Raw genomic sequence first — 42,910 nt, 5'->3', positions numbered from 1 at the left:
CTGATCTGCCGGGTAGCCTCCCGCTACGGCCAGGACCCGAGCTGGCTACTGGGGCACTGGCAGTGGAAGAACCACCAGCCCCGCCACCCCGGCGGGGCGCTGCGCGCGGACGCGGAGGTGCTGTTCGATACAGCCGGCCGCGCGGTGCTGGCGCGGCTGTGCGGAGTCGACGAAAAGCCTCTCGAACGCGCGCTGCCGTCCTGGAAACACGGCGACGACAAACTCTCCGAGCAGGACGCGGAGCAGGTCCCGCAAGCCCTCTGGCGTGTCGGGGGCGCAGTCGTAGGGCCGGTGGCGTTCGGCTGCCGGCTGTGCGTAGCCAGGCGCACCGGGCAGGCCGTGCGCGTGGTCCGCTACGCAGGGCACTGGCAGCGGGTGTGCGGGCGGCACGGCCGCTGGGGGCTGGACGCCGACGCCGACCAGCCCCTTGAGAACCTCGATCTGAGCGCGCTCCCGGAAGTCGTCAGGGCGCAGCAGCAGTGGGCTGGGGTGGAGCGTCGTGCGCGCAGGGCTGGAGTGGAGCTGGCCGAGGTCTTCGGCCTCGCACGGGCGGTCGTGTGCCGGTGGTGGAAACACGCCCTGCACTGGGAAGAAGAGGTGGTCTGGCCCCGTCGCCTGCACCAAGTCGCAGGCGGTGACGCCAGCGGCAACTTCGACCATTGGCGGGCAGTCGGGCGGGACGCGGTGGTCTTCCCCGAAGCGGTGGCGGTGGCCGGTGCGCTGCTGGACCCGGGCATCGAGGAGCTGGTGTGGGCCGACAGCGGCGTAGGACGCCCTCGGCCGCTGCCCGAGGACGGACAGTTCGGTCGTCGTCTCGGGGAGCTTGTGGGACGCCCCTGGCTGGGGCCGCTGGTCGCGACAGACGGTGGTCCGCTGATCGCGTGGAATGCCGCCGTCATCCGCCGACGGCGGCATTCCGCGGTTGATCCCTACGACGCCGGGCCGTGGCGGGTGGGGGCCGATCAACAGCCGCCCACCATGGCCGCCCTGCTGCGCGAACAGACCAGAGAGAAGGCCGTAGGCGGCTCCGGTACGAACTGGCGCTCCACCGTGTCCCCCGAGCAACGCATGCTGATCACCAACCTCATCGAGGCTGCCCAGGAAGAATTGCTGCAGCTGCGCGGCGCGCACCGGGGCCGTATCGCGGACGCTGCCCAGTCTCTCTTGCAACGGCTCAGTCACTCCATCGACCTCCTCGACCAAGCCCTCCGGGAGACCGCACTCGCAGCATTGAACGCTGGCGTCGCCCTGCACGACGTCGAGCAATGGGCAGGGCTGGACACTGATGCCCTCGCCACGGATGAAGGCGATGAGTAGTCCGAGGGCGGTCCAGGAGCGGGGCGTAGCGGGCGTAGTACCGCATCAGGCGCTCTCGCACGATCAGAATGGGCAAACCGGGCAAGACTGCTGGCGGTGGTAGTTGACTCGGCCACGTGACAGGCGCGTCAGGGGCCGGCGGTGCGCAGCACGCTGGTGAGGGGTCCGGGTTCGAGGTGGCGTTCGCCGGGTTCGGCGGGCAGGCCGTGCGGCAGCGGTGGGTGGACGGGGCGGTGACCGTCGCGTTCGAGGAGCTGGAGCCGGTCTCGGCGTTCCCGGTGGTTCCGGGCAGACGGTGGGGGCCGGGGCTGTGGTGGTCGGCGACCACCGGCCGGCATGTCGCTTCCGGGTCGAATGCGATGCGCGCGCAGCTGATGGTCTTGGACCGCGACCCGGACATCATCGGTCTGGCCGGGCGGCCCGTGCGGCTGCTGTGGCACGACGAACAGGGGCGTGTGCGGTCGTGGACTCCGCAGCTCTTCGCACGGCGTGCGGACGGGACCGCCTTGCTCGCCGACTGCCCCAGCCACACTGAGGCGGGTGGGGAACAGGCTTTCAGGGCCTCCGTGATGATGGAGCAGGCATGTGAACAGGTCGGGTGGAGCTACCAGCGCCTGGAACCGCTCGATGCGGTACTGGCGGCCAACCTGCGGTGGCTGGGCGGCTACCGGCACCCCCGCAACCAGATCCGCCCCGCCCTCACCGCCGCCGTGCTGGAAGCCTTCGCGCGCCCGCGGCCGCTGATCGAGGGCGTCCAGGCCGTCGGCGACCAAATCGAAGTCCTCCCCGCCGCGTTTCACGCACTGTGGCACGGCCACCTGAGCGTTCCGCTGGACAGGCCACTGCACGAGCGGGTCCTGGTCCAGGTCGGCATCCTTCCGCGTTCCGAGGCCGTCGCGGCAGGTCCGCACTACGAGATCGGCGGCCGGTTCAGGGAGGTACGGTGACGGAGCCCCGGGGCGGACGGCCCGTTGTAGCGGTCGGCGCGTACATCCGCTTCGACGACGCGCGATGGCAAGTCGTCGCGCTGGCCGGGCAGTGCGTGCACCTGGCCCGCGAGGACGGAAGCAGCGCAGTGGTCCTCACCGGCCACCTGTTCGCCGACCCTGACTTCAAGCCGGCAGGGGCGCAGGCTGAGCAGGCACTGCCGGTGCCGCAGTGGGGGCTGTTCGAGACGGCCCCCGCCGCGGCTCGGGAGAAGGCGCTGGCCTGGCAGAGGCACATCCGCGAAGTCGAATGCGGACGGCCCGGCGGGCCGGACAGCGGTGGAAGGGTGCGGGAGCAGTACGACCCCGCCCGGTGGACGCTGACCGAGCGGGAGCAGGCCAAAGCCGCCGAGCTCACCGCGCTGGGCTTCGCCAAGGTGTCCCGGGCGACGATCCAGCGCATGCGCCTGGCCTACCGCAAGCAGGGCCTGTGGGGCCTGATCGACCACCGCACCACCCGCGGCCCCGCTCCTGCAGGACGGCAGGACGGCAGGACGGCAGGACGGCAGGACGAGCGGGTGACGGATGCGGTGACCGAGGCGCTGCGCCGGCAGAGGCGCCGGTCCAAGGGCACCATCAACGCCCTGTTCCCCCACGTCCTGCAGATCCTGGAGGACAAGCACGGGCCCGGCAATGTGCCCGCGCCGTCGCAGGCCACCCTCTACCGGCTCGTCCACCAGCTCGCCCACCCTGCTGATCTCCCCGGCCGCCCGGTGCGCACCGAGCCCATCACCACCGACGGGCGCGGCCTCACCCCGACCATGGCGCTGCGGCCCGGGGAGCAGGTCCAGATCGACACCACCCGCCTGGATGTCCTGGCCGTCTTCGACGACGGCACCGTGGGCAGGCCCGAACTCACCATCGCCGTCGATGTCGCCACCCGCGCCATCCTCGCCGCCGTGCTCTGCCCCAGCAGTACCCAGGCTGTCGACGCTGCCCTGCTCCTGGCGGAGATGGCCGTCCCTCACCCCGCCCGGCCGACCTGGCCCGACGCCCTGCGGTTCGCCCACAGCTCGCTGCTCCCGCACGAGCGGCTGCTGACGCTGGATGAACGCCTGCAAGGGGCGGCCGCACGGCCGGCCGTCGTACCGGAGATGATCGTCACCGACCGGGGCAGCATCTACCTGTCGAAGGCGTTCACCGCCGCCTGCGAAACCCTCGGGATCAGCGTCCAGGCCTCCCCGCCGTACGCGCCGACCGCGAAAGGCATCGTCGAGCGGACCTTCGGCTCCATCAACTCGCTGTTCTGCCAGCACCTGCCCGGCTACACCGGCCCCAACGTCACCCAGCGCGGGCCCGACGCCCACCACGAGGCCTGTTTCACCGTCCCGCAACTCCAGGACCTTCTCGACGAGTGGCTGGTTCACTGGCATCACCGTCCCCACGAGGGCCTGCGCCACCCGGCCCTGCCGAAGGCCGTGCTCACGCCGAACCAGATGTGGGCCGCCCTCATTTCCGTCGCCGGCTATGTGCCCGTCCCCCTCACCGGGGACGATTACCTGGAGCTGCTGCCGGTGCGCTGGACAGCCATCACCGAACGCGGCATCCGCCTGCATCACCGCACCTACGACCACGACCTCCTCGCCCCCTACCGTGGCCGACCCTCGCCTGTCACCGCGCGCGGCGGGAAGTGGGAGGTCCACCACAACCCCCACGACGTCCGGCAGATCTGGCTACGCCTCACCGACGGGACACTGACCGAGATCCCCTGGATCCACAGCGACCACGCCCACCATCCGTTCAACGAACGCACCTGGCAGCACATCCGCGCCCAAGCTGTCCGCTACCCGGATCCCGACCAGCACGAAGCCGACCTCGCCGACGCCCTCGACCAGCTCATGCGCCGGGCGGGCGATGGCCGCGCCACCCGCGCCGAGCACCGCCTCCTCGGCCGCGCCACCAGGCCCCTGCCTGCCGTGGCATCCGTCCCGGCCCCAGCCAGGCTCAGGGGCCAGGAGACCGCCATCAGTCAGACGGGCACCGACCCGGACGGGGACAGCCTCGACGACCTGGACGATGCCCCCGAAGAGCCGTTCGACGACGAGCCCGAACACGAGCCCAGCTCCCCCGCCCACCCGTACAGCGGGCTCGGGCTCTACGACGCACATGCGGAAGCACTCAGATGGTGAACAACATCCCCACCACCGGTACCCGGGCCAGCAGCGCCGGCCCTGCCACGGTCCCCTCCCTGCCGAGTGACAACGAAGAGGAGCCGGTAGGGCAGTCCTGGCCGATCACGACCTGGCAGGGCTGGCAGGAGTTCGTCCACACCCCGCCCCCGGTACCACCAGCGCCCGGTGATCCGCCACGGAGCGTCGAGGAGCGTCTGGCCTACCACTCCGCGTTCGTCACCGTCCGTACCCCCGCCATCGACACCCTCGCCGCCAGCATCCGCACCCTGCTGGTCCTCGGCCGGTACCAGCAGACCACCGCCCGGCCCTCCCTCATCGTCACCGGACCTGCCGCCGCGGGAAAGACCACAGCCCTCCTCCACGTCGGGCGCACATGCCACCTCGCCCACACCCGCCACGCACCCCAGCCACACAGAGCAGCCGATATCCAAGTACCCGTCGCGTACGTCCTCGTCCCGCCCGGAGCAACCGCCAAGATGCTCGCGGCGGAGTTCGCCCGCTACCTCGGCATCCCCATCACGGCCCGGATGACCCAGACCCAGATCACCGAAAGCGTCTGCCACACCTACAACCAGACCGGCATCCGCCTCGTCCTGATCGACGAAATCCACCGCGTCAACCCCCGCACCACCACCGGAGCCGAAACCGCCGACCTGATCAAAGACCTCACCGAACGCATCCAAGCGACCTTCGTGTACGCGGGCATCGACGTCACCCAGACACCCCTCTTCACCGGCGTCCGCGGCGCACAACTCGCAGGCAGGGCCTCACTCATCGAGTGCGGGCCCCTCCCCGCCCGCTACGGCAACCGGCACCCCTTCACCGACACCATCACCGACCTCGAAAACGCCCTCGACCTCGAACGACACCGACCCGGAACACTCCCCCGCCACGCCACCTACCTCCACCAACGCACCGCCGGCCGCATCGGAAGCCTCACCAGACTCATCCGCCAAGCCGCCATCACCGCCATCCATGACGGCACCGAACGCATCACCAAAACCACCCTCGACGCCGTCCAACTCGACCACCACGCCGAAACCAGACACCGCCCCCACCCCAGTCGATCAGCCCGCTGACCAGCACAAACGCATCCCACAACACGAAAAACGCCTCGGTCCTTTAGACCGAAGCGCTACCTGCAACACCCAGACAATTCTCAACCAACCTGCAACAACCCCAGGCCAAGCCGCGACTGACACCGCAAAAGCCGTTCTCACACAACCTGCAACACCCCAGCTCACCAAGCCCCCGATACCGCAACCACCCTCCCCCTCAGCGACACGCCGGAGCAGAAGACCCCCGCCAAGCCGCGCAAGAGCGGCTCAGGGGCCTTCGAGCGGGGCGCAGCCGCCCTCGCCCAGTACACCGCCCGCACAGGCACCCTGACCGTCCCCAGGGGGCACGTAGAAGTCCTGGACGACGGGAGCGAGGTCAAGCTCGGCATCTGGCTCACCAACACCAAGACCAGGCGCGCCAAACTCGGCGCGGATCAGCTCAAAGCGCTGGCGGACCTGGGGCTGGACTGGGCATAGGGCACCAAGACGGGGCTAGTGAGGTGGCCACTGCCAAGTCGGACTGTTTTCCGGTTACATCAGGTAGCCGTGCGTGATGATGCCTCGCATGGACACGGAGATAACGGTTGCACTGATCGGCGGTGCCGGCGTGTGCGGCACGATCGTGGGGACCGTCGTGGGCGCGCGCATCCAGGCTCGCGGCGGACATGCCCAGGCGCAGGCAGCACGGGATGCGGCCGCCACAGCGGCACAGGCTTCGCGGCGCCATGCCTTGCACGAGCTGCGCTGGACGACTCTCACGGCCCTCCTGCGAGCGGCAAGTGAGTGCATCGAGGCGACAGAGCATCTCTACACGTCGTCGCAGGCGCGGCCGGACGCCGAGCGGGAGGTGGTGGAGCGCGTGTATCACGCGTTCCGCCTGGCGTACGCCGAGGCCGAGCTTGCCGCGCCCCACGGCATGGAAAGTGTGCTCACCCGCATGAACAGTGTGGTGATGGGGGCGTACTCGTCTGCGCGAGGGCGGGCTCCGACGGAGCGGGCGTTGCGGGCACTGGACGAGCTGAGCCGGGAAGGCGATTCGGCCGGCCAGCAGGCCAAAGAGGCTCTCGCCCGTCTCCGTGCTGCGGGAGCCCCCTTGTGGAACCCGCGCTTCGGGGATCCACCGCCTGAGTACGCGGAGGCGATCCAGGCACTGAACGCAGTCCCGCGACTGGACCGCGAACAGGTACGCCTCCTGCTGACGAACGCGGCAGTTCCCCATGAACACGAACCCAACCGCGAGGACCTACGCGGCGCAATGCAGGAACGGGCCGAGCGGCGGCATTCCTACCAGGCGGCGAGGCAGGAGCTCATCGCGGCCACACGGAAGGCACTGGGCACCAACGACGGGTAGGCAATGGGCGGCCTCCCAGCCCAGCGACAGCAAGCAGTCGGGAACCGTCCTCGACGGGCTGGCACGGGCTGGCCGTCACACCGCCGACTCCGGCGTCCGCCCCCGCCCCCATGTCCAGGTTCCGTTCAGCACAGAGTCATGTGCCGAAGTGTCGATGAGACCGGCCCGGAACAGCCATGGATAAACATCCGATCCGTTAAGAGTCCGGAGCCTGGCACCCCTTCCTGTCTGCGGTGATGTGCCTCCGGAAGTTTCTTACGGGGTCGTATCTATCAGAGGTGATCTTTCTCCCCCGTCCAAGCGGGGCGGGAAGGCAGCGCGTCGCCGGTCGCCTCGGTCGCAGTCATGGTGGTGGGTCGGTAGACGACGACCGGGCAGACTCTGCAGGCCTCCTTGCCGCTCTGGGCGAACCAGCGGCAATGCGAGCGAATGGCACACCGGGGTACGTCGTCCGCCGACGAGAGTTCCTGAGCGCGCGGGGAGTCGATCAACCTGCCGACCAGGCCGCACTGCCGTCCGCTCCAGTGCTCGCAGGCGTCCTGGGCGCAGGTGTCGGCGAACCGGAACCGAGATTCTGGATCGCCGTGCTCTCGGGCGGTCCGGTTGAACTGCTCGTCGACCGGGAGAGCGGGCCGGACATAGCCGAGACGGCCATCCTTCCCAAGCGTGGCGATGACCACCGCACCCTCCCGGCACGTGGTGCTCGGGCACAACAGACCCTCGGCTCGGATCCGTCCGGGTGGAGCCTCAGCCTCAGCCTCAGTCTCGGGCTCGGGCTCGGGCTCGGGCTCGGGCTCGGGCTCGGGCTCGGGCTCAGTTGAGTCTTCGGAGGCGCCCTGCATCTACGCGGCTCCCGCAGGCCGCACGCGGATGCCCTGGGTGCCGTGGCCGCCGACGGCGGCGAGTGCGCTGATGGTCAGCCCCTCGGAGAGCAGATCTTCGCTCGTTCCGCCGAGGTTGGCGGCGGCAAGCTCCTGCAGGACCGCTCGGCGCACCGCCGCGTCGATCCGTTGCACCAATTCGTCAGGCAAGGCGATCCCGTCGATTTCGACGCGGAACTCCTGCTGCTGGTGTTTCGAAGCCATGATGTCCTCCTTCACCCGCCGGCGTCGAAGTCCCGACGCGGCGCCATCGGGGAACAGATAGGGTCATCTCCGACCATGATGCTGTCATTGCTCAGCGCATCCGATCTGGATCGATCTAGGCAAGCACATCCCTCGTGCGGCCCGCGAGCCGCCAGTCGGGTGGCAGCGCGCTTCCGCCCGCGGCGAGCGGGGGCGTCAGCGGGTCAGTCCGACTGGTCGCCGAGGCGGGTTTCGACACGGAGGAGGACCTCGGCCTGGGCAGGCTGGCTGGGGCCGCGGATGTGAACGGCGACCTGGACGAGTGCCGACGGCGGCTTTGGCGCCGGATTCCTCCCAGGCCTTGCAGTCGTTGCGGTTTCCGGCAAGCGGCCGGCCGACCACGACGACCAGCGGGTGTCGGCGTCGATGACGATCTGGTGGTTCGTGGAATATCGGTAGTTCTTGGACTGCTCTGCCACGGCGTGGTCGCGGGTGGGCACCAGGGTGCCGTCCACGATCAGCACGGTGTCCTTGGCGAACCGCTTGCGGGGCTGCAGGGCGAGCATCGGCCCGAGGTGGTCGATGATGCGGTCCGCGGTCAACTTCGAGACCCCGAACAGCGGAGCGAGCTGGCGCATCGTCAAGTTCGTGCGCCAGTACGCCGCCACCAGCAGAGCGCGGTCCTCCAGTGGAAGGCTCCACGGCCGGCCCTTGCGGACCGCGTCCGCACCCTCGCGCCGCAACACGGTCACCAGCTTCCCGAAACAGCGCGGACTCAGCCCCGTGAACGGGGCTATCCAAGACGGCTCCGACGCCGTGATCACACCAGCCACACCAAGATCATCTCACCTGTGACCGGCAGTTACGGGACAAGCCTTAGCTCGGAGGCCCAGGGCGCCCATCCGGCTCGTACGGCCCACACTCCAGCGTGTCGAGATGCCTCTCCAAAGCATCTCTGATGGAATTGGAGCTGCATCAGGTCTGCAGTAGAAGTGAGAGGGTTACGATGTCAGATTCTCAGAAAAACCCCGACGAAGACATTGTTGCCGAGACCAAGGCCGCACTTCGCGCCGCCATCGTCAAGGCAGTCGAAGTGGAGCTGGAGCAGGAGGAAGGACCTGAATTGGGGATCGATGTCCACATCAAGAGCGGCGGCCACGGGAAGGGCACCTTTAGTAAGGCGATGGGGGATGCTTGATGACTGACCCTGCCGCGCCAGTATCAATCAGGCCTTTTGGTCTGTATGTACTCAAGGTTGCGTCGCGCTGCAATCTGAACTGCAGCTATTGTTACGTATACCACAAAGCAGATATGAGCTGGAGGCAGAAACCGGCGCTGATGTCCGAACAGACCTACGAGGCTGCTCTAGGACGCATTCTTCGACACTGCAGGGCTGCGCGCCAACGCTCAGTCAGGCTCTCCTTCCACGGGGGGGAGCCGATGCTGCTAGGGGCTCGGCGTTTCGATAGTTTTTGTGCCCGTGCTCGTGAAGTTCTCGCCGACGTTGCCGATGTCGAGCTCTCGATTCAGACCAACGGTACGAAGATCGATGCGAATTGGATCGAGGTTTTCGTCCGCCACAATGTCCGAGTCGGAGTAAGTCTGGACGGGTTGGAGGCGGATCATGATCGATACAGGGTAGACCACCGGGGACGCGGGTCTTATCAGAAGATCATGCGAGGGCTGCAATATCTCCGGGCGGCGGGTATTCCCTGGGGCATCTTGGCGGTAATTCAACCGGGAGTTGATCCGCTTCCCATCCACCGCGAGTTCGCGACATTGAGCCCGCAGAGCATCAGCTACCTTTGGCCTGACTATACGCACGACACGATTGGGAATCTGCGCGAGCGCTTTGGTCCAACACCGGCAGCAGACTTCATTGTTCCACTATACGATGAGTGGTTGTCTTCCTACCCTACTGGTCCCCACATCCAAGACTTTTGGAACGTTACCAGACTCGTTTTGGGTGGCGACAGCGTGGTGGAGACATTCGGAAATGCCCCCTCCAACTATGCCTTTGTCGAGGCTGATGGCGAGATCGAGGGGTTGGATGTGCTCAAGATCTGCGAAGAGGGCATGGGGAAGACAGGACTCAACGTGTTGCGTTCCGACTTCAGTGAACTCGGCGCATCTCGGTCCTTCGCCGCTCGTGTGATCATGGACGGTCTTCCCCTTCCAATTGCTTGCCGAGTATGCCCCGAGCAGCTCACGTGCGCTGGTGGCTACCTACCGCATCGTTACTCGCGCCAAAATTCTTTTGATAATCCAAGTGTATGGTGTGCAGACATTCTGGAGTTCTTCAGGCACGTCCGGTCGACGCTCGGCATTTCGCCGGCTGAGACAGATAGGCGGCGGGCCGCCCTCGCACGGCGTGTGCGCCAGGATAGCTCCGTCGGGGCTAAGCCGTGACAATCGATTGGGTTACCGAAATCGAGGGAGGTAAAGGGCTATCAAACCCATTCGAGCCCCTCAGTGCGGCCTTACTGAACGTGCTAGTTGGTGACCACGGGAGATTGCTTGCTCGGCAGTTCTTGCAGAGACAAGGCGCCGATCTTGATGATTGGAGCACTGGGCTCCGTAGCATTCTTGAAAGGTTCATCACCGGTGATGGGTCTTTTCGAGTCGCATGGGATCTTTCTTTTGGTCAGCTAGTGTCCTCACTGCGCTTCCCACCTGGCCTGGCGCAAAGGGGCGCAGCATCCGAATTTGCGCTCCAGTTGCAGGCGTGTGGAGTCAAAGGCAGCTGGGAGGCCAGACTTGGAAGTCCGGTGCGGCTACGGTATGAGAACGTCGTGCTGCCATTTGCGGACCGTATCTTCGCAGAGAATAGGGGCGGAGAACTTAAGACGCATGCGTCGGTTAAAGGATTTGTTGGGCATGACAGCAGCACCTCACTGCTCCAGTACCTGAGTCACAGAGGTGGCAAACTAGTTTTCCTGCCCGCCTTCGCGGCACAGGGCCCAGCCTTCACTGCAGCTTCGACAGATGAATTGCCGACCGCTCTGACGACTGTCACAGATTCACTGCTCGTAGATGTCGAGTCCGCGTTCGATCTACTTAAATCTTTTGCACCTATCTATCTCGACTGGGTGACCAAGGTGGTTAAGTATGCCGTGCCGCTAACCCCTGTATCGGGACGGGATGTGAGCCACAGCAGTAACATGCGACCAGCAACGATCGCTTTCTCTGCAAATAGAAACCCTGCGGCGCTCGCCGAAACATTGGTGCACGAGGCATCTCATCAGTATTGCAACATCTTGAGACGTCTCGGGAGACTCGATGACGGTACCGACCCGACGGTATATCATTCCCCTCTAAGAGACACGGGCCGGCCCATCGGGAAAATCCTTGTTGCCTATCACGCAGTGGCCAATATTTTTTTGTGGAACCGTATTTCAATGGATGCTGGTGCCGCCGATATCGATCATTTTCACCAAAATGCCGTGACGCTTCCTCGGCAGCTCCAGGTTCTCGATGAAGCCTTGGTCGCAACGCGATCCCTAACCCCTCTGGGCAAGTTGCTGTGGGAGCCGCTTCGAGCGCGGGTCCTGCAGGCGATGTCGTAAGACGTGACCACGAACCCGATGGCGATCGCGCGCTTGAAATCAAACCGACGCCGCCACCTACTTCGCTGGCGTCGCGCCCCTGCTGGCCGAGGTCGAGGTCATGAACCCGTGATCCAAGTGATCACCAAAGTCGCTTCGCGCTGCAACCTCAACAAGATCGCCCGCGAGCCGGTGGCCAACGGCTTCCTCGCGGGCGCCCATCGCGAGGACGAAACCTACGGCCCGGGCGACATCCGAAGCTCCTTCTCGACCGGGCAGCGGCGGCTGCGGATCCGGCTGGCGGCGTCGCTACAACCGCCGGAGCCCGTCGCCCCCGGCGGACCGACGTCCGCGCAGCTGGCGCTGCGCTACGTCCTAGATGAGCCGCGCGTGACCACGGCGGTCGTGGGACTCAAGACGGCCGCGCAGGTCGAAGAATGCTTCAGCGCATTGGAGCTCGGGTCGTACTGGGAGCATCGCGGTGCGCTCGGGGGCGGCGAGTGACGGGCGCGACGGATGCGGCCGGGGGTTGGCCGTTTTGGGCACCGCTCGGCGACGAAGAGATCGCCGACGCGCTCGCGCTCGCCGGTCTGCGGCCCGGCGAGCGCTTCCTCGACCTCGGCTGCGGCGATGGCCGCGTGATGGTGGCGGCGCTCGACGCAGGCGCTCACGCCTCGGGCTACGAGGTCGACGGCGCTTTGGCCGCACGGGCGCGGGAGCGGCTCGCAGGCGCTGGCGGTCGTGCTCGCGTGATCGAGCGGAGCTTCTTCGACGCACCGCTCGATGCCGAAGTGGTCTTCGCCTACCTCTCGCCAGCGATGCTCCAGCGTCTGCGCCCGCAGCTCGAGCTCCTGCCCTCGGCCAGCCGCGTCGTCACGGCGTGGTTCGACGTACCGGGCTGGGCGCCGCCCACAGCCCGCCGGCGCAACGTCCGGTGCTACACGGCAACGTCGGTCGTCTCCACATCTGCCCCGGTCCCCGCCGCCGCCGGCTGGTCATCGCCCGGCCTGCTCTGCGTACTTCCGACCGCGGGCAAGATCCTCGCCACCACGAGTCTCGCTCACCCGCGGGGCCCGGTCGCTATCGCAGTCGATGACGCTCTCAGCGATCTAGTCGCAATCACAGCCGGTGCCGACGCCGTCGTCGGTGATCTTGCGACGATCGCCGTCGATCTCGTACTCGCACCCCACTCCTTTGGCGCGGCAGTCACTGGCACACTCCACGCTCCCGCAGCAGGCACCTGCGAGCTCTTTTGCTTAACCTCCACCACGTCCCCACCCGGCTCCTGGCCCATCGGTGCCGCACGCTGCGCCCGGCTGCGGGCGCTGTTCCGGGCCCTGGACTCCTATCCGTGACCCACGGTGCAAAGTGGCCGCCGGGGCTCCCCCGCTCCCGTTTCCTCACGTCCTGACGCTTCGTTAGCCCGAACGAGTAGTCGACCCATTGTCCCGAAGAGCCCGCGCGATCCGCGCGCCCACCAGCAGCGGAGCTTCCGCGGGACTGCTGCCCACTACTCCTGCTCCCCATCGCACAGCGCTGGAGGCACCCCGGCACCACTGGCACAGCGACCTTCAAGGTCATGAACGCCCGTGACACCACTCCCCAGGCCCCCGTAGGCGTTCTCATAGCATCTGCGGCAGTTGCAACCAACCTGCAGGATCGCAGTTCAGGCGAGCACTCCTCCCGCAAACCGCCCCCAGGACTCTCTCAGCACATCTGCGGGACCACAGGTCAAAGTCGCGCGGCTACCGCAGCATCGGTGAGACCTCACACTGGCACAGCGACCTTCAAGGTCATGAACGCCCGTGACACCACTCCCCAGGCCCCCGTAGGCGTTCTCATAGCATCTGCGGCAGTTGCAACCAACCTGCAGGATCGCAGTTCAGGCGAGCACTCCTCCCGCAAACCGCCCCCAGGACTCTCTCAGCACATCTGCGGGACCACAGGTCAAAGTCGCGCGGCTACCGCAGCATCGGTGAGACCTCACACCGGGAATCCACCCCTCGAGCAAACCGCGCCCACGGGCCTCACTGCATCAGAACTCTCGAACCTGAGACAGCATCACCCACCATGAGATAACGCCTCATGACAGTGAAATCTCTCGCCTCACGACAGTGCAAAACGGCGATCAACACATCTCCGACCAGCCACAAAGGCCACCGAGCACGGCCCCAGCCACTGACACTCACCACCACTGACACCAACCCGAGAGATCGCAGCGAGCGCGTTGGAGTGCTTCCCCGGCGGCCGGATCCTCGTCACCGTCCCCACCCTGGACCTGCTCGCGCAGACCGCCCAGGCGTGGCGCCTGGTGGGCCACCGGGCCCCGATGATCGCCGTCTGCTCGCTGGAGAACGACCCGGTCCTCAACGAGCTGGGCGTGCGCACGACGACCAACCCGGTTCAGCTTGCCCTGTGGGCCGGGTCCGGGCCCGTCGTTGTCTTCGCCACGTGCGCCTCCCTCGTGGACCGCGAAGACAACGACGCACCCGAGGGCCAGCGGAAGGTTCGCGGGCCCCTGGAGGCCGCCCTGACGGGCGGGGAGCGGCTGTACGGGCAGCGGACGGCGGGCTTCGACCTCGCGATCGTCGACGAGGCCCACGGCACCGCAGGCGACCTCGGACGGCCCTGGGCGGCCATCCACGACAACAACCGCATCCCCGCCGACTTCCGGCTCTACCTCACCGCCACCCCCCGCATCCTCGCAGCGGCACGCCCGCAGAAGGGCGCCGGCGGCCAGGAGCTGGAGATCGCGAGCATGGCCGACGACCCGGACGGCACCTACGGCGCCTGGATCGCCGAGCTGGGGCTCGCGGAGGCGATCGAGCGGGGGATTCTCGCCGGGTTCGAGATCGACGTGCTGGAGATCCGCGACCCGTCGCCTGTACTCGGAGAGTCCGAGGAGGCGCGGCGGGGCCGGCGTCTGGCGCTGCTGCAGGCCGCGCTCCTGGAGCACGCTGCGGCGTACAACCTGCGTACCGTCATGACCTTCCACCAGAAGGTGGAGGAAGCGGCCGCGTTCGCGGACAAGCTCCCGGAGACCGCTGCCGAGCTGTACGACACCGACGCCTCCGACGCCGACTTGGCGGCCGCGGCCAAGCTACCGAAGTCGGCAATCAGGGCCGAGTTCTACGAGCTGGAGGCCGGCCGCCACGTCCCACCGGACCGCGTCTGGTCGGCATGGCTGTGCGGCGACCACCTCGTCACTGAGCGACGCGAAGTCCTGCGCCAGTTCGCCAACGGCATCGACGCGAACAACCGACGCGTACAGCGGGCGTTCCTCGCCTCCGTACGCGTCCTGGGCGAGGGCGTCGACATCACCGGCGAGCGCGGGGTGGAAGCGATCTGCTTCGCCGACACCCGCGGCTCCCAAGTCGAAATCGTCCAGAACATCGGCCGCGCGCTCCGACTCAACAAGGACGGCTCCACGAAGGTCGCCAGGATCATCGTGCCGGTGTTCCTGGAGCCGGGCAAGGACCCGACCGACATGGTCGCCTCCGCGAGCTTCAAGCCGCTTGTAGCGGTCCTCCAGGGCCTCCGCAGTCATGACGACCGCCTCGTCGAGCAGCTCGCCTCCCGCGCCCTCACCAGCGGGAAGCACAAAGTTCACGTTCGCCGCGACGAGGACGGGCGGATCGTCGGCGCCGGCGGGGAAGGCGAGGACCAGGAAGACGGCGCCGACGCCGCCGCGGAGTCAGCCCTGCTCCACTTTTCCTCTCCCCGGGACGCCGCCACCATCGCCGCGTTCCTGCGCACCCGGGTCTACCGGCCCGAGTCCCTGGTTTGGCTGGAGGGATACCAGGCCCTGATCCGATGGCGGGCGGAGAACGGGATCACCGGCCTGTACGCCGTCCCGTACGACACCGAGACCGAAGTCGGCATCACCAAGGCGTTCCCGCTCGGGCGGTGGGTGCACCAGCAGCGCAAGGCCCTGCGCGCCGGGGAGCTCGAGGACCGGCGCAAGACGCTGCTGGACGCGCCGGAGGCCGGGATGGTGTGGGAGCCCGGCGAGGAGGCGTGGGAGGCCAAGCTCGCCGTGCTCCGGTCCTACCGGCGGGCCACCGGACACCTCGCACCCCGACAGGACGCCATGTGGGGCGAGGACGAGGCGATGGTCCCGGTCGGCCAGCACATGGCCAACCTCCGACGGAAGGGCGCGAAGAACGGTCTCGGCAAGAACGAGGACACCGCGACGACCCGCGCGGCGCAGCTGACCGCGATCGACAAGGACTGGAACTGCCCCTGGCCCCTGGACTGGCAACGGCAGTACCGCGTCCTGGCCGACCTGGTCGACGCCGACGGGCAGCTGCCCGAGATCGCCCCCGGCGTGCTCATGGACGGCGACGACATCGGCAAGTGGCTCCACCAGCAGAAGCAGCCGGCCACCTGGGCGCGGCTCCTGCCCGAACAGCAGGAACGGCTGACCGTGCTGGGCGTACAACCCGACCAGGCGGCGCCCGCTCCCGTCCCCGCGGCCGGTCGTGGGGTGAAGGGGCCGAGCAAGGCGCAGCAGGCGTTCCAGCGGGGCCTGGCCGCCCTCACGCAGTGGGTGGAGCGGGAAGGAGCCCACCGGCCGGTCCCCCGCGCCCACGGCGAGGAGATCGCGGTCGAGGGCGAGGCGGAGCCGGTGATCGTGAAGCTGGGCGTATGGGTCTCCAACACCAAGAGCCGCCGCGACAAGCTCACCGCCGACCAACTCGCCGCCCTCGCGAAGCTCGGCGTCGCCTGGGCGTGAGCCATCGCCCATCGTTGAACTGGGGGTCAGCGAAGTGGAGACCCGGGGCGCCGTGACCCTGGGCCTCGGCGCTGCCGGGTATGCGAAGACTCCAGACGGAGCTCTGCACATCCATCCGACAACTGGAACTCGGCAATGGGGTGCAGCGCGCTGGGCACCTCACACCTTCCGGATCTATCTGAACGGACCGTTGCGATCCGCATTCACTGGGTGATCTACTGCACTCTCCACACGTAGTTGGGGGGCGCCGTGCGAATAGGAACTTGCATCGCTGCTGCGGTTGTGGCCGCTCGGCGACGCAGCAGGAGCGCCGGTGACGCTACCTGCTGATGGGGGGCGCCGGAGTCGGCGCGGCTTCCTCTACCAAGACGCGGTGACCCTGCTGGACTGTCTTGACATGCTGGATGGCCACTGGACGGAAGTCTCCTGGGAGGATTTGGAAGACATCCTCTGCTATCGGGGGGACGTGCCTTTCTACCGTCAGGTGAAGACGGTAGAAGGTCCCGGAAAGCGCCACAGCATCGCCGACGTCTGCCGTCCCGACATGTCCAAGAAGGAAGGGAACAGAACAGCGGAGTCGAGCTACCTCGGCAAGCTGTTCATGGGAAAGCCGCTCCCCGAGGGCACGCGGTTCGCCCTCATCGTCAACGAGACGCCCTTCGCGGACCTGTACCCCTTCGCCTGCGAGCGCGGCGGCAAGCGTGAGCCAGTGAGTAGTGCGACCCACACCAAAGTGGTGGGGAAGCTCGCGGGGCTGAGTCTGCGTGACGGTCGGGACGTCGGATGGTGCGTCGACCGCCTGGATGTCCTCATCACAGCCCGCACAACGGAGCACGTCGAAAGCGAGGCACACCGGCGCTTGGTCCCGCTGATCAAGGACTACCTCGGGCAGGAACCCCTGGTCACTGAGGTCGACGAGGTACTGAGCGGGCTGGCCCAGTACATCGCGCGAAGCGCAGCCGAGCTGAGTCCGCGAAGTCACACTGCTGAGGACTTCCGAGCCATCCTGGACGGCTGCATCCGCAAGGTCACCGGCTTGCGCAGTGACGGCTCCACCGAGCGTCTGATGACTCTCCAACAGAAGCTCCGTCCCGCCGGCGTACTTGAGGCCGAAGCCGAGCGCCAGCATGAGGCGATGCTCGCCTTCCGCCAGGCCCAGCGCAGCACCGTAGGACTTGGCCGTCAACGCCTCGCCGCCTTCGCAGACAAGGTCTACGCCATCTGTCAGCTGACTTCGGCCCGTAGGCGTGGCGGCTCCATCGCCACTGGTCAGCTGGCATACGCAGCCATCCTGGAGGCGATCGTCCAGCTTCCCGAGGTGCAGTCCGGGGAAGTGGACTTCAGCCAGGCCGTGGCGGTGCTGAGCGACATCACTGCACGCTGCCAGAACAGGTACGAAGATGCCTCATAAGATCGGCAGGCAGGCCGTGCCGCCCGCCCACAGGGCCTGGGACCCGGACGACTCAGTCGACTTTCACGCCTCCCGGCTGCTGCTCCTCATCCACCTGTGCGGAGAGAGCCCCGGTCCATACATCGCGGGGCGGACGAAGTTCGCGAAGCTCGACTTCTTTCTGCGCTACCCGGGGTTCCTCGAGCGAGCCCACGCTGCCCTGCCAGGGATGAATGACCGGCAGGGCCGGTATGTCGCCTCGGACGCTGCCGAGATCGAGGCGCCGATGGTGCGCTACCGATACGGTCCCTGGGATCACCGGTACCGCCAGTTCCTGTCCTTCCTCTCCGCGCGCGGTCTGGTCTCCATCACCGTTTCCTACACCCCCGAGCGCGTGAAGCTCACCGCGGCTGGCAAGGCCGCAGCAGCACGCTTCGCGGCGATGGAGCAATTCGAGCCCCTGGTGCGCCGCTGTGAAGCCATGCAGGGCAACCTGGCGACGATGTCGGGCACCGATCTGAAAGAACTCATTTACGACCTGTTCCCCGACGAGGTCGGCAACGCGACGTTCCATCAGGAGATCCGACCATGAGTGAGCCCCGTACCTCCGAGCGCGGCCTGCGGATCGAGAAGGTCTCCCTGGTCCATCACAGCGGCGAGCTGGACGAGTACGCCTTCGAGTCGGGCAAACTCAACATCCTCACCGGTGTCCGGAACAGTTCGAAGACCACGACCCTCAACGTGATCGACTACTGCCTGGGCGACCGGGGAAGCCCAGCCGACGCCCTCAAGGCCGCCGTCGCCAGTGAGCACGTCGAGGTTAGTACGGATCTCCGGGTCGACGGTCGGCCGTACAGACTCACGAGGTACTTCACCCATGGGCGTATGGGCAAGATCGGCATAAACGGCGACGAGATCGCGGCCGCCGACTTCTCCGACTGGATGCTGAACGAACTGGGCTGGCCCAACCTGCTCATCCCCAAGGGCCTCCATGCGACCTCAGCCACCGAGCAAACCCCTTTGTCCTTCCGCAACACCTTGCGGCACTTCTACCGAAACGAGGACTCCTGGACCAGCTTCGCCGATAAGGAGCAGCCGTTCACACGGCGGGCCGTCGTCAGCCAGCTTCTGGGCTTCGCCCGGGTACGGACTGCTCAAGCGAACAGGGATTTCGAGCTCGCCCGAGCGAAACGACGCCTCAACGAAGCCGAGGCCGTCGACCGAGAGGTTCGCGAAAGCACGCTCCAAGCTGTGACAGCAATCTCCCAGAACCTGGGCCTTCCCCTCGTCCGCTCCGCTGATGAGGTTGCCCGCGCGCGGATCGAACTCCGCCGCGAACTCGATGCCGTGTACGAGCGTCGCCGGCTCCTGACGGACGAGATTCGGGGCCTCATCGACGGGAGCCTCCCGGCCGGCTCCCCTGCCGGGTACGACCCCTCGCTGACGGACGTGTACAGCGACATCACTAACCGCCTCCGTCAGGCGACCGAGGAGGTGGCCAACCTCGGGCATCTCCTGGAGGAGCACCAGCGTTCGGCTCGGACGGTCACCGCGGAGGTAAGCCGCATGGAGCGCCTGGCGACCTCCATCGAGGTGTTCGACACGCTTCCGGTCCGGCTGTGCCCAGCGTGCGAGCAGAACGTCGACCCGCACCGCGACCACGACGAGGATGCCTGCTACCTCTGCTTCCAGCCCGTGGACGACGACAAGCGTCAACGCAGAGCACAGGTGGAGATCAGGTCCCTGAAGTCAGAGCTGGCCGATCTGGATGACGTCATCGCGCGCTCCCGGGCCGACCTGGAGTCCGCGCGAACCCGTCAGCAGCACTTGCACGTGCAGCAGGCTCAGCTGGCCCAAGAACTCAACCAGCGCCGCGCGGCGGAGCTGGCTCCCTTCATGGCTACGTTGGAAGGTCTCGCCGCGCAGATCGCGCAGCTGGAACACAAGCTGACGGTCTTCCCCGCGATGGAAGAGATCTTCCAACGGCGTACCGATGCGCATCGCAGCGTGCTCTCCGCGCAGCAGATGGTCGAGCGGATCGAGAAGGAACAGGCAAACTCAGCGCCGTCCGGGCTGAGCCCCATGGACCGCTGCTCCATCTTCGCCGATCGCATGAACGGCTTTCTCGACCGTTACAGGGAAACGCTGTGGGTGGCCGGACAAGTCTCGATCAGAGACTCCGACCTCACCTTCTACGTCGGCTCAAAGCCGTGGGATCAAGGTCTGGGCGCAGAGGCGAAGGTTCTCTTCTTCCTGGCCTACAGCTACGCCACCCTGTTCCTCGACTCGGACCTTGACGAGGAATGTGCCTTCCCCGGCCTGCTCCTGCTCGACAACCCCTACCAACAAGGCATCGCCAGCAGCGTGGTTCATCAGGCCCTCACAGAGCTGGCCGAAGCGGCCCACGCCACCGGGACACAGGTCATCAGCACCCAGACGGTGCGGCCGCCGAGTGCCCAGCACATCGTCGAGATCCCGATGCTGCAGGTCTACGACACTCCGTAGACCAGGTGTTGAGGACCAGCCCCGTCGCGCCGTCCCCGGGCCGGGGCCACGCCGCTTATGGCGGCGCACGGTACCCCGCTAAGCCTCCGATCGTTGCCTCAAGGGTCATGACGTTCAGCGGCGCGTACCCGTCCACGATCTCCTGCGCATGGTCCACGACGAGAGGCCACCGGATCCGTTGACGAGCCGTACCGGTACATGTACCCCTGCGGCGCCGCCAGCCGCCGGACACAGGACAGACCTCTTCGTCCGGCTATCGCGGACAAGGTCGGAGGTGTCGTAGGGGTCACCACGGCACCGACCGGACCACACCCTGCCCCGGGCTGAACAACGCCGCCCCGGGCCCCTCAGAGATCCAGAACCTCTAATTACTAACGAATTAGAGGTGTCGTTCTGCGAAAGGGGCTTGCCCACGGCTGCTGACCTGGGAAAACGGAAGATCATCGAATTCGGGGGGTCCCACCTCCGGTCACACCTGCGGTCCCCCGCCTAGTGCACCCCTGCAGACAACCCTCCAGCCCCCTTCCGGTGCAACCCTCCTGGGGGTCGGGGCGCATTCGGCGGCTCTCCCGGCCGGGGAGGCTTGCCCAGCGCTGAACGGGTGGAGGCCGGGCCTGTGGCGTGCCTGAGCCGCCGGGCAGCGGTTGGGGGTTCAGCGGACCGATCGGCCCGTGCACGGATCACGTCTGCGAGGCAGAGCATGGGACGACACAAGGTGCACAAGCCGCGCGCGCCGCGCGGTTAGGGCGGGCAGCCGACGGAGTGGTTCGGCACCGCGTTTCACTCCGTCCTGGGGATGCTGCACCTGGACGTCCGCCGGTCCGGCAACGGCATCCTGATCACCTCCTCCCCTGCCGAGATCGACGGGGCCCCGGCCTCGTGGCAGCTGCGCCTGCGCAACGACGACGGCCAGGGCCTGACCGAGATGGGCACGGCCTTGAAGGCCTGATGGCGGACACCGGTAGTTCCCCAGCCGCGGACAGCAGCCACTGACATCGCTAATGTCACGCTCGGTGATGCCCGTCGGCAGGCTTGTTTTGTGAACTTGGCCACCAGGGTGCTCCGGAGGCGCGCCCGCGGGATGGTCACCTAAAGGTGAAGCCCATGCTCCACGAGCTCTTAAATTCCTTGGGCGTCGCAGTCAGGGTGCGCCGCCAAGTGCGTTCTCCATTGGCTTCCGTGCAGTCGAAGTCCAGCACGACGTTCACCGGAGTGACGTAGTTGTGGGTCAGCAGCACCCTAAGGCTGTAGGTGGACCCAGGGGCCGTGACGCCCCACCTCACGGGCCCCGAGCTGTCGGGGTTGAGCAGGACAGCGACGTTGCCCGATTGCCGCGCGCTTACGCTCACGGAGGCGAGTTCACCTCCGAGCGCCTGCGCCACAGTGATGTCAACGACGTGCCGGCGATCTCGATCATCTGTGATGGCGGCAGACAGAACCTCAAACCGAGGACCTGCTGCATCATCGCGGTCCTCAACTTGGTATGCGAGCTGCCGAGCCATGATGGCCACCTGTTGCTCTGCAGCGACTGCTTGCCTGCCAGCGGAGGCAGCAGACCGTTTCGCCAGCATGGCCTGCCAGATGGCGATTCCGGCGGCTGCACTAGCAACGACTCCACCGCCCAAGGAGATCCAGTCACCCGCGTCCATTGCGGCCCCCCGCGTGCACTTTGCCCTTATGACCTCCCCTTTACCCGCTTGGCCATGCCGTTATCCCTCTCCCGGCCTCGTCGCCTGCTCGTAGCAGAGCTCTGGTACTCAGCCAGCTCCGATGGTCTCAGTGCGGATCGCGCGATGTGCCGCGTACGACGCTGCGTGACGATAAGTCCGCCAGTGGGATGCCGACTTGTCCATGCACTTCCCACCCTGTGTCCACTACCGGGGAATCTCAGTTGTCCGCCCACAAAGGCCGGGCGCGGGCACGTCTACAGCGTGAGCGAGGAGCCCGGTGCCAGCACCGTCCTGGCGTTCCTCCCGAACCATCCCGACGAAGGCGTCGGCACGCTGGCGCGGGTCCGTACCAGTGAAGGCCCGAACGGTGACGACGTCGTCTTCGAGCGGTCCGCGGAGCGGCCGATGGGGCTGTGGGCCGAGGCCGGGGAGAACCTCCTGCGGATCGTCCCGCAGCTCGGCCCGAACGCGCCGGACGGGGACGGCGTCGACGACTGCCTGCCGTGCCCCGGCTGCTACCGGCCCGTCTACGACAGCTCTTCCTCGCACACCCTCATCGGCGGCGGCCCGATCCCGGTGTTCGGGCTGTGCAGGCTGTGCTCCGACGGCAGCACCCTCCGCGCGCTGCGCCAGGCCGACATCCCTGTCGACCCGGAGCAGCGGGCCGTCCTCGAGGCCGTGGCCGCCGCCATGGTGTGACCGGGCTGCCAGCCCTGGGCAAGCCCCTGTCGCGGCGGCTTGCCCGGGACCACTCGCTGCACCAGGGCCGGGGCAGCCGGCTCATGCGGGTGAAGCCGAGGCCGCCGGCGAACCGCCGGGCTCCGTCGTGCTGTCGCAGGGGTCATGAAGCCAATCGACGAGAAGCACATCGCTGAGCCCGGCCTGGTCGTGCTCGACATCACCGGCAGGGACGAGGACACCGTCCGGGCCGTCATGACCGCGCTGGAGGAGCGCTGGGCAACCTCGGGCATCGGCCCGGTGCGCCGAGATCCCGGTGAGCCAGGTGTACGGGCCCGGATCTACGCCGACGTCCTGCGCCCGGGACGGGACTGCCCGTGAGGGGAGCATGGGCAAGCCCCCGCACGGAAGGGCTTGCCCAGGGTCGCCTAAGGCTTACCCGGACGCTCAGGGTTGCTCGGCCTCGACTCCCCAGAGAGGATGCGCACGCCCGGAGCCGTAGCAGTGGAAGCACGGTCCGTCGCCGGACGTGATGTGCGCGTCGACGGCATCGCGCAGGAGCCGGGTGAGGCCGTCGACGTGGCCGGTGTGGAGGGCGAGCTGGTGGCGCTTGCCGAGCATGATCTCCAGCGCGGTCCCGGGCGCGGCGCCCAGTTCGTAGGTGATGCCGCGGGTGATTGTGGTGATCAGTTTGTGGAGGTGGTCCATCGTCTCCCCGCCGGACAGCTCCACTCGCGCGGTGAAGCCGATGTCGCCGGGCCGGGTGAGGGAGAGGAAGGCGTCGGGGCGGTCGAGGGGTACGAGGTGGCCGACGGGATCGACGTGGGTCCCGTGGAGGGAGGCGAGGGCGTGCCACATGTCTCCCGGGAGGCTCGGTGCGAGCCCGGCGTTGTTCTGCTGGTGTCGTCTCATGACTCCGTCGTACGACCGTCGAGGAGGCGTAGGGCGGCTCCGGGCCTCCGTATCCCGGATGGTGACGCCACGACTTCGGGAGCCGTCCCGCCACGTGATCCGGACGCTGGGCAAGCCCTCCGAGTCGAGGGCTTGCCCAGCAGAAGCCGTGACCGGTCGGCAGGACGGCTGTGACCGATCCGTCTCCCGCGATCGGTCAACCAGCACGTCAGCGCCGTGACCGGTCCATGCAACTCCCGGCCGAGGCGGTGACCGGTCATCGGTCACCCGTCATCGGTCAGCCGGGCCCTCGCCGGGAAGACCGGGGTGGCCGTGACCGATGCCGCCCGGCCGGAGCGCCTCCGGCCGGGGTGGGCAAGCCGGTGGTCGGGTGGCTTGCCCAGGCTCCCCTTGGGCTTGCCCAGCGTCGGTCAGCGGCCGACGGGTTCGGGGTAGCGGGCGCGGCGCTCGTGCGGGTCGTCGACGCCGATCTCGTACCAGGGCTCGCCGCGCTTCAGCCGGGGCAGGGTGTTGGTCCACACCGCGATGGTGATGCCCTGCACGGCGGCCGTGAGCGCCTGGAGCCGGTTGTCGAGGAGGTGTTCGGCCTTGCCCGCCAGGACGACGTGCAGCCGCGGGAAGGTCTTGGAGCGGGTGTAGCGGTGGCGCTGCCAGAACGGGTACGTCCCGCCGATGGTGCCGCGGGCTCCTTCCCAGACGCGGTGCCCGGCGTAGCGCTCGTAGTCCCAGACCTCCTTGGCGAGGCGGGCCTGGGACATGGTGCCGTTGTCGAGTTCAAAGAGGCGGACCTCGCTGGTCTTGGTGGGCACGGCGAGGACGGCGTCGGTGTTGAAGGACAGGCCGGTCTCTTTGATGGCGTGGTTGACCTCCACCTGCCAGTCGGTCAGGTACTCCCGGCGTCCGCGCAGGACGGTGTCGGTGTAGGCGAGGATCGTGTCGGTCACCGCGACGGCGTGCGGGCCGAACCCGGCTCGGACTGCCTTCGCGCCGGTGCCAGCCTTCGGTCGGGGTGGCAGCTCGTTGCCGTCGGCCAGAGCCTTCTGCCCGGCCGGGGTGAGGTTCCAGATCTGGTGCTTGCCGTCTTTCCCGTTCGTCTCCGCCAGCCCGAGCTTCGCCAGTTCCACCATGGCTCTGCGCACGTACGACCGGCCGTCCGACTCCTCCTCCGTGATCACCTGGGCCATCTGCCGGACCGTGGCTATCCGTACGCACCCCAGCATCCGCAGTGCATCGGCCCGTACCTTCCCGGCCGTGGGAGTGGACTTCTTCCCCTTCGCTGGTGTCTCAGGGTTAGGGGGAGAGGTCGGTCGGGGCTCTGGCTCGGGCTGCCGGGCGCTGCTGGCGTACGTCATGGTCGAGGCTCCTCACGCGGGTGGCGCGGGACTCCGGACGGAATCCCGCCTTCACTTGCTAGAGGTGTTGCCGAAGTCGACGGTGTGACGCCCGTTATCGAGCCGTGATCATTTGGTGGGTGCGGCGCAGAGCTCGGAGACGACCGTGAACGAGGTCGTGACCATCGGCACGGCCGTGGCCGGTGGCATCACCGCGTGGGTGGTCTTGCCGTGCGCCATGCCGTTGCGGATCTGGCGGCCGTAGTCGAGGTCCGCCTGCCGAGCGGTCAGGACGCCGGTCTCGGCGCGCTGGGCGCACTCCATTTCCCCGGATGCGGCGGGGGCGGGGCGTGCATGTTCTGCTTCCGGTCGTCGCCCCGGTGCCGGCCGTGCCGCCGTGGCCATGCCCTGGATGGACGGACCCAGGGCGCGACCACGGCCGTACGGATCAGGCGGTAGTGACGGGCGACCATCCGATGATGGCTGGGATGCCGCCGTGGCTGACGTGGCAAAGCGGGGCCCGCCTGATCTCGGTGTCGTCGACTACGGCCCCTGACGCCGGTGGTCAAGTCCATGGCGTAAATGGCCAGCCCAGGCCGAGGCGACTCAGAAGAAGGTGGTCAGCTCGACGCGCTTGTCCTCGGGGTTGAATTTCAGGCCGACGGTGAAGGTCTTGTACTCGCCGCCTCCCGTGTCGACCTCGACCATGGAGGTGTACAGGAGCGCGCCGTACTCGTTGAGGCGCAGATTGTAGATGTGGCCCTGCGCGACCAGCTTGCTCACGACGGCCTCCAGCCCGGGGTGGTCGAGGTGATCCAGGCCGGCCTGTTGGAGGGAGACGAGGTGCTTGCCGGGGTCGTGGAGGTATTCGTACCGGCTGGGGGTCATCCAGATCGCCGGGCTTTCCACCAGGTACGCGTCGGGTGAGAGCGTCGTCAGCGCGGCATACGCGTCTTCCGCGTTCCTGCCGGTGAGGTGGCTGTTGATGCGGTAGCTGAGGAACGGCAGGAACAGGTACTCGCGGACCGCGGTCGGCGTGAAGCCGTTCTCTTTGTAGGGCAGGCCGGCCGCGTTGGGCGTGCCGTCGAAGCTCCGGCCGTCGTGGAGGACTGCGTCGAGGATCTGGTCGCCCACACGCAGGCCCGAGTTCATCAGCGACATGCCCAGGTACTGCTTCAGCGTGTTGCGGCCGGAGCAATCCGCGTAGCCGATGTAGGCGGGGTGCTCCTCGACTGCGCGCCTCAGCTCACGGTCCTGCGTCGGGGAGAGGTTGTTGATGTAGACGCAGTACATCAGTTGCGGGTGAACGTACCTGTGGGGCCGGTGGTGGATGACGCTCTCCTGGAGCGCGAGGGCTATCTGGTCGAGGGGGCCTTCGAGGATGTCGCCGCGCAGGATCGAGTTCACCGGGACGCCGCTCTTCACCTTCGGCAGCGCCGGTATCCATGCTTCGGCTACGTCGTGTCCGTAGAAGCCTCTGGATCGGGCGGAGGCTACCTCGGAGTCGAAGAGGAGCGCTGTCTCCTTGCGGCCGTGCTGGGGCAGCAGGGCCTTGGCCACGCTGTCGTACGAGACCCCGTGGCCTTCGAGGTCGTCGGTGAGCTGGCGGTGAGCGAGCCGCATCATCTTGTGGAAGGCCTCGTCACTCATGTTCAACATGCGCCGGGTCTCGGTCAGGTAGCTGCTGTTGTGCGTGGTGACCGTGGATATCTTGAACGGGCTGGCCAGCAGCTCTTCCCAGGTCATCGAGACTTCATCAGTCATCAGCAACTCCTAGCACCGGACGGCCGGGTGATAGTCGGTCAGACGGAAATGATCCGCCTCGGCTCAGGCTCAGCGCACTCTATTTCCCCGGACGGGGCGGGGGCGGAGCGTGCATGCTCTGCTTCCGGTAGTCGGCCCGATGCTGGCCGTGCCGCCGTGGGCCACTTCCTGGGTGTGCGGGCTCAGGGCTCGAACATGGAGGCACGAATCATCTGGTGCCGAAGCCGGGTAATCGGTGCACCGCGGCGGAGGCCACTGAGGGGGGCGCCCACCAGGTGGAGTCCACTGAGTGGAGTCCACTCGATGGGCTCCACTCACTGTCGGCATCGGGCGGTCCACTCGGTGGACGATGCCCGGCATCGTCACCACAGCCAGGCGTTCGATTGCCGCATCCGGGATAGGGCGCGGGCATCGCGGCGCGCGGCGGCGCTGCCGATGCGGTTCTGCCGGGGCCGGGGCCGGCGCGCCTGGGCGCCGTAGAACCGGCGGACACCGGCTGCCTTGAGCCGCTTGCGCTGCTTGGCCAGCTCCGCCTTCTTCGCCTTGATGGACTTCGGCTTCCGGGGCCGCTTCCAGATCGGCTGCCAGACCGGCGGCGGCCCGAGCGCCTCGGCGCGCTCCTGGACGGCCTCCTTCAGCCGGGCGGCGACGGCTTCGATCCTCGGGTCCGCGGGCGGCGTGGTGGTCATGCGATTCCTCCGGTGGGTGTGGTCCGGCCCGGCGCGGGCTGGACAGGCTGCGGGGTGCGCGGCGGTGGGGCCGTCGCCGGGGCGGACTGGGGTGAGGGGCGGCGGGCGGCGGCGCGTTCACGGATGCCTGCCTGGAGCCGGGCGGCCATCTCGGCGGCTGCGGCCTCCAGCGTCCGGCTGGTCTGCTCCACCGCGGCGACGTCCGTCGCCGGCTCCAGGTCTCGGCCGGCCCTCCGCTCCGCCCACCCCGGGCGCAGGTTGGGTCTCGGGGTAGTCGGTACGGCGACGGTGCGCGGCCGGGTCCGGGAGTTCAGGCGGTCCGCGCGGCGTACGGCGTGGACCCGGGCGGTGAGGGCGCCGGCGGCGAGGCGGGCCCTCTCGTACGGGGTGGCGGATCGGTTGCGGGTCAGGGGGCGCAGCACGGCCTGGTCCTCGATGTCGTGCGGGTACAGGGCGCGGAGGTCGGCGGTCATCATCCGGCCCCGGCCGACCGGGCGGGTGTAGTGGTCGATGGCCTCCTGGACGATCTGCTGGTCCAGGCCGGGCTGGTGGGGGTGGGGGCGGCCGCGCAGGACGTAGGCGAGGTGGCGGCGGGCTTCGGCGAGTAGGTGGTGATGCTTGAACGCGCCGCGCATCACGTACACCACGGCGGCGACGTCGACGGCGGCCAGCGCTATGTCGACGACCGGGCGGACCCGCGCCCATACCGCTGCGGCCGCCGCCCGGGCCCGCTCCGCCAGCCGGTCGATGACGTCGGCGCCATACGCCCGGATCGCCGACTTTCGCCAGAGCTCGCGCAGCTCGGTCAGGGATCGCGGGTCCTTGCGTTTCGGCGGGCGGGTCCGGTCGGCGGCCTGTTGGCTGAGCGCGTAAGCGGCGCGCTCCCCCGGTGGGTGCCCTTGCGTGGCTTCGTAGTCGGCGACGATGACGGGCAGCGCGTCCGCGATCTGCTGACGGCGGGTCGACTGCCAGCCGATCAGACGCCAGTCGATCCCGGCGATCTCCATGACCGGCCTTTTGCCCGCGGTCACCTCGCGCGGCTCCCACGCCCACCCGAGCCGGGCCGAGACCTCCTCCATGAAGTAGAGGGAGTACAAGGTGCCGGCCGCCACGATGTGCGCCAGCATCCGGTCCTGAAACCAGTTCCCCCACTTCCCGTCCGGCCGCCGGGCCCGGATCGACACCACCGCATGGTCGTGGAGGAGCGGCCGTGGTTCCCGGGCCCGGGACTCATAGTGCCGGAACACCGCGACGATCAGCCCGTCCAGGACCGGACCGCGGTGCTTGCCGCCGCTCCCCCAGCGGATCTCCGCTACCGCCTCCTCCAGCCACGCCAGCGTCTTGTCCCGGGCAATCTCCTGACACAGCTCCAAGACCATGCGGTGCTTGTCATCGCATAGAGCCCACGCGATCTGCGCGGTCGACGGCGCCCGGAACACCAGATCCATGGCCAGCCACGGCGAGCGCTCCTTGGCCTTCTCGGTGGCAGGCGACTGATTGTGCTCGATAGGGCGGCCCAGCACGGTCGCCCGCCGTGCCTTCGCCGGATCATCGCCCGCCGCCAGGCGCTCGTACTCGATCCGGTCGGAGTCCGGGTGCCGTCCTTCCCCCAGGAGCAGTTCGGCCTGCCTCTCGGTCACAACGTCCGCAGCGACCAAGCCGACCGCGGGCAGGCACCGGCCCATCCAGAACCCGGCCGGAACACCTGCCTCGTCCTGGGCTGCGCGCAGCGTCGCGCCCGCTCGGCGGTGGCCGTCGCGACCAGCACGCCGTTGCAGTAGTACGGCCAGCCCTTCGGCCCGACCTTCCATCCTGTGATCATCGGGCCATGAGACACGGGCCTTGACCTGTGCAAATGCGTGATCCGGGGTGCATCCCGCCGGGCGGGCAACTATCACCAACTCTTGACCCTGGCCTCCCGGCAGGCGGGAAACGCGGCAGCCCGAGACGGTAAGCCGCTGGTGTGCACAGTCCGCCGTATGACTAAAGGAACGGATTGGCTTTGTTCACGGGTTGTGAAGTCCGTTGTTCACGGGTTTGGGAGGCACCCGGATCCACGGTCGGGTGATGTTCACGAGTTTTGAAGTCACCAGGGTTCTTGCCAGGGCAGCATCGGGATGCTCCTGGTGAAAGGGCCTGGTCATGCCGCAAATGTCGAAGGTCGAGCTGTACGCGGCGATCCGGCGCGACCATCGCGGCGGCATGAAGATCCGGGAGATCGAGCGCAAGTACAACGTGTCGTGGCGGACGGTTCGCAAGGCTGTCGACTCGGTCTGGCCGGAGCCGAGGAAGCAGCTGCCGCCGCGGCCGACGGCCTTGGATCCTTACAAGCCGGTGATCGACGGGATGCTCCAGGCGGACCTGGACGCTCCGCGCAAGCAGCGGCACACGGTCACGCGGATCTTCCACCGTCTGGTCGAGGAGCACGGCGCGGATGTCTCCTACCAGATGGTCCGGCGCTACGTCTCCGACCGGAAGCCGCAGATCCTCGTCGAGTCGGGGAAGGCGCCGGTCGAAGCGTTCATTCCGCAGACCCACCAGCCCGGCATGGAGGCCGAGGTCGACTTCGGCGACGTGACCATCCGGCTCGCCGGCGAGCTTGTGACCTGCTATTTGTTCTCCTTCCGCCTGTCCTACTCGGGCAAGGCCGTCCACCGCGTCTTCGCGTCCTGCGGCCAGGAGGCCTTCTTTGAAGGCCACGTTCACGCCCTGCGGACGCTGGGCGGGGTCCCACGGAACAAGGTCCGTTACGACAATCTCAAGGCCGCTGTCGCCCGGGTGCTGGGGCTGAGTCGGGCCAGGGTGGAAGCCGACCGGTGGATCGCCTTCAGGTCGCACTTCGGGATCGAGAGCTTCTACTGCCGGCCGGGCATCGAGGGCGCCCACGAGAAGGGCGGAGTGGAGGGACAGATCGGCTACTTCCGCCGCAACCACTTCACCCCGGTGCCCGAGGTCGACTCGCTGGCCGAGCTGAACGAGCTGGTCGATCAGTGGGATCTGCACGACGGACGGCGCCGGATCGGTTCGCGGCCTCGGACCATCGACGAGTACTTCCAGGTCGAGCGGCCGCTGCTGATGCCGCTGCCGGAAGAGTCTTTCGAGACGGGCCGGCTCTTCACTCCGAGGGTCGACCGCTACAGCCAGATCGCGGTCCGCACGAACCGCTACTCGGTACCGGTCCGCCTGATCGGCAAGCGCGTCCGGGTCGTGTTGCACGCTTCTCACCTGGTGGTTTACGACCGGAACGTGGAAGTGGCCCGGCATGAGCGGCTGATCGCGAAGGGCGGCTGTCGCCTGGATCTGGACCACTACCTCGAGGCCTTGATCCGCAAGCCGGGTGCTTTCCCCGGTGCGACCGCACTTGAACAGGCTCGCTCGGCGGGCAAGTTCACCCCGGTCCATGACGCCTGGTGGGCCGCGGCGGTCAAGGCCCACGGAGACACCGCCGGCACACGGGCCCTGATCGAGGTCCTGCTGTTGGCCCGCCACGTCTCTCATGAGCACCTGGTCGCCGGTCTGGCCACCGCCCTGAGGGCTGGGGCCCTGACCGCGGACGCAGTCGCGCTCGAGGCCCGCAAGGTCGCCCAGGCCGAGGACGAGCCGACCGGGACCGCTGCACGGGCCGGCGCCGCGGGTGAGGCGACCGTGACGTTTCTGCACGAGTGGCGACTCGCGCATCTTCCCCCGGACACCAGGCCGCTGCCCTCGGTGACCCACTACGACCAACTGCTCCGACGCCGTCGCACCAGCGGCGGTGAACACCGCGAGGGAGAAGCACAGTGACCCTGCCCCGCCAGCGAGGACTGACCGAGCAAGCCGCCACGACGGCCATCGACACCGCCTGCCGCCTGTTGCGGCTTCCGTCGATCAGGAACGAGTTCTCCGACATCGCCGACCGGGCGATGAAGGACCAGATGACCTACCGCGGCTTCCTCGCCGAACTCCTGATGGCCGAGTGCGACGACAGGTCCCGGCGCCGTTCGGAACGACGGATCAAGGCGGCCGGCTTCCCCCGGGACAAGTCCCTGCGGACCTTCGACTTCGACGCGAACCCGAACATCGACGCGGCTGCCATCCACACGCTCGCCAGCTGCGAGTGGATCAAGAAGAGCCAGCCGCTCTGCCTGATCGGCGACTCCGGCACCGGCAAGTCCCACATGCTCATCGCTCTGGGAACCGAGGCCGCGATGGCCGGCTACCGGGTCAAGTACGTGCTGGCGACCAAGCTGGTCAACGAGCTCGTCGAGGCCGCCGACGAGAAGCAACTGACCAAGACCATCGCCCGCTACGGCCGCGTCGACCTGCTCTGCATCGACGAGCTCGGATACATGGAACTCGACCGCCGCGGCGCCGAACTCCTCTTCCAGGTCCTGACCGAACGCGAGGAAAAGAACAGCGTCGCCATCGCCTCCAACGAGTCCTTCGGCGGGTGGACCAAGACGTTCACCGACCCCCGCCTCTGCGCGGCCATCGTCGACCGTCTCACCTTCAACGGCACCATCATCGAAACCGGCACCGACTCCTACCGCCTCGCCAGCACCCGAGCCCGCGCCGAGGAATCGGCCAAGGCCGGCTGATCTTGTCTTAACTGCCTGCTGGACCCGAGGGCCCGGACGAGAATCGGAGCCCAGGAGGATTGATGAAGGGGGATGGCCGTGAGGCATGCACTGAACCTGTGGCGCCAAGAGCTCGGAGAGGTGCCCGAGTCGGTCTGGCGACAGACCGAGCTCCGCGTGCTGATCCTCGCGGACAACGGACTTACGGCCCTCCCTCCAGACATCGGGCACCTTCACCAGCTGAACACCCTGGACCTGGGTCACAACGCGCTGACGTCGGTGCCCGATGAACTCGGCAAGCTGACCGAGCTCAGTGGCTGCCTCTACCTCCACGACAACCAGCTGGCACGGCTTCCGGACTCTCTGGGAAACCTGACCCGGTTGCGCTATCTCAACGTCGGCGAGAACTCCCTTACCACCCTGCCGGAGACCATCGGTGGGATGAGCGGCCTCATCGAGCTCAGGGCGCAGCACAACCGGCTCACCACCTTGCCCGATGCCATCGGCCAGCTCTGCAACCTGCGTGAGCTATGGCTCCGGGGGAACGCGATCGAGGACTTGCCGATGTCGGCGGCCGGCCTGCGCGAACTACGCCACCTGGACCTACGCGAGAACTCCCTGGACGCGGTGCCGGAGTCACTGGCCGGCCTCCCGCGCCTGCGTCAGATCGACCTCCGGAGCAACCGCCTCGGCCAGCTTCCCGACTGGCTCGCCCTGATGCCATCGCTGGAGAAACTGGATCTGCGTTGGAACGAGATCGATCCCTCGCTACCGCTCCTCAGCGAACTGGAGCGGCGGGGGTGCGTCGTCCTGACGTGACAGAGACGACGCCTCTCGCCACAGTGCCGCTATTTCTGATGAACAAGCACGAGCGAGTTGATCACTGAACGCCGCTGAAACTCGTCGACAAACGCTGTCGCTGGACATGAATAAAGCCAGCTGCCCGAAGCTCTCCGCGTCGGAACCGTCCCTGTCCGCTTGGGCGACAGTGAACCGGTCGGTGCTGTAACTGCCGGAGATGGGAACCGTCCCCGCCCGCAGGGGCGACAGATCGCTACGTCATCGCTTGATGGCTGGGAGCAGGAACCGTCCTCGCCCGCTGGGGCAACAGGTCGACGCCAAGTACGACTACGTCCGCTGGATGGAACCGTCCCCGCTTGCAGGGGCGACAGATGAACGTGGCAAACACCTCGCTCTGCGGCCAGGAACCGTCCCCGCCCGCAGGGGCGACAGGCTTTCGGAGCTGCGTTTTTGCGGGATGCAGAGTTCACTTCTGCTCGGTTCCACCGATTCCGGTGTAAGCCTCATTCTGGCGCCACTGTGGATATGTGGGGACGGCTGGGAGGTCGCCTCCCAGAATGGCCTTTTCGGGCCTTCCCGCTTCGCTCTGCCGCCCGGGCGGCCTTTCGGCTGCCTGGTGGGGTGTGGCAGTCCACGGGCGTTACAGCCCCTCATCCAGGGGACTGGCCCAGATCACTGGACAGGTACAGCGTGTTGCTTGATGTTGCGGGCCGCGTTGATATCGCGGTCAAGGACCATGTTGCACTCCAGGCACCGGAATGTGCGGTCTTTGAGGGTTTGTGTCGTGTTTTTCCAGCCGCAGTTGGAGCACAGGCGGGAGGAGGCGAAGCGGGTGGGGACGCGGGCGATGGTCACGCCGTGCCAGCGAGCCTTGTACTCGATCTGCCGGTTGAGCTCGCCGAAGGAGGCGTCGAGGATGGCCCGGTTGAGGCCTGCCTTGGCTCGGACGTTGCGTCCGGGGTTGTCGACAGTGCCCTTGGCGGAGCTGGTCATGCCCTTGACGTTGAGGGTCTCCAGGGCGATCTCGCCGTACTGCTGGACCAGCCGCTTGGAGATCAGGTGCAGGTTCGACGCGCGCCGCATGGCGAGCTGGGCCTTCAGTTTGGCCACCTTGGCTTTGGCCTCTTCGTAGCCCTTCGACTGCTGCTTGGCTCCCTTGATCCGGCGCCGGGACATCTGTCGCTCGGCACGGAGGAGTTTGCGTTCGGTGCTGGCCACGTAGGGAGGTTTGCCGATCAGGGTCTGCGGGTCCTGGCCGGCGGTGAGGGTGAGCGGGTCGGTCAGGGCAAGGCGGTTGAGGACGCCGAGGTCGGCGCCGACGCGGCCTGCGGCGCGCTGGCGTCGGGTGGGCTGGCCTGGGATGTGCTGGTGGACCGTGCAGAGCACGGAGGCGTACCAGCGGTGTGCGTGGCGGGCGACGGTGACGGAGGTGATGACGGCCTTCCCCTCCTCGATGAGGGCGATCAGGCGGGAGGCCTTGTGGTGGAGGCGGACGGTGAAGGGGTCCTGGCCTCCCCCGCCGGGGATGCGCAGGCGGCGAGGCGCGGTGAAGCGGATGCTGGGGTTCTTGACGTCGTGAACGATCCGGAAGGACTCCCGGCACCGGCCCTGCGCTTTGAAGTGGGGTTTGCCCATCATGGCGCCGGCGCGGCGTTCCGTGCGGGAGTTCATGTGGTTCTGCCAGGCGACCGCGGCGTCTTCGAAGGCGGTGTAGTAGGCCCGGTTGTGGACCTTCTCCCACCAGGCGAACACCGGCCGCCGCTCCTCACCCTCCCGGAGCGGCCCGATGAACTGCTCGCCGCGGGTCGCCCGCCAGAAGGCCTGTGCCCGGTCCCGCCCGGGCCGCTTGACCTTGGGAGCCTTCGCGGTGGCCTCGCGCCGGTCCATCCCGGCGGCCATCAGGGCGTTGCGGCCGCGCTCCCACATCCGGTCGTGGGCCAGGAAGAAGGCATGGGCGAAGTTGTAGGCGCAGCGGGACGCGGTCGCGTACCGCTGGAGGATCTCGATCTGGGTCGGGCCGACGTCGAGGGCAAAGCGATAGGCCCGCTTGATCTCCGTGGTCACCTGCAACATGTCCTCTCGTGGGTGTGATGGTGCGGTCGTCGGGGCACGGCCGTGCCTGTGGCTGGCGGTGTCGTCGCTCGGGCTCAGTAGAAGCCGGTGATCTTGTAGAAGCGGTGGTCGTGACAGGTGGCGAAGCTCATCACCCACTGCGTGGACAGGTCGTCCAGGACGATCAGGCGCCGGTCGGTGCTCGCCCTGGGCCGATGCAGGGCCATTCGGACGGGTACCGGGCGCTCCCCGCCGATCTCGCAGGAGCCGCGGAAGTGTGCGGCGGTGATCAGACGGCCCGTGAGCCGCCCGGTGCGGTGGTAGCGGCCGGGGACCTGACGCAGGACACCATCCAGCTCGATGACAAGGGTCCGGAGTTCGTGCGTCGGCTCGTCTCTCGGCGGGTTGACGGGGAGGGCGCCGCTTCGCGGCAGAGGGTCGAACATGGCCGCGACCGTAGGAGTCGGCGCTGACACGGTGTCCGCCGTATGGCAGACACCGCACCTCCTCAGGGTGACGAAGGTCCCCTGATCGGCCGCGGAAGCACCGCGGTGTTCTCGAAAGTCGAGGAGATCGATCTGAGCCCTACCGCTGCGGGTACGGGCCCCGGATCTGCTCATCGTGCCGGGCCCGCAACGGGCGGGGCGTAACGTGATCATCGCCCGTCTGCTCGACCAAGTGAGGTCCATGTGCGTGTTTCTGTGCGGCCGTTAGCGCTCGCCCTGTCCCTGACCGCTGGTCTGGTCGCCGGGTGCGGTCCGGCAGCCGATGACGCCAAGCCGGGCAGCACGGCCTCGAAGGCCGTGAGTGCACCGGCGCCGTCCTCGGAACCGAAGTTGGTGGCGCACGACCCGCCGTCCTGGTTCGACGCCCGGGGCAAGGTGGCCCTGCCCGAGGCGGCCACGAAGGGGCGGACCAACCTGGCGGGCCAGGTCCGCGGCGGCGGCACCGATCTGCCCGTCCTCCTGCACGACACCCGCGCCTTCGTTGTCTCCCCCACCGGCGTACAGGTCGTCGACCTCGCCACCGGCCGCACCGTGGCCGAGGAGACAGCCCGAGGTGAAGCCCTGCGCAGCAACTCCGAGGGCTACATCCTGCCGCCGGTCCTGGCCGGCGCCGAGGTGCTGACCCCGTTCCTGATGAAGACGCCCGCACTGCCGTGGTCACCGTGGTCGGCAGTGACAGCGCGGTCTCGTACGGCGTCGACACCGCTTCGCACGCCCTGCGCTGGACCCATCCCGGTCTGAAGGCCGTTGCGGTGGGCACCGGGATGGTCACCGGGCTGCTGGACGGTGAGCCTCTCACCCCGTTTCCGGTCGGGGTCGATCTCGCCACCGGCAGCGAGAAGTGGCGGGGGGAGAAGGTCTACGCCGCGGACATGGAGGGGGCCGGTCCCGCCACGGTCCGGATCTCGGGCCGGCGGCCCGACGGCTCGGGGGCCGACCGACTGCTGGATGTGTCGACCGGGCAGCTCCGTGCCGACATGCCCCCAGGGCTCGGCTCGATGGAGTGCACCTACGACCAGGCCCAGACGCTGGTGTGCGCGCACTCCTTCGGAGTCGCCGCGGTGGACCCGGTCAGCGGACAGTTGCTGTGGGCCCTCAAGGACGGCGAGGGGGACCGCAAGCCCCCGAGGGTGACTGCGGTCTGGCACGGGCGGGTATACGGCCGTGGGGTGGGCGGGCCCGTCGCCCTGGACGCGCGGACCGGCGCCGACATGCCCACCCGGCCCGAGGCCGCACCGCTCCTCGTCAACGCCTACGCGGGGCTGATCCTGGACGACAACCGGCTGTCGAGCTACCCGGCCGGCGGCTGATCACTCCGACTTCATCGCAGGCGACCTGCTCCTCAAGGCTGTCGGAGGCAACTACCGCCTCGGGAATCGCCTAGACCTTGTACGGCCTCGAGGCCTACGAACCCCGACCTCGCCATGCTCGACGTCAACCTCAACGTCTCCGGTCTGGACACGAGGAAAGGGGTCCCCGGCGGGGCCGGGGTTCGTCGGCTGACTGCGAGGGAAGGGTGGGCAACGTCGTGCCGTCGTCTACCTTCTCCGCCTTCGTATTCGTCGGGGTTGCGGCTGGATCTGAGGCTCTTCAATCTGAGGCGGGTCCGTGTCGGTGGGGGCATTCATCCTCGCGCTGGCCAGCAGGACCTGGTCGATGATGCGGCGGCGCATCTCGCTTTCAGGGTCATCTTTGAGATCTTGGGCGAGGCGTTCCGCCGTGAGGTAGTAGCCGGTCAGTACCGGCTGTTCGAAGTACCTGTTGAGCTGGCTCAGGGTTTGCCCATACATCTGGAGGTAGGTTCGGTTCAAGAACGCTGATAAGCCAGCGGCAACGGCCGCGATCGATCCGACGAAGACTTTGACCTGTGCGTTCTGGAAGTACAGGCCAGCGGCGCAGCAGCCGATGATGACCAGCAGGCCAATAGCCATGGCTCGCTGGGAGGAGCGGAAGGACCGGTCCGCCTGATCGGTCGCGATCCGGTGGTATTCGTCGATCTGCGTCTGGTTCAGTTCGAGGAGTGTTGCCAGCGGAGTCACAACCTTCAGCTGGCTAAGTCGTTGGGCGTCTGCCTCCCGATGCCGTTCGGCCTCATCCTCAACTGCCTTGAGATCGGCCCGCTCACGTTGGATCCGGGTCCAGAAGTAGTACGAGACGGCTGCGGCGGTAACGGCGAGGGTGACGGCCAGCGCGAGCCACACCCACCACGGTGGTGCCATAGCGGTCTTGTCCTTGGCATCGTGGTTGAAGAACAGTAAGGCGATCGTCGTTCCGAGGGCTAAGGCCGAGGCTGGCCCAGCCTTTCCTGGCGGCCTTCGGTAGTGCCCGCGTACGGTGCTCAAGTGGTGTCCCCCTGGGCCTGCGTTGTTCGGCTGCGAGCTGGCAAGTTTCCCAGGCGCTGACCTTCGCCGCAGCACTACCGGTGAAGAGCGCTGACCATGGGATTGACACTCGCTGCGCGCTCCTCTCCTTCCCCATGGTGCAACGGCTGGTGTGGCGTTTCTGCGGGTGAACTCTCCGATCTAATCGGGTGACTGATCTACAAGATCCTGTGTGCAGCCGGTGCTGGCGGTTACAACCGGGCCCGTAGCGACCGACGCCCGCGGTCGTCTCAGCCGCGACCGTCCTGCCCTTGTGCCGTGCCGGCCTGGGGCAGGATGACGACGATCCGACCGTCGACAACCTTCTTCTCGATCACCGGCTCCCCGCCGGGTGCGGCGACGGCCGCCCGGTGCAGCGCTTCACGGGCGGGCCAGGTCCAGGGGTGCTCCCGCCAGTACGGGTGCCAGCGGATCTGGCGCGAGAGGCGGAGGAGCCGACGGTCAAGCTCGCCCAGGGAAGGCAGGGGCGGGAGGGAGAGCCGGTTGTAGATGCGGATCCACTCCACCTTGAGCTGGACCAGATCAGTCGGGAAGCAGTTTTCCGCCATGGCTCGATTACACCATGAGATTCGAACGCGAGTACGATTGCCGTATGTCGTTCGACTTCCCTCCCCGCCTGCGAGCTCTCCAGGCCCAGCTGCACCGCGTGCGCGCCGAGTACACCGCGTACTGCCAGAGCCTGCCGTGGTCCGTGGACCCGCACCCGGGATGGGAGGCCCGTGAGGGCGTGTACTCGCACCGCGGCGACGTACCGGCCAGCCCCGGCTACACCGATAAGCAGCGTCGGCGGAAGGCAGCTTTCGAGCGGCGGCTGCGCCGACTGACCGGCGTCGTAGTCGATCATCCGTTCTGGTCCACAGTGGAGCGCGGCCAGGTCGTGGCAGCGCGGATGGCCCTCAAGCGGGTCCCCGCCGAGGACGTGCAGGAGTAGCCGTGGATATCGGTGGTGGGCCGGCTTGGCTCCCTCCGGACCTGGACCGGCTACGGACCGTGGAGACCCTCTTGTCCATGCTCCTCACGCAGACCCGCGAGCGGATTGCCGTACTGGAGCAGGCCGAGCACGTCCGCGCGGACGCCGCCTGCCACCAGCCGCCGGTCGTGGAGTGGGTCATCGAGTATGGCATCAGCGCTCAGCGCCGGCCCGAGCTCGTGCACACCGGCGACTGCCGCATGACCTCCGGCCGCTCGAGACCCGCCACCCGGCAGCAGGCCGTCGAGACCCTTCAGAACAGCACGGCGCGTGCGTGCGAGATCTGCCGAGCCGACTCCGCCCTCGGGCTCCTGGACCTTTGATCAGCGACGCCCGCCACAAGGATGCGATCACCGGACAGAGGGCTTGAGCTGGAAGTCCGGTAGACAGTGGTGGAGGCGGTGGCGGTCATGGCACGTCCGGTATGGGCAGGGAACCTGACATTCGGGCTGGTCAGCCTGCCGGTCGGCCTCTACACCGCGACCGACAGCCACACCATGCACTTCCACCAGCTGCAGCGCGGCACCGCCGACCGGATCCGCAACCGCCGGGTGAACGAGCGCACCGGCGACGAGGTGAACCTGGGCGACATCGTCAAGGGCTACGACACCGGGGAGGAGTACGTGCTGGTGGAGCCGAAGGAACTCGACGACATCGCCCCGGGCCGCTCCCGCTCCCTGGAGATCGCCGGGTTCGTCGACCTGGACGAGGTGGAGCCGATCTTCTTCGACAAGACCTACTACCTCGGCCCGCGGGGCGCCGAGTACGGCAAGGTGTACAGCCTCCTCGAGCAGGCCCTCGACAAGGCGGGCAAGGCCGGTATCGCCACCTTCGTGATGCGCCAGCACGAATACCTCGTCGCGGTGAAAGCCGAAGACGGCATCCTCACCCTCCACACACTCCACTGGGCAGACGAGATCAGAGACCCGAAGAAGGAGATCGGTGATCTCCCTGGCAAGGCGAAGGCGTCAGACAAGGAACTGAAGATGGCCGAGCAGCTCATTGAGGCCTTGAGCATGCAGTGGGATCCAGCGGCGTTCCGCGACACGTTCCAGGAGAAGGTCGCCGCTCTGATCGACGCCAAGACGAGCGGCGAGAGCGTGGCGAAGGCCGAACCGCCCGCGAAGGCCACCGGCGCCGTCGACCTTATGGAAGCGTTGCGCGCCAGCGTGGAGCGGGCCCGCAGTCCGAAAGACACCCGGGACAAAGCCACTACCACCGCAGGCGCGCAGAAGAAGAAGGCTGTGTCCGCGAAGAAGCGCGTCACCTCCAAAGCCGAGTCCCTTCAGTCACTGACGAAGGCGGAGCTCTACAGGAAGGCTGCGGCCGCGCACGTTCCTGGCCGCTCCACTATGAGTCACGACCAGCTCGTAGACGCCCTCACGGACGGGGCGAGTGGGCGGGCACGGTCCTGATGCTGCGCCGCCCGTCACGGAGACAGCGAGCTAGGCGTTGACGCGGGGAGGGGTCTGGGGCGGATTAGGCGCTGTCCGGCGGATCATGCTTCGGGGTCGAGGGTCCGGAGGTCGTAGAGGTAGGAGCGGTCGTCCTTGAAGCTGCGCCAGGCGGTGGCCGGGGGTTCGGGTTCGTCAGCCTGGCTATTGAGAGGATGGGCGGTGACAAGGCCATCAGCGATCTTGCAGTGCCAGCCGTCGGTCGGCGACCAGACACACCACACGTTCCCGTCCGTTCGGCGGTAGGCAGGACGGCCGTTGTGCTCACCGTCCCGTTCGAAGTGGTAGCGGAGCCCGTCTATGTGGCGCACGAAGGTGAAGGATGCAAGTGCCGTCATACCTTCGGCACTGTATGGGACGACGCTGCCGGCGGCTAAGCAGTTCTGGGTGTAACCAGATCCAGGGACCAGCACGATCCTTGATGACCGTCATCAGGTGTCCGACAGCCCCGCGGACCGTCTGGATGCACCAAGCGGTGAACTCCGATGGGGCCCGGGGTGACCGCGAGGTCTTCCCCGGCCAGCCCGCTAAAACCGGGTCGGATCCTCCCCCGGGGCCGGGGCCGCACCGCTGCGGAGCGGGCCGCCGAGGACACCGACTCGCTCCGTCTTTCTGGACTCCGGACATGGGGAGCTTATCCGGGCTCCAGGACCAGGACGCGTGCGCCCGCCGCGGTTTTTTCGCGCTGGGATTCTGCTCGAGAGCTCCGTCCGGGCGGTGACCGTGTACGTCCTCTCGGCCGACTGAGCGCGCGGGGGCTGGCGTCTACCGGTTCGAATGGCTCTATGACCAGGGCACCCCGGACGACGGGCTCCAGCCGGCTGCGGCGGATTGGCCGGCGGGCCAGCCAGCAGCAGCCCGCCCCGGACCCCGGTAACGGCTCCGCGTCCCGCAAGCGTCTGTGGAGGCGGGTGGAGAAGACGGTCGCCGTCCTGGCGTCTATCGGCGCACTCATTCTCGTCGGCTTCACCTGGAAATCGATTACGCAGGTGAACAGCTCACAGGCCATCGACCGAGAAGGGCACATCACCGATCGGTACATGGCCGCCGTCGAACTTCTCGGTAACAGGGACTCCGAGGAAGTGCGTCTGGGTGGGCTCTACGGTCTGCAGCGGGTCATGCAGGACTCTTCCCGTGACCAGCCCACCGTGATCAACGTCGTTTCCACCTTCATCCGTGCTCACAGCCCGAAACCGCCAGAGGCCAAACTGAGGGCTTTGCCCAGTGACATCACCGCTGCACTCGCCGTCCTCAGGACCAGGGACGGCCGCCACGACGGAGACGTGCACGTCGACCTGCACGACACGGACCTCCAGTCCGCCAATCTGCGCGAGGCGGTCCTGACCCGTGCGGACCTGCGCAATGCGTTCATGTTCGTCGCGGACCTGAGCGACGCGGACCTGGGCCGCGCTCGATTGGACGGCGCGGTCCTGAGAAACGCGAAACTGTTCCACGCTCGACTGGGCGTCGCGGACCTGAGCGACGCGGACCTGAGCGGCGCTCGACTGGGCGGCGCGGACCTGAGCGACGCAAAACTGGGCCGCGCGAACCTGGCCAGCGCGTACCTGGGTGACGCGAACTTGCGCAGCGCGGACTTGCGCAGCGCGGACTTGAGCGCCGCGTACCTGGGCGGCGTAAACCTAAGCGGCGCGGACCTGTCCCGCGCGAAACTGGGCGGGGCGGACCTGCGCGACGCGAACCTGCGCCGCGCGGACCTTACCGAGGCGACGCTGGTCTGCGCGGATCTCCGTGCTGCAGTCCTGCAGGGTGCAGACATTGGAAAAGACCAGCTGATGTCTGCTCGGGTCAACACAGACACTGCTCTGCCCGCATCTTTGGCAGGTGACCCCGAGCTGAAGAAGAAGGCCGCATCACAGACCTGGCCAGACGACTGCAAATGGGGTGCTCGATGGGGTGCTCGATGACCGACGTCGAAAGCTCCGTTCGGAGGGCTCCCGCGCGAACCGGCACACAGAACCGGTGACCCCGGCGAAGCGGCGCTGGTGAAGGTCAATCGCCAGACGTCGGGTACTCCGGCGCCGACGTGGTGGACCACGCAGCAGCAGAAGTCCCGGGCTGAACGCGTTTTGGCGCTCTGGAACCAGGTCGCTCCCGCCCGGCACGGAAGGTGATCACGAGTAGTGATCGAAACGTGACGTGGTGTCAGTGGTGGGTGGTTTCATTGGTCAGTTGTGCAGGGAGGCACAACCTGACTGGTGAGGGGGCCGTACGTGCCGTCTGTTGTGGAGCACGAGCGGAACGGGTCTAAGGTGCGGGCGCACTGGCGCAACCCTGCAGGGTCCAGCATGCAGGTGGGGCTCTTAGGGTTGTTCGTGCTCGCCCTGTTCGTCTTAGGCAGCAAGCCGATGGGGGCGCCCGGGGAGCAGTCACCCGCGCCGCGGTCGACGGTGTACCCGATCAAGTGGCCCGGCTGGGACCAGTCGGTGGTACGGCCAACACCGACCGTCTCGTATCCCATCGTCTTCCCCAGCTCCGGGACCGGCCGATGAGCCCGCGCCCGCCGGCACGGCGGCGGACCAGCCGGAGCCGTCGTCCCCGGCGCCGCAAGAACGCGGGCCTGGAGCAGCTGGCGCTGATCGCGCCGCTGACAATGGTGGCCCTAAGTCTCGTGATGGCGGTGCTGCGATGGCTGGCCGCGCACCCCTGGGTCGTGGTCCTCGTGCTCCTCGCGGCGGCCGGCGCGGGCGGGGCCTGGGCATGGCGGCGCAAGGAAGCGGCGCAGTGGGAGCAGGTCCGGGCGCGAGGCCTGCGGTACGCAGTCGAGCAGCTCGACCGGCTCCACCACCGGCAGTTCGAGTTCGCGGTACGGGACCTCATGCACCGGGACGGCTGCGCGGACGCGCAGCAGGTCGGCGGTCGCGGCGACAACGGGGCGGACGTGAAGGCGACCGACCCGTACGGGCGGCGGTGGGTGATCCAGTGCAAGCACCGGAAAGACGGCTGGTCCGGCAAAGCAGTCGGCACGCCTGATCTGCATGTTCTCAACGGTACGGGCAGACAGGTCCACGGCGGGGACGTGCTGGTGATGCTGACCAACGGCCG

41 protein-coding genes and 2 pseudogenes (1 of these 43 only partly in view) are annotated in these 42,910 nt (G+C 67.6%); 28 read left to right on the top strand and 15 right to left on the bottom strand.

Going from position 1 to position 42,910, the window contains the following annotated elements; translation table 11 throughout:
• From AB5J51_RS41985 to AB5J51_RS41960, 6 genes and pseudogenes are all read left to right on the top strand, one after another.
• Positions 1 to 1,317: DNA-binding protein (locus tag AB5J51_RS41985; RefSeq protein WP_369780703.1), on the top strand; the 1,317-nt coding region annotated here is incomplete at its 5' end.
• A 116-nt stretch (positions 1,318 to 1,433) separates the two neighbouring features.
• A complete protein-coding gene (locus tag AB5J51_RS41980; protein ID WP_369780701.1) occupies positions 1,434 to 2,264 on the top strand; it encodes a TnsA-like heteromeric transposase endonuclease subunit in 831 nt (276 codons plus the stop codon).
• Positions 2,261 to 4,432, top strand: a complete 2,172-nt coding sequence (locus AB5J51_RS41975) for a Mu transposase C-terminal domain-containing protein (RefSeq protein WP_369780698.1) — start codon at positions 2,261 to 2,263, stop codon at positions 4,430 to 4,432. The genes AB5J51_RS41980 and AB5J51_RS41975 overlap by 4 nt, the downstream gene beginning before the upstream one ends.
• A gap of 104 nt (positions 4,433 to 4,536) precedes the next feature.
• Entirely contained in the window at positions 4,537 to 5,514 is a 978-nt protein-coding gene (locus AB5J51_RS41970; RefSeq protein WP_369780717.1) for a TniB family NTP-binding protein, read from the top strand.
• 264 nt (positions 5,515 to 5,778) lie between these two features.
• Positions 5,779 to 5,970: pseudogene (locus AB5J51_RS41965) on the top strand (helicase associated domain-containing protein); the annotation flags it as partial.
• 88 nt (positions 5,971 to 6,058) lie between these two features.
• On the top strand, positions 6,059 to 6,844 hold the full coding sequence (locus AB5J51_RS41960; protein WP_369780696.1) for a hypothetical protein: 786 nt from the start codon (positions 6,059 to 6,061) through the stop codon (positions 6,842 to 6,844).
• A gap of 272 nt (positions 6,845 to 7,116) precedes the next feature.
• Here the strand turns inward: AB5J51_RS41960 and AB5J51_RS41955 are convergent, their stop codons facing one another.
• The 3 genes and pseudogenes from AB5J51_RS41955 to AB5J51_RS41945 all read right to left on the bottom strand — a co-directional run.
• Positions 7,117 to 7,524, bottom strand: coding sequence for a hypothetical protein (locus AB5J51_RS41955; protein ID WP_369780695.1), 408 nt, complete (start codon positions 7,522 to 7,524; stop codon positions 7,117 to 7,119).
• A gap of 162 nt (positions 7,525 to 7,686) precedes the next feature.
• Positions 7,687 to 7,929, bottom strand: coding sequence for a hypothetical protein (locus tag AB5J51_RS41950; protein ID WP_369780693.1), 243 nt, complete (start codon positions 7,927 to 7,929; stop codon positions 7,687 to 7,689).
• A 303-nt stretch (positions 7,930 to 8,232) separates the two neighbouring features.
• A pseudogene (locus AB5J51_RS41945) lies at positions 8,233 to 8,741 on the bottom strand (transposase family protein); the annotation flags it as partial.
• A gap of 125 nt (positions 8,742 to 8,866) precedes the next feature.
• On the opposite strand from AB5J51_RS41945, the gene AB5J51_RS41940 reads away from it, so the two are divergent.
• The 10 genes from AB5J51_RS41940 (at position 8,867) to AB5J51_RS41895 (ending at position 21,032) form a co-directional block, all read left to right on the top strand.
• A complete protein-coding gene (locus tag AB5J51_RS41940) occupies positions 8,867 to 9,106 on the top strand; it encodes a hypothetical protein (protein WP_369780691.1) in 240 nt (79 codons plus the stop codon).
• Positions 9,106 to 10,317 carry a radical SAM protein gene (locus AB5J51_RS41935; protein ID WP_369780688.1) on the top strand — a complete coding sequence of 404 codons (1,212 nt, stop codon included), beginning with the start codon at positions 9,106 to 9,108 and terminating at the stop codon, positions 10,315 to 10,317. The genes AB5J51_RS41940 and AB5J51_RS41935 overlap by 1 nt, the downstream gene beginning before the upstream one ends.
• A 383-nt stretch (positions 10,318 to 10,700) precedes the next feature.
• Positions 10,701 to 11,474, top strand: coding sequence for an HEXXH motif-containing putative peptide modification protein (locus AB5J51_RS41930; protein WP_369780687.1), 774 nt, complete (start codon positions 10,701 to 10,703; stop codon positions 11,472 to 11,474).
• A gap of 108 nt (positions 11,475 to 11,582) precedes the next feature.
• On the top strand, positions 11,583 to 11,957 hold the full coding sequence (locus tag AB5J51_RS41925; RefSeq protein ID WP_369780686.1) for an aldo/keto reductase: 375 nt from the start codon (positions 11,583 to 11,585) through the stop codon (positions 11,955 to 11,957).
• On the top strand, positions 11,954 to 12,808 hold the full coding sequence (locus tag AB5J51_RS41920; protein ID WP_369780685.1) for a class I SAM-dependent methyltransferase: 855 nt from the start codon (positions 11,954 to 11,956) through the stop codon (positions 12,806 to 12,808). The genes AB5J51_RS41925 and AB5J51_RS41920 overlap by 4 nt, the downstream gene beginning before the upstream one ends.
• Before the next feature lie 872 nt (positions 12,809 to 13,680).
• On the top strand, positions 13,681 to 16,188 hold the full coding sequence (locus AB5J51_RS41915; RefSeq protein ID WP_369780684.1) for a Helicase associated domain protein: 2,508 nt from the start codon (positions 13,681 to 13,683) through the stop codon (positions 16,186 to 16,188).
• Between the two features lie 313 nt (positions 16,189 to 16,501).
• A complete protein-coding gene (locus AB5J51_RS41910; RefSeq protein WP_369780682.1) occupies positions 16,502 to 17,599 on the top strand; it encodes a dsDNA nuclease domain-containing protein in 1,098 nt (365 codons plus the stop codon).
• Positions 17,589 to 18,170, top strand: a complete 582-nt coding sequence (locus AB5J51_RS41905; RefSeq protein ID WP_369780680.1) for a hypothetical protein — start codon at positions 17,589 to 17,591, stop codon at positions 18,168 to 18,170. Before AB5J51_RS41910 ends, AB5J51_RS41905 begins: the two co-directional genes overlap by 11 nt.
• Complete coding sequence (locus tag AB5J51_RS41900; protein ID WP_369780678.1) at positions 18,167 to 20,083, top strand: hypothetical protein; 1,917 nt, start codon at positions 18,167 to 18,169, stop codon at positions 20,081 to 20,083. The genes AB5J51_RS41905 and AB5J51_RS41900 overlap by 4 nt, the downstream gene beginning before the upstream one ends.
• 796 nt (positions 20,084 to 20,879) lie before the next feature.
• Complete coding sequence (locus tag AB5J51_RS41895; RefSeq protein WP_369780676.1) at positions 20,880 to 21,032, top strand: hypothetical protein; 153 nt, start codon at positions 20,880 to 20,882, stop codon at positions 21,030 to 21,032.
• A 136-nt stretch (positions 21,033 to 21,168) separates the two neighbouring features.
• On the opposite strand, the gene AB5J51_RS41890 is transcribed toward AB5J51_RS41895, so the two are convergent.
• A complete protein-coding gene (locus tag AB5J51_RS41890; RefSeq protein ID WP_266794063.1) occupies positions 21,169 to 21,585 on the bottom strand; it encodes a hypothetical protein in 417 nt (138 codons plus the stop codon).
• Between the two features lie 429 nt (positions 21,586 to 22,014).
• On the opposite strand from AB5J51_RS41890, the gene AB5J51_RS41885 reads away from it, so the two are divergent.
• Together AB5J51_RS41885 and AB5J51_RS41880 are read left to right on the top strand one after the other, a co-directional pair.
• Complete coding sequence (locus AB5J51_RS41885) at positions 22,015 to 22,452, top strand: hypothetical protein (RefSeq protein ID WP_369780674.1); 438 nt, start codon at positions 22,015 to 22,017, stop codon at positions 22,450 to 22,452.
• Between the two features lie 144 nt (positions 22,453 to 22,596).
• Positions 22,597 to 22,812: a DUF6207 family protein gene (locus AB5J51_RS41880; RefSeq protein ID WP_369780673.1), complete on the top strand. Its 216-nt coding sequence runs from the start codon at positions 22,597 to 22,599 to the stop codon at positions 22,810 to 22,812.
• A gap of 66 nt (positions 22,813 to 22,878) precedes the next feature.
• Here AB5J51_RS41880 and AB5J51_RS41875 read toward each other — a convergent pair whose 3' ends face one another.
• From AB5J51_RS41875 to mobF, 6 genes are all read right to left on the bottom strand, one after another.
• Positions 22,879 to 23,343, bottom strand: coding sequence for a hypothetical protein (locus AB5J51_RS41875; protein WP_369780671.1), 465 nt, complete (start codon positions 23,341 to 23,343; stop codon positions 22,879 to 22,881).
• Positions 23,344 to 23,753: 410 nt separating this feature from the next.
• Positions 23,754 to 24,695 (bottom strand): replication-relaxation family protein, encoded by a 942-nt coding sequence (locus AB5J51_RS41870; RefSeq protein WP_369780670.1) that lies wholly within the window; start codon positions 24,693 to 24,695, stop codon positions 23,754 to 23,756.
• A 108-nt stretch (positions 24,696 to 24,803) separates the two neighbouring features.
• Positions 24,804 to 24,998, bottom strand: a complete 195-nt coding sequence (locus tag AB5J51_RS41865) for a hypothetical protein (RefSeq protein ID WP_369780669.1) — start codon at positions 24,996 to 24,998, stop codon at positions 24,804 to 24,806.
• Between the two features lie 282 nt (positions 24,999 to 25,280).
• Positions 25,281 to 26,438, bottom strand: a complete 1,158-nt coding sequence (locus tag AB5J51_RS41860) for a hypothetical protein (protein ID WP_369780666.1) — start codon at positions 26,436 to 26,438, stop codon at positions 25,281 to 25,283.
• 362 nt (positions 26,439 to 26,800) lie between these two features.
• Positions 26,801 to 27,127 carry a hypothetical protein gene (locus AB5J51_RS41855; RefSeq protein ID WP_369780665.1) on the bottom strand — a complete coding sequence of 109 codons (327 nt, stop codon included), beginning with the start codon at positions 27,125 to 27,127 and terminating at the stop codon, positions 26,801 to 26,803.
• Entirely contained in the window at positions 27,124 to 28,938 is a 1,815-nt protein-coding gene (gene mobF, locus AB5J51_RS41850; RefSeq protein WP_369780663.1) for a MobF family relaxase, read from the bottom strand. Before mobF ends, AB5J51_RS41855 begins: the two co-directional genes overlap by 4 nt.
• 340 nt (positions 28,939 to 29,278) lie before the next feature.
• Here mobF and istA point away from each other — a divergent pair, with 340 nt between their 5' ends.
• The 3 genes from istA to AB5J51_RS41835 all read left to right on the top strand — a co-directional run bounded on the left by istA (position 29,279) and on the right by AB5J51_RS41835 (position 32,502).
• Positions 29,279 to 30,910 (top strand): IS21 family transposase, encoded by a 1,632-nt coding sequence (istA, locus tag AB5J51_RS41845; protein ID WP_369780716.1) that lies wholly within the window; start codon positions 29,279 to 29,281, stop codon positions 30,908 to 30,910.
• The gene (istB, locus tag AB5J51_RS41840) at positions 30,907 to 31,704 is read left to right on the top strand and encodes an IS21-like element helper ATPase IstB (protein WP_369780662.1); all 798 of its coding nucleotides are present in this window, start codon (positions 30,907 to 30,909) and stop codon (positions 31,702 to 31,704) included. Before istA ends, istB begins: the two co-directional genes overlap by 4 nt.
• A gap of 72 nt (positions 31,705 to 31,776) precedes the next feature.
• Positions 31,777 to 32,502, top strand: a complete 726-nt coding sequence (locus tag AB5J51_RS41835) for a leucine-rich repeat domain-containing protein (RefSeq protein ID WP_369780660.1) — start codon at positions 31,777 to 31,779, stop codon at positions 32,500 to 32,502.
• A gap of 654 nt (positions 32,503 to 33,156) precedes the next feature.
• Here the strand turns inward: AB5J51_RS41835 and AB5J51_RS41830 are convergent.
• Positions 33,157 to 34,548, bottom strand: a complete 1,392-nt coding sequence (locus AB5J51_RS41830) for an RNA-guided endonuclease InsQ/TnpB family protein (RefSeq protein ID WP_369780659.1) — start codon at positions 34,546 to 34,548, stop codon at positions 33,157 to 33,159.
• A gap of 83 nt (positions 34,549 to 34,631) precedes the next feature.
• The gene (locus AB5J51_RS41825; protein ID WP_369780657.1) at positions 34,632 to 34,982 is read right to left on the bottom strand and encodes a hypothetical protein; all 351 of its coding nucleotides are present in this window, start codon (positions 34,980 to 34,982) and stop codon (positions 34,632 to 34,634) included.
• 243 nt (positions 34,983 to 35,225) lie between these two features.
• Between AB5J51_RS41825 and AB5J51_RS41820 the strand changes: the two genes are divergently transcribed.
• Both AB5J51_RS41820 and AB5J51_RS41815 read left to right on the top strand, forming a co-directional pair.
• Positions 35,226 to 35,783 carry a hypothetical protein gene (locus AB5J51_RS41820; protein WP_369780655.1) on the top strand — a complete coding sequence of 186 codons (558 nt, stop codon included), beginning with the start codon at positions 35,226 to 35,228 and terminating at the stop codon, positions 35,781 to 35,783.
• Entirely contained in the window at positions 35,705 to 36,352 is a 648-nt protein-coding gene (locus AB5J51_RS41815) for a hypothetical protein (protein ID WP_369780653.1), read from the top strand. Before AB5J51_RS41820 ends, AB5J51_RS41815 begins: the two co-directional genes overlap by 79 nt.
• Before the next feature lie 228 nt (positions 36,353 to 36,580).
• Here AB5J51_RS41815 and AB5J51_RS41810 read toward each other — a convergent pair whose 3' ends face one another.
• Both AB5J51_RS41810 and AB5J51_RS41805 read right to left on the bottom strand, forming a co-directional pair.
• Entirely contained in the window at positions 36,581 to 37,384 is an 804-nt protein-coding gene (locus tag AB5J51_RS41810; protein ID WP_369780650.1) for a hypothetical protein, read from the bottom strand.
• A gap of 269 nt (positions 37,385 to 37,653) precedes the next feature.
• Positions 37,654 to 37,971, bottom strand: a complete 318-nt coding sequence (locus tag AB5J51_RS41805) for a hypothetical protein (protein WP_369780648.1) — start codon at positions 37,969 to 37,971, stop codon at positions 37,654 to 37,656.
• A gap of 44 nt (positions 37,972 to 38,015) precedes the next feature.
• Here AB5J51_RS41805 and AB5J51_RS41800 point away from each other — a divergent pair, with 44 nt between their 5' ends.
• The 3 genes from AB5J51_RS41800 to AB5J51_RS41790 all read left to right on the top strand — a co-directional run bounded on the left by AB5J51_RS41800 (position 38,016) and on the right by AB5J51_RS41790 (position 39,808).
• On the top strand, positions 38,016 to 38,354 hold the full coding sequence (locus AB5J51_RS41800; RefSeq protein ID WP_369780647.1) for a hypothetical protein: 339 nt from the start codon (positions 38,016 to 38,018) through the stop codon (positions 38,352 to 38,354).
• A gap of 77 nt (positions 38,355 to 38,431) precedes the next feature.
• Complete coding sequence (locus AB5J51_RS41795) at positions 38,432 to 38,716, top strand: DUF6233 domain-containing protein (protein ID WP_369780645.1); 285 nt, start codon at positions 38,432 to 38,434, stop codon at positions 38,714 to 38,716.
• A 69-nt stretch (positions 38,717 to 38,785) separates the two neighbouring features.
• Positions 38,786 to 39,808 carry a Ku protein gene (locus tag AB5J51_RS41790; RefSeq protein WP_369780644.1) on the top strand — a complete coding sequence of 341 codons (1,023 nt, stop codon included), beginning with the start codon at positions 38,786 to 38,788 and terminating at the stop codon, positions 39,806 to 39,808.
• An 83-nt stretch (positions 39,809 to 39,891) separates the two neighbouring features.
• Here AB5J51_RS41790 and AB5J51_RS41785 read toward each other — a convergent pair whose 3' ends face one another.
• Complete coding sequence (locus tag AB5J51_RS41785; RefSeq protein WP_369780643.1) at positions 39,892 to 40,185, bottom strand: hypothetical protein; 294 nt, start codon at positions 40,183 to 40,185, stop codon at positions 39,892 to 39,894.
• 573 nt (positions 40,186 to 40,758) lie between these two features.
• On the opposite strand from AB5J51_RS41785, the gene AB5J51_RS41780 reads away from it, so the two are divergent.
• Entirely contained in the window at positions 40,759 to 41,772 is a 1,014-nt protein-coding gene (locus tag AB5J51_RS41780; RefSeq protein ID WP_369780641.1) for a pentapeptide repeat-containing protein, read from the top strand.
• 581 nt (positions 41,773 to 42,353) lie between these two features.
• Positions 42,354 to 42,910, top strand: the 5' portion of a protein-coding gene (locus tag AB5J51_RS41775) for a restriction endonuclease (protein WP_369780640.1). It continues 151 nt past the right edge of the window; only the first 557 of its 708 coding nucleotides appear in the window; it begins with the start codon at positions 42,354 to 42,356; the stop codon falls past the right edge of the window.

It is taken from the genome of Streptomyces sp. R33, assembly GCF_041200175.1.
Taxonomy (GTDB): Bacteria; Actinomycetota; Actinomycetes; order Streptomycetales; family Streptomycetaceae; genus Streptomyces; species Streptomyces katrae_B.
The sequence above is the reverse complement of the archived record's forward strand: the minus strand, read 5'-3'. Positions and strand labels throughout refer to the sequence as shown.

Bases quoted from the DNA above. Each gene is read 5' to 3' on its own strand.
- AB5J51_RS41795 (WP_369780645.1), top strand. From the start codon at position 38,432: ATGCTCCTCACGCAGACCCGCGAGCGGATTGCCGTACTGGAGCAGGCC.
- AB5J51_RS41855 (WP_369780665.1), bottom strand. From the start codon at position 27,127: ATGACCACCACGCCGCCCGCGGACCCGAGGATCGAAGCCGTCGCCGCC.
- AB5J51_RS41865 (WP_369780669.1), bottom strand. From the start codon at position 24,998: ATGGAGTGCGCCCAGCGCGCCGAGACCGGCGTCCTGACCGCTCGGCAG.
- istA (WP_369780716.1), top strand. From the start codon at position 29,279: ATGTCGAAGGTCGAGCTGTACGCGGCGATCCGGCGCGACCATCGCGGC.
- AB5J51_RS41800 (WP_369780647.1), top strand. From the start codon at position 38,016: ATGTCGTTCGACTTCCCTCCCCGCCTGCGAGCTCTCCAGGCCCAGCTG.
- AB5J51_RS41805 (WP_369780648.1), bottom strand. From the start codon at position 37,971: ATGGCGGAAAACTGCTTCCCGACTGATCTGGTCCAGCTCAAGGTGGAG.
- AB5J51_RS41825 (WP_369780657.1), bottom strand. From the start codon at position 34,982: ATGTTCGACCCTCTGCCGCGAAGCGGCGCCCTCCCCGTCAACCCGCCG.
- AB5J51_RS41895 (WP_369780676.1), top strand. From the start codon at position 20,880: ATGCTGCACCTGGACGTCCGCCGGTCCGGCAACGGCATCCTGATCACC.
- mobF (WP_369780663.1), bottom strand. From the start codon at position 28,938: ATGGAAGGTCGGGCCGAAGGGCTGGCCGTACTACTGCAACGGCGTGCT.
- AB5J51_RS41940 (WP_369780691.1), top strand. From the start codon at position 8,867: ATGGAATTGGAGCTGCATCAGGTCTGCAGTAGAAGTGAGAGGGTTACG.
- AB5J51_RS41960 (WP_369780696.1), top strand. From the start codon at position 6,059: ATGGACACGGAGATAACGGTTGCACTGATCGGCGGTGCCGGCGTGTGC.
- AB5J51_RS41890 (WP_266794063.1), bottom strand. From the start codon at position 21,585: ATGGCTCGGCAGCTCGCATACCAAGTTGAGGACCGCGATGATGCAGCA.
- AB5J51_RS41860 (WP_369780666.1), bottom strand. From the start codon at position 26,438: ATGACTGATGAAGTCTCGATGACCTGGGAAGAGCTGCTGGCCAGCCCG.
- AB5J51_RS41875 (WP_369780671.1), bottom strand. From the start codon at position 23,343: ATGAGACGACACCAGCAGAACAACGCCGGGCTCGCACCGAGCCTCCCG.
- AB5J51_RS41900 (WP_369780678.1), top strand. From the start codon at position 18,167: ATGAGTGAGCCCCGTACCTCCGAGCGCGGCCTGCGGATCGAGAAGGTC.
- AB5J51_RS41880 (WP_369780673.1), top strand. From the start codon at position 22,597: ATGAAGCCAATCGACGAGAAGCACATCGCTGAGCCCGGCCTGGTCGTG.
- AB5J51_RS41870 (WP_369780670.1), bottom strand. From the start codon at position 24,695: ATGACGTACGCCAGCAGCGCCCGGCAGCCCGAGCCAGAGCCCCGACCG.
- AB5J51_RS41835 (WP_369780660.1), top strand. From the start codon at position 31,777: ATGGCCGTGAGGCATGCACTGAACCTGTGGCGCCAAGAGCTCGGAGAG.
- AB5J51_RS41785 (WP_369780643.1), bottom strand. From the start codon at position 40,185: ATGACGGCACTTGCATCCTTCACCTTCGTGCGCCACATAGACGGGCTC.
- AB5J51_RS41950 (WP_369780693.1), bottom strand. From the start codon at position 7,929: ATGGCTTCGAAACACCAGCAGCAGGAGTTCCGCGTCGAAATCGACGGG.
- AB5J51_RS41935 (WP_369780688.1), top strand. From the start codon at position 9,106: ATGACTGACCCTGCCGCGCCAGTATCAATCAGGCCTTTTGGTCTGTAT.
- AB5J51_RS41905 (WP_369780680.1), top strand. From the start codon at position 17,589: ATGCCTCATAAGATCGGCAGGCAGGCCGTGCCGCCCGCCCACAGGGCC.